Source organism: Arthrobacter sp. Soil762 (genome assembly GCF_001428335.1).
Lineage (GTDB): Bacteria > Actinomycetota > Actinomycetes > Actinomycetales > Micrococcaceae > Arthrobacter.
In genome coordinates this window covers 227,345-284,065 of record NZ_LMSG01000001.1, presented here as the reverse complement: position 1 = coordinate 284,065, position 56,721 = coordinate 227,345, and the positions used below count along the sequence as shown (strand labels likewise).

Genomic DNA, 56,721 nt, shown 5'->3' with positions numbered 1-56,721 from the left:
GGGCCTGGTCCGCTCCATCCAGGCCACCGCCGAGGCCGATGCCCAGGTCAAGGGACTTTCGCGGGATCCCGTCTATGCCGTTGAGCACGCGGTGACCGTCATTGCAACTTCTGTTCGCGGGCACTGACCCCAGCGGATTGCGGCTGCGGTAGGTGGCTCTGGCGCAGAGACGCTGGCGGCTTAAAGATGTGTGGCCGGCACCCATCGGGTGCCGGCCACAATCATCAGTTCAGGTGAACTGGAAACCTTACAGCGCGTTGACCTTCTTGGAGATGGCCGACTTGCGGTTTGCTGCGTTGTTCTTGTGCAGAACACCCTTGCTGACAGCCTTGTCCAGCTTGCGGCCGGCAACAAGCAGGGCAGCGGCAGCTGCATCCTTGTCGGTGGACTCAACGGCGGTGTTGACGGCGCGGATGGCCGTCTTCAGCTCAGACTTGACTGCGTTGTTGCGCAGGCGAGCCTTCTCGTTGGTAAGGATGCGCTTCTTCTGGGACTTGATATTAGCCACGTGTGAACTCTCTTTTTAATGCGGAAATGGTCTAGAGGGCTTTCAGATTGGCCATTGACTGAGCGGCGTGGGGATACCTATGGCGGCCAACCATCAGTGGCCGTCGACCTGCACGGACACACAGCTATACAGAATAGCAGACCCCCCGGAAGCTGGCCATTTGGCGGGCTATTTCCAGCCGTGTCGGCGCCGTATGCCTGCAGCCACCAGATCGAAGCGTTTCCGGTCCAGAACTGCACCTTCGCGCCGGATGGCGTCCGGGCTGATCTGCAGGATCCGTCCAAGGTTCGCCTCGCTGGGCCGCTGCTGGCGGTCCCAACTGCCAGTTCCGATGTCCACGTAGTCTCCGGATCCGTTGCCGGCATGGTCATGGTCCCTGCTGGTGAGCATTACCCCCAGCAGGGACTGTCCGCTCTTGCCCACCAGCAGAACCGGACGGTCTTTGCCCCGGGCGTGGTCCTCCTCATACGGCACCCAGGTCCACACAATCTCGCCGGGGTCGGGACTGCCGTCGGGCTGCGGGGCGTACCGGATGGACGCCGCGCCGGCAAAGTCGCCAGGATAGACGCCGTGCGGGGCCGGCCTCACCGGCGCCGCCTGGCGGGCCGGTACAGGCGTGCGCGGTCCGGCAGATCGGGTTGCCCCGGTACGGAACTTCTGCAGGACCCTGACGGAGGTCCGGACGGCGTTGGCCAAGGAGCGGAGGTTGATAGGCATGGGGCAAGACTATCGCCGGGCCCTTGTACCGGTTTGACCTGAATGCAATACGATGCGCCGGGACGTGGGAGACTGGAAGTTCCAAATGTGCGGTCCAGCCGCAGGGTGCCTTCGGTGCGTCCTGGTGGTGGTCGCATGAATGCCAACAGTAAGGACCCTGCGTGTCTCCCATGGCCCGCACCGCCCCGGTGCCCGCCGCGACAGATCCGGCCATCATTCGGAATTTCTGCATCATCGCGCACATTGACCACGGCAAGTCCACCCTGGCCGACCGCATGCTGCAGTACACCGGGGTGGTTAAGTCCCGCGATATGAAGGCCCAGTACCTGGATCGCATGGACATTGAGCGCGAACGCGGCATCACCATCAAGTCCCAGGCGGTGCGTATGCCCTGGGAACTCGACGGCACCAGCTACGCGCTGAACATGATCGACACCCCCGGCCACGTTGACTTCACCTACGAAGTGTCCCGCTCGCTGGCCGCCTGTGAAGGCGCGGTCCTGCTTGTTGACGCGGCGCAGGGCATCGAGGCCCAGACCCTCGCGAACCTGTACTTGGCGATGGAAAACAACCTCACCATCATCCCGGTGCTGAACAAGATCGACCTTCCGGCAGCCCAGCCTGAGAAGTACGCGGCCGAACTCGCCAGCCTGATCGGCGGCGACCCCGACGACGTGCTCCGCGTCTCCGGCAAGACCGGCATGGGCGTCGAGGTCCTGCTGGACAAAATCGTCCGCGACCTGCCGGCCCCCGTGGGTGACCCAAACGCGCCCGCGCGCGCCATGATCTTCGACTCGGTCTACGACACGTACCGCGGTGTGGTCACCTACGTCCGCGTCGTAGACGGCATGCTCCACCCCCGCGAACGCATCCAGATGATGTCCACCCGCGCCACCCACGAACTTCTTGAGATCGGGGTGAGCTCCCCGGAGCCCACTCCTTCCAAGGGGCTCGGAGTGGGCGAAGTGGGCTACCTCATCACCGGTGTGAAGGACGTCCGCCTGTCCAAGGTTGGAGACACCGTCACCAACCTTGCCAAGCCTGCCACGCAGTCCCTTCCCGGCTATGCGGATGCCAAGCCGATGGTGTTCTCCGGCCTGTACCCGCTGGACGGCACGGACTACCCGGTGCTCCGCGATGCGCTGGAGAAGCTCATGCTCAACGACGCCGCACTGGTGTACGAGCCCGAAACGTCGGCCGCGCTCGGCTTCGGCTTCCGCGTCGGGTTCCTCGGACTGCTCCACCTCGAAATCACCAGGGAGCGGCTCGAACGCGAATACAATCTCGACCTGATCTCCACCGCCCCCAACGTGGAGTACGAGGTAACGCTGGAGGACAAGAAAGTGGTCCATGTGACCAACCCCAGCGAATACCCGTCCGGCAAGATCGCAGAGGTCCGCGAGCCGATGGTGGCCGCCACCATCCTGGCGCCGAATGAGTTTGTGGGCGCCATCATGGAGCTCTGCCAGAGCCGCCGCGGTGTCATAGGCGGCATGGACTACCTGTCCGAGGACAGGGTCGAAATCCGCTACCGGCTGCCGCTCGCGGAGATCGTGTTCGATTTCTTTGACATCCTCAAATCCAAGACCCGGGGCTACGGCTCGCTGGACTGGAAGGCCGACGGCGAGCAGGTGGCCGACCTGGTCAAGGTGGACATCATGCTCCAGGGCGAACAGGTGGATGCCTTCTCCGCCATCACGCACCGCGAGAAGGCCTATGCCTACGGTGTGATGATGACCGGCAAACTGCGCGAGCTCATTCCCCGCCAGCAGTTCGAAGTGCCCATCCAGGCAGCGATCGGCTCCAGGATCATCGCCCGGGAAAGCATCCGCGCCATCCGCAAGGACGTTCTGGCCAAGTGCTACGGCGGCGACATTTCCCGGAAGCGCAAACTGCTGGAGAAGCAGAAGGAAGGCAAAAAGCGCATGAAGATGGTGGGCCGCGTTGAAGTCCCCCAGGAAGCCTTCATCGCTGCGCTGACCACCGACGAGTCCAAGGACAAGGCCAAGAAGTAGTGATGACCGTGGCCGGCAACACCGGACGCCCCCGCAATGCCTAGCATTCTTCCGCTCGGCGACCCCGCGCCGTCGGACGGTCTCCTGCCCGCTCAGGCATTGGACCGTGCGGCGGACCGGGCCTTCGGGCTGTACGTGCACATCCCGTTCTGCGCTGTTCGTTGCGGATACTGCGACTTCAACACCTACACGGCCACCGAGCTGGGCGGCGGAGCGTCACAGGACGCCTACGCCACCACGGCCGTGTCCGAAGTCGACTTTGCCGCCATAGTCCTGCGGAACTCGGGTCTTCCGGACCGGCCGCTGAGCACAGTCTTCTTCGGCGGCGGCACCCCCACGTTGCTCCCGGCGGAAGACCTCGCGCGGATCCTGACGGCCGCCGTCGGGCATTGGGGCCTGGAACCCGGCGCCGAAGTGACCACAGAAGCAAACCCGGACTCGGTCACCCCGGCATCCCTGCAGGTGCTGGCCGACGCCGGATTCACCCGGGTTTCCTTTGGCATGCAGTCTGCCGTTCCCCATGTCCTGAAGGTCCTGGACCGCACGCACACGCCCAGCCGCGTGCCGCAGGTGGTGCAGTGGGCGCGTGATGCCGGACTGGCCGTGAGCCTGGACCTTATCTACGGGACGCCGGGGGAGTCCCTGGAGGACTGGCGGTTCTCCCTGGAGACGGCCCTCTCCTACCAGCCTGACCACATCAGTGCCTACGCGCTGATCGTCGAGGACGGCACCAAGCTGGCCGCCCAGATCCGCCGTGGTGAAGTCCCGGGAATCGACGACGACGACCACGCCGACAAATACGAACTCGCCGACCAGCTGATCGGCGCTGCAGGCCTCAGCTGGTATGAGGTCAGCAACTGGTCCCGGACGCCGGAGCAGGCATGCCGGCACAACCTCGCGTACTGGCGCGGGGACGACTGGTGGGGCATCGGGCCAGGTGCACACTCACACGTGGGCGGGGTGCGGTGGTGGAACGTCAAGCACCCCACGGCCTACGCCGGACGGCTCGCTCAGGGCCTGTCACCGGCCGCCGGGCGGGAAACCCTCGACGCCGAAACCCGTGACGTGGAGCGCGTGATGCTTGAGGCCCGGCTCGTGTCGGGGCTGGCCACGTCAACGCTGGGCGACCACGGCCGTCACGCCGTGGCTGGGCTCATTGCCGACGGCCTGGTGGAGCCGCCGGCTGCCTTCCACGGCAAGCTGGTATTGACCCTGAAGGGCCGCCTGCTGGCCGACGCAGTGGTCCGCAGGATCCTGCCGGACTGAACGGCCCCGCGTTGGTGCCGCTACTTGATCCAGCGCAGATTGTATTGGTAGCGGTGGGGCTGGCCCTTGTTGACATGGATACCTGCGGCCACGGAGAAGCAGGTCAGGGCAATCCAGATCAGGGTGGCGATGACGGCGAAGACATTTCCCACCACCGGAATGAACACCAGGAGATTGGCCACCAGCGCCGCAATGGTGGGCGGCAGGCTGAAGTTCAGCGCTTCCTTGGATTCCTGGGCGGTAAACGGCCCGCGCTCACGGAAAATCAGGTAGATCAGCAGCGACGGAACACAGCCGAGGATCCCGCCGAAATGTGCCAGCGTGGCCCACTGGCGGTCTTCGCTGGCCGTCAGGGGCAGCGCATTAGCCGGAACGCCCTGGTACTCGGAACGGCCCTGGCCGCCGTGGTCGTCCCGGTGCTCGCGTGCGTTTTGTGCCACGGTTTTCTTCCTTCGAAAGTGCAATGGTGCTGGGTTGGAGAATGCCGGACTGAAGCAACTGCAGCCTCCGCAGTACCAAGAATACTGGTTCAGCCACCAAATGCTGCCGCCAGGAGCCGGATCCGGTGTCAGGGCACCGTCAGGAAATCGATGACTTCCTCTACTCTCCCGAGCAGTGATGCTTCCAGGTCCGCGTAGCTGCGGACAGCGCCCAGCAGTTTTTGCCAGCCAAGCCCGATGTCTTCCTTGGTGGAGTGCGGCCAGCCGAACGCTGCCAGGATTCCGGTCTTCCAGTCCTGCCCGCGGGGCACCACCGGCCATTGTTCGATGCCCAGTACAGCGGGCCGGATGGCCTGCCACACGTCAACGTAAGGGTGCCCGACGATCAGGACATTCCCCACCGCGCCGGGGGAGGCCATCACGGCGGCAGCGATGCGCCACTCCTTCGAGTCCGGCACCAGGTGGTCCACCAGGACGCCCAGCCGCCGCCCCGGACCGGGACCGAATGCGGCTACTGCCCCCGCCAGGTCATCAATGCCATGCAAAGGCTCGACGACGATGCCCTCTACGCGGAGATCGTCGCCCCAGACTTTTTCCACGAGTTCGGCGTCGTGTTTTCCCTCCACCCAGATCCTGCTGGCTTTGGCCACCTGGGCACGCTGGCCGGCCACGCGGACTGAGCCGGACGCCGTCCGGCCGGCGGCGACGGGGGCGGCCTGCCTGGGCGCCGGGGGAACAAGCCGGATGGGCTGCCCCTCCAGGAGGAACCCGAAGCCCAGTCGGAAGGACCGGGACTTGCCGCGCCGGTCTTCGAGGGCCACTACATGCATGCCACCGGACTTCTCCACCCGGGTCACCGCTCCCACCCAGCCTGACTGGGCGTCTTCGAGAACCATGCCACGTTCCACAGGGACCTCAGGGAGTTCGCTTCTCACGGGCGCGGTGATCTCCTGCGGACCCCAGTTCTGGTACTGCATGGATTGATTCCGCCTTGCCGCTAGATCCTGGCCCGGAATTTCGCCCGGAGCGGTACCAATGCTAACAACGGGGTGACTCATATTAGACTGTTAGCACTTAGGCATGTCGAGTGCTAACCCTGTAGTGACCACGGATGGAGGTGGAGTATGAGCGAGCCGCGCAAACTCGAAGTACTGCGCGCCATCGTGGAGGACTATGTGCACTCCCGCGAGCCAGTAGGTTCAAAAGCGCTCGTGGAACGCCACCACCTCGGCGTGTCCAGTGCCACCATCCGCAATGACATGGCGGCCTTGGAAGACGACGGCCTGATCACGGCCCCGCACACCAGCGCCGGACGGATCCCCACGGACAAAGGCTATCGGCTGTTTGTGGACCAGATTTCAGCGGTAAAGCCGCTTTCCCACGCGGAACGGCGTGCAATCCAGTCGCTGCTGGAGGGCGCAGACGATCTGGACGACGTCCTGGACAGGACCGTCAGGATGCTGTCGCAGCTGACCAACCAGGTCGCCGTAGTCCAGTACCCGCATCTGAGCCGCGCCACCATCCGCCACATCGAATTCGTCCTGCTCGCGCCCCGGCAGGTCCTGGTGGTCCTCATCGCCACCACCGGCAAGGTCGAACAGCGCGTGATCGACGTCGGCCAGGACCTCGGCGACGACGCCATCGCCGCGTTGCGGACACACTTCCTCGGATCACTCGCGGGCATCTCGCTGAGCCGGCTGACCCCCTCGCTGCCGGGAGTCGTTTCGTCCGTCAGCCCGGGCCAGCGCGCGGCGGCCCAGGCCTTGGCCCACGGGCTGGAAACGCTCGCCCACAGCAGCCGCGAGGAACGCATGGTCATGGCCGGAACGGCGAACCTCGCCCGCTCCAATGTGGATTTTCCGCTCAGTATCGGACCGGTCCTGGAAGCGCTCGAGGAGCAGGTTGTCCTGCTGCGCCTCCTGAGCGACATGGCGCAGGATCCGAGGGGCGTGGCAGTCAGCATCGGGCGTGAAAACCCGTACGACGGCCTCGCGGAAGCCTCCGTGGTGGCCACGGGCTATGGACCAGACAGCACTGCCAAGATCGGTGTGCTCGGCCCCACCCGGATGGACTATCCCACCACCATGGCCGCCGTCAGGGCAGTAGCCCGTTACCTTTCAAGAATTCTGGGTCCGTAACAGCACCGCGGTCCAGGCACGAAGAGCAGTGCCGGCAGCCCGGCTGCCGGCAGTACAACAAGGAAGAGATACGAACTTTGAGCAGCCACTACGACGTCCTCGGAGTCTCGCCGGAAGCCACCGGGGAAGAGATCAAGAAGGCCTACCGCAAGCTGGCCCGCACTCTTCACCCGGACGTAAACCCCGGGGACGATGCATCGGACCGCTTCAAGGCCGTGACCCATGCCTACGAGGTACTTTCGGACCCGCAGAAGCGCCGGATCTATGACACCACCGGCAATGAGAACGGCACCGACAACGGGTTCGGCGGCGGCGGATACTCCGGTCAGGGCTTCGCGTTCCAGGACATCTTCGACACGTTCTTCGGGGCCGGCGGCACCTCCGGCCCCGCTTCCCGGGTCCGCCGCGGCCAGGACGCGCTGATCAGCGTACGGATCGAACTCCGCGATGCCGTGTTCGGCGTCAACCGGAAACTCGACGTGGACACAGCCGTCACCTGCCCCACCTGCAACGGGTCATGCTGCCGCGAAGGCAGCCACCCTGTGCGCTGCGATATCTGCGGCGGCAGCGGCCAGGTCCAGCGCGCGGTGCGCTCCATCCTGGGCCAGGTCATGACGGCGGCCCCGTGTGGCAGTTGCGAAGGCTTCGGGACGGTAATCAAGGACCCCTGCAACGAATGCAGCGGCCAAGGCCGCATCCGCAGCCGGCGGTCGCTCACCATCAAAGTGCCGGCCGGTGTTGCCACAGGCACCCGGATCCAGCTCTCCGGGCAGGGCGAAGCAGGCCCGGCCGGCGGACCGTCCGGGGACCTGTACGTGGAACTCCGGGTCAACAACGACGCCACCTACGCACGCGACGGTGACGACCTGCACGCAACGCTGCACATCCCGATGACTGCCGCCGCCCTGGGCACCGAGCTGTCACTGGAAACCTTCGACGGGCTGCAGGAAATCGACGTCAAGGCAGGGACGCAGTCAGGGGAGATCATCACGCTCCGTGGACTCGGCGTGACGCACCTGCGCGGTTACGGCCGCGGGGACCTGATGGTCCATCTGCAGGTGGAGACGCCGGCCAAGCTGGATGCCGCGCAGGAGGATCTCCTGCGGCAGCTGGCGAAGCTGCGGGGCGAGCAGTTCACGGAAGGCAAACTGGCTGCCAGCGGCGGCGTCTTTGCCAAGCTGCGGGACCGGTTCGGTAACCTGTAGCGGTGAGCAATCCCGTTTTCTTCAGCGGTGCCGGGTCGCTGGACGAGCTGGTGCCCGGTGCCCGTTTTGTCCTTCAAGGGCCGGAGGCACGCCACGCCGTGACCGTAAAACGGCTATCTCCCGGAGAGGCAGTGGACATTGCCGACGGCGCCGGAAGGCGGCTGACGGGAACTGTTGTCTCGGCGTCGCCCGCGGAGCTCACCGTGGAATGCTCCGCCCTCATTGTGGAGAAGCGGCCCGACATCCGGCTTGTGCTGGTGCAGGCCCTGGCCAAAGGGGACCGCGATGAACTGGCCGTGGAAACGGCAACCGAACTCGGGATTGATGCCGTAGTTCCCTGGCAGTCCGAGCGATCAATTGTCCGCTGGAAGGGTGAGCGCGCGGCCAAGGCCCACGCAAAATGGCAGTCCGTGGTCACTGCCGCCGCCAAGCAGGCACGCCGCGCATGGATCCCCGAGGTGCGCGCCGCCGTCGAAACGCCAGGCCTTGCGGCGGCCGTGGCGGCAGCGGATCTGGCCGTAATCCTGCACGAAGACGCGGTCCGGCCGCTCCGGTCTGTCCTGGAATCATGGCAGGGCGCCCAGGCTGACGCCGGACCCCTGGAAATTCTGCTCATCGTTGGTCCGGAAGGTGGAATCAGTCCCCGCGAAGTCACCCGGCTTTGCGACGCCGGCGCCGTGACGGCGCTCTTGGGACACCACGTCCTGAGGTCATCCACTGCCGGACCGGCAGCGGTTGTTCTGGCGAGTGATGTACTGGGACGCTGGACAGCACCGGTACCCTGAGGCCGACTGCTGCGCGGGCTGTTACCGGACGTTGAAGTTCCGCGTATCCACATTCAGCTCCTGGCTGGTGCCGGCCGCATCTACCTGCGAAACGCGGAGCTCGTAATTCCCCGAGGACAGGCTAAGGGCAAGCGTAAAGACTCCGGACTGGGCGGCTTCGGCAGCTGCAGTGGTCTCCCCGGTCAGGTAGGGCGTCTTGTTCCCGTTCGCTTCGGCCCGCAGGATCTGCCAGCGGAGCTTACCGCCCGGCACGGTGCTGCGGCCCGTAATCTTGACGCTTCCGCCGGCCAGGTCAGTCCCTTCCTGCGGATCGATGATCCACACGGGCGCCACCATTCCGGCAGCTCGGGACATGGGGTCGCCAAGCTGGACGTGGTCGAAGGCAACGTAATCGGTGTGGCTATCCACCAGGATCCTGACCTGGATCTGCTGGCCGGAATCGATCAGGCCGGAACTCGCAGCCGCTGCCGTAGCGGTAAAGACCAGCTGCTGAATGGCGCGGCCGGCCATGTCGGCGTCGAGATTGCTGTTAAAGGCATCCTCCGAGACGTCGACGGTGATGACGTTCTTGCCGGAGATGGACGAGGCGAGTTTCTCGGGATTCTGCCAGGGCGTGAAGAAGTCCGGGTCCAGCGGCTTCTCCGACATCATGGCCCGAAGTGCGCGGGTCACCGGATTCTCCTGCTCCGGCACGTCCCGGAATTCCCGGTACAGGAACACGTTGCTGTTGCTCCGGCCAATCCAGTAGACCGGTGCCTTGTTAGATGACTGCGTGGTTTCCAGGGGCGCGCTGGTGGAAGGTGCCCCGGGGGAGCCGGTAGCGGCAGCGCTGGAGTTTGCCGCCAGGTTGGGCTCAGGGCTGGGGTCCGCGATACAACCGGTGAGAAGGAGGAATGCTGGCAGCAGGCCCAGGAGACGTTGCGGACGGAAACGTGGCGCGGCGCGCCTGGCACTGAGGGGGGTCGCTGTTTCCGGCACTCTCGTGGCCTGTCCTTTCCGGCTGTGAAATGGCGAGGCCTGGGCCCCGTGAGCCGGTCCCCGGACGGCTGTGATTTCCAGCATCGCATAGCCAGCCCCGCCAAAGGACCGAATCCGGGCTGCCGGCCCAACTGCAACGGGAACGATATGAGGCCGATATGAAGTTGATACCTAATGACGCCAATCGTCCCGCAGTAGGCCCGTGACGTGAGCCCTTGCCGGAGACCGCCGGGCGCTGCTGGGAGGCGCCGCCTGACGTAAGATGGAAGGACTCCGCTGGCTCCGGCGTGCTCGGCAACAGCCCCGCCCACGCAGCAGCCGGCGGCATTTAAGTTTCGAACTGGAGGAGACCACGGGCCTGCGGGCCAGCACCATGACTGAATCAGCGAACGGAAAGCGCCGGCTCAATACTGAACGCGCCGCCGGAGAATTCCCCCATTCACTTCCCGGTGTTCGGACGGAGGTGGTTCTCTTCGACAACTCCGATCAGATGGTCCAATCGCTCGGCAGCCATGATGAGGCCTTGCGTTACATCGAAGAGCAGTTCCCGTCCGTTAACTTCCACGTCCGTGGAAATGAACTGTCCATGAGCGGCCCTGCCAACGAAGTTCCCCGCATCATGCGGCTGCTGCATGAAGTTCGCGGTCTCGTGGCCCGTGGCACAGTCATCAGCCCCGCGGTGTTGCAGCAGCTCGTCTCGTTGCTCCGCAGCCAGTCATTGCAGAACCCTGTGGACGTCCTCACCCATGACATCCTCTCCAGCCGGGGGAAGACCATTCGCCCCAAGACCCTGAACCAGAAGAACTACGTGGACGCGATTGACGCGAACACGGTGATCTTCGGGATTGGCCCTGCAGGTACGGGCAAGACGTACCTCGCGATGGCCAAGGCTGTCCAGGCGCTGCAGCAGAAGGAAGTCAGCCGTATTATCCTGACCAGGCCCGCCGTCGAGGCCGGCGAACGGCTGGGATTCCTGCCGGGCACCCTGAGCGACAAGATCGATCCCTACCTGCGCCCGTTGTACGACGCGCTGCACGACATGATGGACCCCGAGGCCATCCCGCGCCTGATGGCCGCCGGGACCATCGAAGTGGCGCCGCTGGCTTACATGCGGGGGCGCACGCTCAACGACGCCTTCATCATCCTGGACGAAGCGCAGAACACCACACCGGCACAGATGAAGATGTTTCTTACGCGTTTGGGCTTCGGGTCCAAAATGGTGGTCACCGGAGACGTCACCCAGGTGGACCTTCCCTTCGACACACGCTCAGGTCTGCGGATCGTGGAGGAGATCCTGCAGGGAATCGAGGACGTGAACTTCACCGTCCTGGACTCCACTGACGTGGTCCGCCACCGTCTTGTGGGTGACATCGTGCGTGCCTACAGTCTCTGGGACGATCTCCAGCGGAACAAAGTGAACCACTCGGTGAGCCGGGAAAAGCGGGGGGAAAACGCGTGAGCATTGAGGTCAACAACGAGTCCGGCATCCAGGTTGATGAAGCGGAGCTCGTGGCGCTGTCCCGGTACGTTTTTGAGCAGCTGTACATCCACCCGCAGGCGGAACTCTCTATTCTCCTGGTGGATGAACCCGCCATGGAAAAGCTCCACATCGAGCTTATGGACGAGCCGGGATCCACCGACGTGCTCTCGGTCCCCATGGACGAGCTGACCCCTGGCACGCCGGACCGGCCCACTCCCCAGGGGATGCTGGGTGACATCGCCGTCTGCCCCCAGGTGGCGCAGGTGCAGGCCGTCAACGCCGGGCACTCCCTGCAGGATGAGATGCTGCTGCTGACCACGCATGGGATCCTCCACCTGCTCGGCTATGACCACGCAGAGCCCGAGGAAAAGGAAGAAATGTTCGGCCTCCAGCGCCAGCTGCTTTCCGGCTTCACCGGCAAAGAAGCACCTGCCGAGACCACGCAGTGACGCCCCTGCTCCTTGTCGGCATGGCCCTGGCGTTCCTCGGTACAGCAGCACTCTTGACCGCAGCCGAGGCCGCGTTCACGTTCCTTTCCCGGCATGACGCCGAAGACGCCCTGCTGAAGAGCCGCGGAAACGCCATGAAGCGCATCCTGGCCCAGCCGGTGGCGCACATCCGGGCCTTGCGGTTCTGGCGCGTTTGGTTCGAGATGGCTTCAGCCGTAGCGGTGGCCGTCCTGCTCCACAGCCTGCTGGACAACGTCTGGCTGGCCGGGCTGGCCGCCACGGGGATCATGGCCCTGCTCGGCTTCGTCATCGTCGGCGTTTCCCCGCGGCAGCTCGGCAGGCTCCATTCGGCCGCAGTCGTCCGCTCCACAGCACCGCTGATCAGGTACCTCACGTGGGTCCTCGGACCCATCCCGGGGTGGCTCGTGGCGCTGGGCAGTGCCGCCGCTCCCGGCGCTCCCGCGGGTGATGACGCGTTCTTCAGTGAACAGGAATTCCGCGAACTTGTGGACCGCGCATCCGAATCGGACATGATCGAAGACACCGAAGCTGAAATGATCCAATCCGTCTTTGACTTCGGCGACACCCTGGTGCGCGCCGTGATGGTGCCCCGGACGGATATCCTCAGCATCGACGCCGGCTCCAGCCTCAGGCGGGCCATGTCAATGTTCCTGCGGTCGGGCTATTCACGGATCCCGGTGATCCGCGACAACACGGACCAGATCCTCGGAATCGTGTACCTCAAGGACGTTGCGGCGAAACTCCATGAGCTCGGACCCGACGACGAACAGCCCCCGGTCGAAGCCCTGGCCCGCGAGGTCCGGTACGTCCCGGAGTCCAAGCCGGTGAGCGATCTGCTGCGGGAACTGCAGAAGGAGTCAACACACGTTGCCATCGTGATCGACGAATACGGCGGCACGGCCGGCCTTGTCACCCTGGAGGACCTCATCGAGGAAATTGTCGGCGAAATCGTGGACGAGTATGACACCGAAAGCGCCGAGGCCGTGGCCCTGGGCGGCGGTTCCTACCGGGTGAGCGCCCGGATGAGCATCGACGACCTCGGAGAACTATTCGACATAGAGCTCGACGACGACGAGGTTGACACTGTGGGCGGGCTGCTGGCCAAGGCCCTGGGCCGCGTTCCCATTGTGGGCAGCCGCGTGGAGGTGGGCGGCATCTCGCTGCTCGCCGAACGGCTCGAGGGCCGCCGCAACCGCGTCAGCCACATCATTGCCTCAGCAGTACCAAAAGCAGACACTGACCTTGAAGTCCTCCTCGACGAGGCGAAAGCAACCCAGCAGGGAGTTCCACGTGAGCAAGAAAAGTAATCGTCCGGCCAACCCGGATTCGGCCGCCAAAGACTTCGGCGGCTACAGGGCAGGATTTGCGGTCCTCGTGGGGCGGCCCAACGCGGGAAAATCAACCCTGACGAACGCACTGGTGGGCCAGAAGGTGGCGATCACCTCCGCCAAGCCGCAGACCACGCGCCACACCATCCGGGGGATCGTGCACCGCGATGACGCCCAGCTGATCCTGGTGGATACCCCGGGCCTGCACCGCCCCCGCACCCTGCTGGGAAAGCGGCTGAACGAACTCGTCGCCGACACCCTCGCCGAGGTCGACGCGATCGGCTTCTGCCTGCCCGCCAACGAGAAAATCGGCCCGGGCGACAAGTACATCGCCGCCCAGCTCGCCGCCATCGGCAACAAGCCGGTCATCGCGATCGTCACCAAGGCGGACACAGTGGACCGGCAGGCGCTCACCGAGCAGTTGCTCGCCGTCGCAGCACTGGGCCGGGATGTCATCGGCGAGGACGGCTGGAAGGACATCGTCCCGGTCTCCGCCACCGACGGCTTCCAGGTGGACACCCTCGCAGACGTCCTGATCAGCCACATGCCGGCGTCGCCGCCCCTTTATCCGGACGGTCACCTGACGGACGAACCCGAAGCCGTGATGATCGCCGAGCTCATCCGGGAAGCTGCCCTCGAAGGCGTCCGCGACGAACTGCCCCACTCCCTGGCCGTCGTCGTCGATGAGATTGTTCCGCGTGAGGGCCGGCCCGAAGACAGGCCTTTCCTCGACGTCCGGGTTAATCTCTATGTGGAACGTTCGTCCCAGAAGGCCATCATCATCGGCAAGGGCGGTGCACGGCTCCGCGAAGTCGGCACCAATGCACGCAAGGGGATCGAGGCGCTGCTCGGTGCCCGCATCTACCTTGACCTGCATGTGAAAGTGGCCAAGGACTGGCAGCGCGACCCGAAGCAGCTGGTCAAGCTCGGCTTCTGACGCTGCCTTTTTGCTTTACCCGGCCGGTCGTCGGGAAGTTCCCAGAGTGGGCAACTAAAATAGGCCGGATTCAATTTTTTCGAGGAAGGTACACCACCCATGGGGCGAGGCCGCGACAATCGCGAGTACGGAGCTGACGCGTCAGCCGGGACTGGTCCGGTGTCCCGCCACGCCGGTGCTACCGCCGTCGGCGTTGCCCGGCATCTCGGATCCCGGAGCCGGATGCCGGCCTGGCTGAAGGTGACCACTGCGGTGGTCACCATCCTGGTGGTCGGCGGTCTTGGCTTCGCGGGCTACTGGTATTTACGGTTCCAGTCGAACATCACTACGGCACCGCTGAACGCCGGTGGTGGGGCGAACGCATCGGACGACAAATCGGACCGGATGCAGATCCTGATCCTTGGCTCCGATACCAGGGACGGCGCAAACGCGGAGTACGGCGCCGTTGAGGACTCAACAGGTTACGGCAAATCCGACGTCATGATGCTGATGGACGTATCGGCCGACAACAAGCGGGTCAGCGTCATCAGCTTCCCCCGGGACCTGCTGGTCGACATTCCGAAGTGCACCGACCAGAAGACCAAACGGACTTTTCCTGCCCGCAACGGTGTCATGATCAACGAGGCCATGAATGAAGCCGGCATCGGCTGCGCCGTGGACACGGTCAACAAACTGACTGGATTGGAGATCGATCACTTCATGATGGCGGACTTCACCGCCGTGAAGGAACTCTCCAACACGGTGGGCGGCGTTGACGTGTGCATCAGTGACGCCGTCTACGATCCTGACTCCCGGCTGCGCCTGCCGAAGGGTACGTCCGCCGTTAAGGGCGAAATGGCACTTGCCTTCCTGCGGACCCGTCATGCCTTTGCCGACGGCGGCGACCTGGGCCGGATCAGGGCACAGCAGGGATTCCTGTCCTCCCTCACGCGCAAGATCAAGGACGACGGCACACTGTCTGACCCCTCAAAGATGCTGACCATTGCCGATGTTGTGACCAAGAACCTCACGGTGGATGAGGGGCTGGCCTCCGTGCCGTCGCTCGTGAGTATCGGTAGCCGGCTCAAGGACATCGATATCAGCAAGGTGGCGTTTGTGTCCGTGCCCACCACGCCGGCAGTCACGGACATCAACCGCCTGCAGATTGCCGAGCCCGCAGGGTCCCAGCTCTTTGCGGCCCTCCGCGAGGACGTGGACCTCACGGATCCGACAGCACCCACCACGCCGTCCCCGGCGCCCACGGAAACAACAGCCACTCCAACAGAAACAGCCCCGGCGGTGCCGCCGTATGACAAGGCCCTGCAGCCGGTCACCGTGGCCAACGGCAGCGGTGTCCCGGGACGCGCCCAGGAAATCGTGCAGGCGCTGATCACCGGCGGCTTCACCCAAGCCGGGCCGTTTGAAGCCACGGCGGTGGCGCAGAGCGTCGTCTACTACGGTACGGAATTCGCCGACGTCGCAGCTGACGTGGCTGCGCTGCTGGGGATCCCGGCCGCGCAGGTCCAGCTGGCGCCTCGTGTCGCTGGAGTCCAGGTTTACCTTGGAACTGACTTCACCACCGGGGCAACCTACGGCGCCGGTGCGGGCGCCGCCCTGCCTGAAGACATCGTCAACCAGACGGCCGGCGATACCGTCTGCCAGCAGGCCAACCCGGTGCTGATCGTCCAGGACTGACAGCATCACCCGTTAGACGCAGAGAGGCGAGGCCAGACGGCCCCGCCTCTCTGTGCGTCTGCCGGAGGTGACTACCAGATGCTGACGCGAGCGTCCTGCGGCATCCACATGCCATCCCGGTCGGTCACGCCAAAGGCCTGGTGGAAGGCGTCCAGGTTCTTGGCGATGGCGTTGGTCCTGAACTCGTTGGGGGAGTGGGGATCCGTGGCGAGCCTCCTGATGGCCTCTTCCGACCGGATCACCTGCCGCCAGCCGGCTGCCCAGGACGCGAAGAACCGCTGCTGCCCCGTCAGTCCGTCCAGCACTTCCGGTTCCTTGCCGTCAAGGCTGAGCAGGTAAGCCTTGTAGGCGATGGTCAGGCCACCAAGGTCGCCGATGTTCTCCCCGAGCGTCAGCTTGCCGTTGACGTTGTGCCCCGGCGCCGCATACGGGGACAACTCGTCGTACTGTGCCACCAGCTTGGCTGTGAGCTTCTCAAAGGCCGTCCGGTCATCGTCGGTCCACCAGTTCCGCAGCGCACCGCCGCCGTCGAACTGCGACCCCTGGTCATCAAAACCGTGGCCGATCTCGTGGCCGATCACCGCTCCAATGCCACCGTAGTTAACGGCGTCGTCGGCGTCGGCTGTGAAGAACGGTGGCTGCAGGATAGCGGCCGGGAAGACGATCTCGTTGAGCATCGGGTGGTAGTACGCGTTGACCGTCTGCGGTGTCATGAGCCACTTGTAAAGGTCCACCGGTTTGCCCACCTCATCCAGGTGGCGGTCGACGTCGGCATTGTGGGCCCGCTCAACGTTCCCCAAAAGGTCCAGCGGGTCGATTTCCACCGCGGAGTAATCGATCCACTTGTCGGGGTAGCCGATCTTGGCGCGGAAGGCCTCCAGTTTCCGCAGCGCCTCGGTCTTTGTTTCGTCACCCATCCAGGCAAGACCGGTGATGGACTGCCGGTAGGCCTCGATCAGGTTGGCCACCAGGGTCTGCATGCGGGCCTTGTGGGTTTCCGGGAAGTGCTTCGAGACGTAGATCTGCCCAACGGCCTCACCGAGTGCAGCTTCGACGACGGCGACGGCGCGCTTCCAGCGGTCCTTGTTCCGCGGCGTGCCGCTGATGGTTGTTCCGTAGAAGGCAAAATTTGCGTCCACGAACTCGGAGGACAGGTACGGCGCGGCGCCGTTGACGACCCGCAGGGCCAGCCACTCCTGCCACACGGAGAGCGGTTCGGACTCCAGCAGGCCGGCGGCCCCGCTGAAGAAGTCCGGTGTGCTTACTACGATCTCGTTGCGCTTGTCGGCGTCGATCCCGGCAGCTTCGAACCAGGTGTTAAGGAGCGGGAACAGTGTGGCCGCTTCCTCGGCGGACTTGAGGTTGTAGGTCTTCTGCGGGTCGCGCAGGGTGACGTTGTCCCAGTGGTGGGAAGCGAGGCTGGTTTCGAGGGCAACGACGCGCGCGGCCGCCGGCTCCGGATCGGGCACCCCTGCCAGGGTGAACATGGTCCGGACATGCTCGCCATAGGCCTTGACCATGGGGGCGAACTTTTCTTCCCGGTAGTAGGACTCGTCCGGCAGTCCGAGGCCGCCCTGGCCGGTGTAGAGCAGGATGCGGTCCGGGTTGCCAGCGTCCGGAGCCGGGTAGATGTAGAAGAGCCCGGACACGTCTGACCGGAACAGCCGTCCGGCCAGGGCCACAAGATCAGCAACCGTGGTGGTGGCAAATACCTCGGCAAGGCGACCGCGGATGGGCTCCATGCCTTTGGCCTCCACCGTGGCTTCGTCCATGAAGCTGTTGTAGAGCTCGCCCACTTTTCGTTCTATCCCGCTGGCGGCTTCACCCTTGGCAGCTGCTTCCTCGATGATGTCCCGGACAGCGATCTCCGCTCCGTCGCGCAGCGCGGTGAAAGTTCCCTCGAGTGGCCGGTCATCCGGAATTTCCGTGGCCTTGAGCCAGGACCCGTTCACGTGCTGGTACAGGTCATCCTGCGGCCTGACGGTGTGGTCAATGTTGGACAGATCGATCCCCGAGATGGGCACAGATGCTCCTTCGTGTGACGTGCCGCGGCCGGCGCTGGCACCGGCGCGGCGTCTGCATGTTGGACGATAAGGACGGTGGCGCACTCTCATCTTACGCACGCGTGCTACCCTCAAATGGTGCGCGCAGAGCTCCTTCTTCTTAGCTGCCGCGGCGAGGCCTCAGACGCGATCTAGCGCAAGGCCCATCCTCGTCGCGGAGTTCGTGTTGCCCGGCCACCCTTTCAGATTTGAACCACAGAAAAGGCCCCGATAGTAATGCGAAACGCACAGAAGCCCTCCGGAATGCCCGTCCACCGCTACATGCCGTTCCAGGATCAGATCACCGTTGAACTGCCTGACCGCACGTGGCCGGACAAGGTCATCGCCAAGGCCCCGCGCTGGTGCGCTGTGGACCTGCGTGACGGAAACCAGGCCCTGATCGACCCGATGAGCCCTGCCCGCAAGATGAAGATGTTCGATCTGCTGGTCCGCATGGGTTACAAGGAAATTGAAGTTGGCTTCCCGTCTGCTTCGCAGACCGATTTCGACTTTGTCCGCCAGCTCATCGTCGGTAACCACATTCCGGACGATGTCACAATCCAGGTCCTCACCCAGGCCCGCGAGCACCTGATCGAGCGGACGTACGAGTCCCTGGTCGGCGCCAAGCAGGCGATTGTCCACCTGTACAACTCAACGTCCGTCCTGCAGCGCCGTGTGGTGTTCAACCAGGACCAGGACGGCATCCTCGACATCGCGCTCCAGGGCGCCAGACTGTGCAAGAAGTACGAGGAAACCCTCGTTGACACGCACGTCACCTATGAATACTCGCCGGAGTCGTTCACCGGAACTGAACTGGACTATGCCGTCCGGGTCTGCAACGCTATCGCCGACGTTTTCGAGGCATCCGCTGACAGCCAGGTCATCATCAACCTGCCTGCCACCGTGGAAATGGCCACTCCGAACGTGTACGCCGATTCCATTGAGTGGATGAGCCGGAACCTGCACCCGCGTGAAGGCATCATCCTGTCCCTGCACCCGCACAATGACCGGGGTACCGGCGTGGCAGCCGCCGAACTGGGGTATCTGGCCGGCGCGGACCGGATTGAGGGCTGCCTGTTCGGCAACGGCGAGCGAACCGGCAACGTGGACCTCGTCACCCTGGGCCTGAACATGTTCGTCCAGGGCATCGATCCCATGATCGACTTTTCCGACATCGACGAGATCCGGCGCACCGTGGAGTACTGCAACCAGCTCCCCGTCGCCGAGCGTTCCCCCTACGGCGGCGACCTCGTCTTCACCGCTTTCTCCGGCTCACACCAGGACGCCATCAAGAAGGGCTTCGAGGCGCTGGAGAAGGATGCTGCCGCCGCCGGCAAGGACGTCGCGGACTTCACCTGGCAGGTCCCGTACCTGCCCGTTGACCCCAAGGACCTGGGCCGCAGCTACGAGGCCGTCATACGCGTCAACTCGCAGTCCGGCAAGGGTGGCGTGGCCTACCTGCTCAAGAACGAACACAGCCTGGACCTGCCGCGCCGTGCCCAGATGGAATTCTCCGGCGTGATCCAGAAGAAGACCGATACCGTGGGCGGCGAAGTCAGCGGCGCCCAGTTGTGGCAGCACTTCCAGGACGAGTACTTGCCCTCCAGCCAGGCGGAGGGCCAGTGGGGCCGATACTCACTCGGTTCCGTCAGCACCGAAACCGATGACGACGGCGGGATGACCCTGCACGCCTCGCTCACCGTTGATGGTGTCCAGGCCCGTCGCACGGGCACCGGAAACGGGCCCATCGCCGCGCTGTTGAGCATCCTGCGCGAGGACGGCGTCGATGTCCGGGTGCTGGACTACAGCGAGCATGCCCTTTCGGAAGGCGGAAGCGCCATGGCCGCAGCCTACGTCGAGTGTGCCGTGGGGGAGCGGGTCCTGTGGGGCGTCGGTATTGATGCCAACACCAGCATGTCCTCGCTCAAGGCCGTCATTTCCGCAGTCAACCGTGCCATCCGGGATTCCCGGGCCTGATTCGGAACACGTTGCGCGCCGGGATTCCCGGCGCGCAACGCACCGGCATTGCCGGCTTTCCGGAACTCAGTGCGAAGATTAACCGTGGTCCAACAATCCTTTGCTGCCCGGTCCTACCGGGATGACGCCGTGGTGCTCCGTACCCACAAGCTGGGCGAGGCTGACCGCATCATCACGCTGCTGACCAAGCACCACGGCCAGATCCGCGCCGTCGCCAAGGGTGTGCGGCGGACCAGCAGCAAGTTTGGGGCGCGGCTGGAGCCGTTTATGGTTGCCGACCTGCAGTTGGTCTCCGGAAAGACACTGGACATCGTCACGCAGGCTGTTGCCAAGGGCGCCTACGGCAGCAACATCGCCGCAGACTATGGCCGGTATACCGTTGCCGCTGCCATGACCGAAACTGCGGAAAAACTGACCGACGTCGACGGCGAAGCCGGCACCGCCCAGTACAACCTCCTGGTGGGGGCGCTGGCCTCGCTGTCCCGGGCCGAGCACGCGCCGGGACTGATCCTGGATTCGTATCTCCTGCGGGCCCTTTCCACCGGCGGCTGGGCTCCGAGTTTTACCGACTGCGCCCGCTGCGGCCGGCCCGGCCCGCATACGGCCTTTTCGGCTCCGCTCGGCGGTATGGTCTGCGCTGACTGCAGGCCACCCGGTTCGCCTGCGCCGGCCGCGGAGACCGTTGTGCTCCTGGGTGCCCTGCTGACCGGGGACTGGACGACGGCGGATGGCTCGGACGTCCCGCACCGACGGGAAGCTGCGGGGCTGGTGGCCGTATACCTGCAATGGCACCTTGAACGTGTCCTGAAATCCCTCAAACATGTGGAGCGTGGCTGACAGTGGCCTTGGGAAAAAAGAAGAGACCTTCGCGGCAGCGGACCACCCCTGTGGTGGCACCGTATCCGCACCCGTCCGGCGCGGTTGCCCCGGCGATCCCCGCTGAATTCATCCCCCGCCATGTTGCCATTGTGATGGACGGCAACGGCCGTTGGGCCAACCAGCGGGGCCTGCCGCGGATCGAGGGACACAAAGCCGGCGAGCCCGCCCTGCTGGACGTGATGGCGGGCGCTATCGAACTGGGCATCGAATACGTGAGCGTCTATGCGTTTTCCACCGAAAACTGGCGCCGGTCACCCGAAGAGGTCCGCTTCCTGATGGGTTTTAACAAGGACGTGCTACGAAGGCAGCGGAACCAGCTGGACGACTGGGGTGTCCGCGTGCGGTGGTCCGGCCGGCGTCCCAGGCTGTGGGGCTCGGTGATCCGCGAACTGGAAGAGGCTGAGGAATTTACCGCGGGCAACAGCACGTGCACGTTGAACATGTGTGTTAATTACGGCGGCCGGGCGGAAATCACGGACGCCGTATCGGCTATCGCCGCCGAGGTTGCCGCAGGCCGGCTCAAACCCGCGACCATCACCGAGAAAACCATCCAGAAGTATCTGGACGAACCGGACCTGCCGGACGTGGACCTGTTCCTGCGGAGCTCGGGGGAGCAGCGGCTCTCCAATTTCCTACTCTGGCAGTCCGCGTATGCCGAGTTCGTCTTTATGGACACGCTGTGGCCCGACGTTGACCGGCGGACCCTATGGGACGCCGTCGAAATCTACGCCCAGCGGGACCGGCGCTATGGCGGCGCCGTCGACGCCGCACCGGGTTCAGCCGTACCGTAACCCCGGAGCCAGCGGGCGAGCCGCGCATAGGCGTCTGCCCGCACTTTGGCAGGGGAGAGGAAGACGTCGTGGAGCGCGCCGTCGATCCGTTCCACCGTGACGCTGCGCCCCAGTGCCAGGGCGCGGAGGGCGATGATGTTGACGTCCAGTACCGCGTCGGTGCGCCGCATTTCCTCGGACCAGAACGGCCCGGTGGCGCTTCCCCGGGACAGCAGCACCAGGATGGGTATGTCGATGTCCAGGCCACGGGCCACCTTGGTGTGGCCGGCCAGGATGGCGCTGAGCCAGCCCGCGCGGAGCGGAAATGCCATGGGCGGACGGAACCTGTCGTCAAGCGGCCACTCGCCGTCGGCTGAACTGCTGATGGTCCGCCAATAGAAACCCCGCTCGGGCAGCCGCAGGACAGCCTCCGGCCGGAATCGCGCCACGGGTCCCACCATCGTGGACGCAGCACGGCGGACCAGCGAGCTGCCGTGCATCTCCAGCCAGGGACTGTTTAACACCAGTTGGGAGGCCGCTCCGGGGTGGTTGCTGACCCAGAGGGCGGCCACCAGGCCGCCGGTGGAGTGGCCCATCAGCGTAAGGGAGGCCTTGTCTTCCAGTTCCGGCTTGTGCGTGTCGGCCCGGATGATGGAGATGGCCGCTTCGATCTCGGAGTCATAGTCCGCCAGGTTCGCCACGTAGCCGCCCGGCGTTTCCGGGCGCAGGCTGCGGCCGTGGTTATGCATGTCGAGGGCGTAGAACTCGTAGCCGCTGTGTGTCCAAAACTGCGCCAGGTCCACATTGAAGAAGTAGTCGCTCCAACCATGGAGGAACAGCACTGTCCGGCGCCGGCGGGTGGCTGCCGGTTCCTTCGCCGGACGGAAGCGCACCAGCGTGGCGGTGCGCTGGACGCCGTCTTCGCCCCGGGCCTCGAAGGTGCAGGCTTCGAAGCCAGCACCGAGGATATCTGGCTGCCACCTCATGGCTTTATGCTAGCCGGAGCCGCATGTATGGCGGCCCGGTTTGGTCTGGACCGTCCGAGACGGAAAACTAGAGCCATGCGCGTATATCCGACATTCTTCAGGCTGGCCTTTTCGTGGATGGACGCGGAACGCGCCCACAAGATCGGATTCAAGGGAATCAAACTTGCCCATACTTCCGGCGCAGGACGGCTGCTGCACCGGTTCACGGCACCCGCGGCCTCACTGCAGACTTCTGCCTTTGGGCTGACCTTCCCATCCCCGTTCGGTCTCGCAGCCGGGTTCGACAAGGAGGGATACGGCATCGAGGCCCTCACTGAACTTGGCTTTGGCCATGTCGAAGTAGGGACCATCACCGGGCAGGCGCAGCCGGGCAACGAGAAGCCGCGCCTTTTCAGGCTGATCGAGGACCGGGCTGTCATTAACCGGATGGGGTTCAACAACGATGGCGCGGCCGCCGTCGAACCGCGCCTCAAAGCGGCACGCGCCGCCCTGCAGCGCCGGCACCCTGACGTGCGCCCCGTGATCGGGGTGAACATCGGCAAGAGCAAGGTGGTGGAACTCGACGACGCCGTGGCCGATTACCTGGTCAGCGCCCGGAGCCTGGCGCCGGCCGCGGACTACCTGGTGGTCAATGTCAGCTCACCCAACACGCCCGGGCTGCGCCTTCTCCAGGATGTCCAGACACTCCGCCCGCTGCTGACCGCGGTGGGGGACGAAGCGGACAAGGCGGCAGGCCGGCACGTCCCGCTGCTGGTCAAGATCGCACCGGACCTCAGCAATGAGGACATCGACGACGTCGCCAAGCTGGCCCTGGACCTTAAGCTGGACGGCATTATCGCCACCAACACCACGATCGGGCGTGAGGGGCTGGCGTCGCCGGCTGCGAAAGTGGTCGAATGCGGCGCCGGGGGCCTGTCCGGGGCACCGCTGAAGCAGCGTTCATTGGAAGTCCTTCGCCGGCTCAAGGAGGCCACCGGGGGCGCGATCACGCTGGTGTCCGTCGGCGGCGTCGAGACGGCGAAGGACGTCCAGGACCGCCTGGATGCCGGGGCCACGCTGGTCCAGGGCTACACGGCTTTCCTGTACGAGGGACCGTTCTGGGCGGCGCGGATCAACCGCGACCTGGCGAAAGCGCGACGCAACCGCTGACTCACACAACAAAACCCCGGTGGTTGGACCACCGGGGTTTTCGTTGTTTAAGGGAGGAGTGCTGCCGGGTCTGGCCCGGCCTGCACGTCAGGACGGGTATTGGCCGCGCTTCACGAGCGGCTTGGGCAAGCGCAGCTTGCGGAACTGCAGGGACCGCATCGAGCCGTACCAAACCGTGCCACGCTCAACCCCGCCGAACTTCTCGGTCAGCTTCTTGCGGAGCTGCCTGGACAGAATGAACACATCCACAAATACGGCCAGGAACATCACCCAAAAACCGCCCAGGACATAAACCATCTGCTCGCTGGAAGCCGGAACAATGAGGGAAATGATGACAAATACCAGGGCGCCGAACATGAGGTATTCGCCCAGGCTGAAGCGCGCATCCACGTAGTCGCGGGCATAACGCTTCTGCGGACCCTTGTCGCGCAGGGGCAGGAATTTTTCATCACCTGTGTCGAGCGCCTGGCGCATTTTGGTCCGCTGGTCCTGGATGGCCTGGCGCTCAGCGGCCTTGGACGCCTTGCGGTCCTCCGGCACCAGGGGCCGTTTGCGGGCAGCCTCCTGGGCTTTGCGCTTGGGCGTGGGCGTACCCTTGCCCAACGCGGCATCCTGCCGGGCTGCCGCTTCAGCGGCCTGCTGGTCTATTGATTGCTGCGCCGTTGGCGCTTCCTTTTTACGTCCGAACACGTGAACAGAATACCTTGCGGCCCAAGGAGATTCGGCGCGGGTATTGTGTTCGCCATGACTCCCACTCCAGCAGCCAGTCCGTCCGACGCCAACACCCCCGGCCCCGGCCACCCTGCACCGGCCGTCGACGCGGACGGACTCAGGCTCTCCGTGGCAGGTTCCTTCGACGCTACCCTCGACCGGCTCAAGGAACTTGTGGCCATTCCAGGCATCGCCTGGCCGAGTTTCGATCCTGCGCCCTTGGAAGCCAGCGCGCAGGCCGTAGCGGAACTGCTGCGCGCCGCCGGCGTTGAGGATGTCCAGGTCCTTCGCAGCAACAAGGAGGACGGCACCCCCGGCGGACCTGCCGTCGTCGCACGCCGACGGGCGGCCGAAGGAAAGCCGACCATTCTGCTGTACGCCCACCACGACGTCCAGCCGCCGGGGGATCCGGCGCTGTGGGAAACGGAGCCTTTCGCCGCCGTCGAACGGGAGGGCAGGCTGTACGGCCGTGGCGCTGCTGACGACAAGGCCGGGATCATGGCCCATGTGGCCGCCTATGCTGCAGCGACCGAGGTTCTGGGCACGGAATTCGGCCTTGGTGTGACGTTCTTCTTCGAAGGTGAGGAGGAAGCTGGTTCTCCCACCTTCCGTTCCTTCCTGGAAACGCACCGGGAACTGCTGAGCGCCGACGTGATCGTGGTGGCCGACTCCAGCAACTGGAAGGTGGGCATTCCCGCCCTGACCACCAGCCTGCGCGGCCTTGTGGACGGAACCATTGAAGTTCAGGTACTGGACCATGCTGTCCACTCGGGTATGTTCGGCGGACCCGTGCTGGACGCGCCAACCCTGCTGTCCCGACTGATTGCCACCCTGCACGACGCAGACGGCAATGTGGCCATCGAAGGCCTGGTATCAAATGACAACGTCGGCGTGGAGCTCACCGAAGCGGAGTACCGTGCCGATTCCTCCGTTCTCGACGGCGTCCGGCTCGCCGGCACGGGCAGCATCGCCGCCCGGCTGTGGACCAAGCCCGCGCTGTCCATCATCGGTTTCGATGCTCCTGCCGTGGACATGGCCTCGAACACGCTCCTGCCGCGGGCGCGTGCCAAGTTCAGCCTGCGCCTGGCGCCCGGCCAGGATCCGGCGGCAGCGATGGAAGCCCTTCAACGCCACGTTCAGGCCAATGCGCCCTTTGGGGCAAAGGTGGTGTTCACTCCCGGGGAAAGCGGAAAGTCGTTCCTCGCTGATACATCCTCCAAGGCGGCGAAGTTCGCAATGTGGGCGCTGGGGGAGGCCTGGGGTGTTCCGGCGGTGGAGATGGGGATCGGTGGGTCCATTCCGTTTATTGCGGACCTGATGGACGTCTATCCGGACGTCCAGATCCTCGTGACCGGTGTTGAGGATCCAGATTCCCGTGCCCACAGTGCCAACGAGTCCCTTCACATTGGTGATTTCAAGAACGCTGTGGTTGCCGAGGCGCTGTTGCTCGCCCGGCTGAATGCAGAAGGCCTGGCCTGAAACCCACGCCGCTCTGATGTAGGGATTCCTCCACCGTTGGGAACAATCATCGGACAGGCTTGGTTACGTCAGGAGTTAGAGCTACAGGGCTGACCGAAGTAGCATGTAGCTATAGCCCGTACCGTATCCGTAGGGGCAGGCACCGCTGACGCGGGGCCGCCAGGACCGTCCTAAGGTAGGCCAAATGAGCACCGCAACCAACGAGAACATCACCGAGACCACCAGCGCTGCCAGCGATGAACTGGCCGCACACGAGGTCAAACTGACCGACGTCGCAGCAGGCAAGGTGCGCAGCCTCCTGGAGCAGGAAGGCCGGACCGATCTCCGCCTCCGCGTTGCCGTCCAGCCCGGCGGCTGCTCCGGCCTCATTTACCAGCTGTACTTCGACGAGCGCCTCCTCGATGGAGATGCCGTCCGCGACTATGACGGCGTCGAAGTTGTGGTGGACAAGATGAGCGTGCCGTACCTCAGCGGTGCCAGCATCGACTTCGAGGACACCATCTCCAAGCAGGGCTTCACCATCGACAACCCCAACGCCGGTGGCTCCTGCGCCTGTGGTGATTCGTTCCACTGACCCGGTTCTTTCGCCCGATGCCGGCGCCTGCTTTCCGTCTGCCAAAAACGGCACGGAGGCACGGCGCCGACATGTGGGCGAAACGCCCGGCAGAGCGGTAAGCTCTACACCGAGTAGTAAAACTTTTAGTGTGCCCGGACGCCCCGTTGGGTGGCCGGGCAACAGCAACAAGTAGGAAGGGCCGTCTGTGAGTTCGCAGAACCGAACCGGCAGCCGACGCAAAACGATCACTACGATCTCAGGCTTGGCAGTTGCCGGCGCGTTGGTTTTGACTGGATGTTCGCCAGAGGTAGAGAAGGGGTGGCTGCCCACCGAGCGTGGCACCACCAATCACACTGACCGGATCATGGACCTCTGGGTCAACTCATGGATTGCAGCCCTGGTTGTGGGCATCATCACGTGGGGTTTGATCGTTTGGTGCCTTGTCGCCTACCGCCGCCGCAAGGGCACCACGGGTTTCCCGCGGCAGACCAGCTTTAACCTCCCGCTGGAGGTCTTCTACCTGACCATCCCGCTGTTCATGGTCCTGGTGTTCTTCTACTTCACCGACCGCGACCAGCAGGCCATCGATGACCGCTCCAAGCCGGCCGACGTCGTTGTTGACGTCCGCGGCAAGCAGTGGGCCTGGGACTTTAACTACAAGTCCGGCGACGTCGTTACCGAGGACGTCCACGAAGCAGGAGTCCAGGCACACCTGACGGGCAACACCATCAATAAGGAAGCGCTGCCGACGCTCTACCTGCCGGTTGGAAAGTCCGTTGACCTCGAACTGAACTCCCGGGATGTCATCCACTCTTTCTGGGTTCCCGCCTTCCTGCAGAAGCGCGACATGATCCCCGGCAAGACCAACTACATCAGGTTCACCCCCACTAAAGAGGGAACCTATGACGGCAAGTGCGCCGAGCTCTGTGGTGAGTACCACTCCGAAATGCTGTTCCGCGTCAAGGTTGTCTCTGAAGCCGAATTCCAGGCTCACATGGACAAGCTCAAGGCAGATGGCAACACGGGACTTCTCGGCGAAGAGTATGACCGCAACCCGAACCTGAACGAAATTAAGTAAGGGGAGCGACGTGGCTACTTATACCCAGACCGCACCTGCCGGAACCCTTGAGGCTCCCGTAGTTCCTAAGTCCAAGGGACGCATCGTCGTCAACTGGATCACCTCCACCGACCACAAGACCATCGGGTACATGTACCTGATCGCGTCGTTTGTGTTCTTCTGCCTCGGTGGCGTCATGGCCCTGCTCATCCGGGCTGAACTGTTCGAACCGGGCATGCAGATCCTGCAGACCAAGGAGCAGTACAACCAGCTCTTCACGATGCACGGCACCGTCATGCTGCTGATGTTCGCGACGCCGCTGTTCGCCGGCTTCACCAACGTCATCATGCCCTTGCAGATCGGTGCCCCCGACGTCGCGTTCCCGCGGCTGAACGCACTGGCCTTCTGGTTCTTCCTCTTTGGCTCCACCATCGCGGTGTCCGGTTTCATCACCCCGCAGGGTGCGGCCTCGTTCGGCTGGTTCGCTTACGCGCCGCTGTCCAACACGACGTTCAGCCCTGGCATCGGTGGCGACCTGTGGGTCTTCGGGCTTGCGCTGTCCGGCTTCGGCACCATCCTGGGCGCGGTCAACTTCATCACCACCATCATCTGCATGCGTGCTCCGGGCATGACCATGTGGCGGATGCCCATCTTCACCTGGAACGCCCTGGTGACGTCCATCCTCGTGCTGATGGCCTTCCCGCCGCTGGCTGCGGCACTGTTCGCGCTCGGCGCGGATCGCCGCTTCGGTGCCCACATCTTTGATCCGGAGAACGGCGGCGCGGTCCTGTGGCAGCACCTGTTCTGGTTCTTCGGCCACCCCGAGGTGTACATCATTGCGCTGCCGTTCTTCGGCATTGTCTCGGAGATCTTCCCGGTCTTCAGCCGCAAACCGATCTTCGGCTACAAGGGCCTGGTCTACGCGACCATCGCCATTGCGGCGCTGTCCGTGACCGTGTGGGCGCACCACATGTACGTGACCGGGTCGGTGCTGCTGCCGTTCTTCGCCTTTATGACCATGCTGATCGCGGTCCCGACCGGCGTGAAGTTCTTCAACTGGATCGGTACTATGTGGCGGGGGTCCATTACATTCGAGACTCCCATGCTGTGGAGCATCGGCTTCCTCATCACGTTCCTTTTCGGTGGCCTGACCGGGATCATCCTGGCTTCGCCGCCGCTGGACTTCCACGTGTCTGATTCCTACTTCGTGGTGGCGCACTTCCACTATGTGGTGTTCGGCACCGTGGTGTTCGCGATGTTCGCAGGCTTCTACTTCTGGTGGCCAAAATTCACCGGCAAGATGCTCAACGAGCGCCTCGGAAAGATCCACTTCTGGCTGCTGTTCCTGGGCTTCCACGGCACGTTCCTGATCCAGCACTGGCTGGGTGTTGAAGGCATGCCCCGCCGTTACGCGGACTACCTGGTGGAGGACAACTTCGCCTGGATGAACCAGTTCTCAACCATCTCTTCGTTTGTGCTGGGCGCATCCCTGATTCCCTTCTTCTGGAACGTCTACATCACCTGGCGCAGCTCCGAGCGCGTTGAAGTGGATGACCCGTGGGGCTTCGGAGCGTCGCTTGAGTGGGCCACTTCCTGCCCGCCGCCGCGCCACAACTTCACCTCGCTGCCCCGGATCCGTTCGGAGCGTCCCGCCCTGGACCTCCACCACCCGGAGCTCTCGCAGGTACACACCGTTGAATCGCCTGCAGCCGCAGCCGCGGTGCTCGGTAACGCCGACCAGAAGGACACCGCCAAGTGAAAATCGAATCATGGATATTTGGAGCCGGAGTCTTCTTCTTCGTACCGGTTTCCCTGGTCTACGGTTTCCTGACCAACTGGCATGAGTGGGTCGGAACACTCGGGATCCTCCTGGTGGGTGGACTTTCCGGGATGATCGGCGGCTACCTTGGGTTCACCGGAAAGCGCGTCGGAATGCGTCCCGAGGACCGCAACGATGCTGAGATCCACGAGGGCGCCGGCGAACAGGGGCACTTCAGCCCCTGGAGCTGGTGGCCGCTGGTTCTGGGCCTCGCCTGCGCGGGCGGATTCCTGGGCCTCGCAGTCGGTTGGTGGATCCTGTTCATCGCAGCCGGCCTCGCAGTTGTCGCCCTCGTGGGGTGGGTCTTCGAGTACAGCCGTGGGGACCACGCCCACTAGAAGCTACTGAGCTTCAGCAAAGAATTGCACATTACGACGTCGGGCCCCACCAGAAGGTGGGGCCCGGCGTCGTTCTTGTCCGTCCGATTTCGCGCGGGGAGTCGTGGGGCAATGCCCTCCGGGAGGGGCTAGCTGGCTCCCTGTGACTCCAGGAGCCTTGCCAGCATCCGCAGGGCCGCCTCGGCGCCGCTGTGGCTGACAGGGCCGTTGAGGGCGCCCTCGGCGACTGAAAGCTCTACTTCGCAGCCGAAGGGGAAATCGGCGGTCATGACTTCCAACAGGGAGCGGGCGTCGACACCCTGAATGCCGGCCTTGCGGATGCTGACTGGAAGTCCCGTTTCGGTCACTGCCCTGACGAACATCGCGGCGGGACGGGCATGCAAGCCGACTGACGCTGACACAACGGCCTTATGCACTGGCAAGGGGTCTCCCATTTCCTGACCGGCCCCCAAACCGACATCGCTGAATTTCCTGTCCAATATATCCGGCTGGATGGCCGCGCGACCAAACGGGGGAAGCCGGACGCTCCGCAGCTGGAAGTGGTCTAGTCCAGCGGCGCTGCCTGCCTTAGGCTTGGACAGTGAAAACTGAAGCAAAGACGTTCCTCCGTGGCTGCTGATGCCCGCGGCGTTGCCGGTGAGATTGACCGTAGCAACGGGATTGCCATCTACATCCAACTCAGGGAGATCCTCCGGGCCTACATCAGCGATTCATGTCCGCCCGGGTCTGCCCTGCCCTCGGAACGGGATCTTGCCTTGCGGTTCGGCCTGGCCCGGATGACTGTCCGGCAGGCCATCGACGCTCTGGTCGGCGAGGAAGTCCTCGAGCGGGTTGTCGGCCTCGGCACGTTCGTACGAAAGCCTAAACTTGACCTTCAGGTAAAGCTCACCTCGTACAGCGAAGAGATGCAACGCCGCGGCATGGTTCCGGCCGCCAAGGTCCTGAGCTTTGAACAGATCGGCGCGAGTGCCTTCCTGGCCCGCGAACTGCAGGTGGAGGAGGGGACGCCACTGGTGCGTTTCCGTCGGCTGCTGCTGGCGGACGGTGAGCCGATGAGCGTGGATGAGAACTTCATCCCGGCGCAGCGCGTCCCGGGTCTTTTGGACGGCGAGCCCCCAACATCGCTCTACAACGTGCTGAGTGAGCAGTTCGGCCTCGTGATGGAGTGGGGGGAGGACATGATCGAGGCGACGGCCGCTTCCCCCTCTACGGCGCGCCTGCTCAACGTTGACGTAGGCGCCCCCTTGCTCAAGATTCAGAGGCACGCCTTTGTTGCCAGGGCGATGGTGGACTACTCAGTTTCGTACTATCGGGCCGACCGCTACAAGCTATGGGTACCCCTCCAGCGGCCAGGTGCGAGGCCTGCCCGGAACCAGTCGCTGGGTTACCGCAACCACTAGGAGCGGGGCCAAAAGCCGGCAACAGCCGCGGCTGCCGTTAACGGGAAAGGCCCGGTCCAAATGGACCGGGCCTTTCCGTTGGAGCATAACTAGTGTGAATCAGTGGCTGAGGCTCTTGCTTTCCTCGCCGGCCTCTACTGCAGGGGCGTGGTGGCCGTGTGCGGCCTCCAGCTCTGCAGGCGTGGCCGGTGCAACTCGGTCCTCGAAGAACCACTTGGACAGGAACGCACGCTGCTTTTCCTTACGCGTCACAATGCCGTGGTCGTTGGGGACCGCCGGCAGCGGCGAGGGGGATTCGAATCCAACGAGCTTGTAGCGCTTGTACTCATCCAGGGGCGCATGCACTTCGATGAATTCGCCGTGCGGGAGACGGACAATACGTCCTGTTTCCCGGCCGTGGAGTGCGATTTCGCGGTCCTTGCGCTGGAGGGCGAGGGCTACGCGCTTGGCAACGATGAACGCGATGACCGGGCCGATGAAGAACAACGCGCGGAGCCAGTACGTCACATCGTTCAAGGACACATGGAAGTGTGTTGCAATGAGGTCCGAACCAGCGGCTGCCCACATCACGCAGTACCAGACGAAGCCGGCGACGCCGATGGCGGTGCGGGTGGGGGCGTTCCTCGGACGGTCCAGGACATGGTGTTCGCGGGTGTCCTTGGTGATCCAGCTTTCGATCCACGGGTACATAAACATCACCGTGAACAGAATGCCTGCAGGAACCAGGGCGGGCAGCAGAACGTTCAGCGTCAGGGTGTATCCGAAGATGACGTACTCGAAGTGGAAGTCACCGATGACACCAGGCATAAGCCTCAGCGCGCCGTCAACAAATCCGATGTACCAGTCAGGCTGAGTACCGGCCGATACAGGGGAGGGGTCGTAGGGGCCGTAGTTCCAGATCGGGTTGATCGTGAAGAAGGCCGCCATCAGGGCGACGACACCGAAGACGATGAAGAAGAAGCCGCCAGCCTTGGCTGCGTACACGGGGCCGAGCGGGTAGCCAACAACGTTGCCGTCGTTGCGGCCGGGGCCGGGGTACTGGGTGTGCTTGTGCACAACCACCATGAACAGGTGCAGGACGATCATCAACAGGATGAGCGCGGGCACCAGCAGGATGTGCAGCATGTACAGGCGGCCAATAACAGCCGTTCCCGGGAACTCGCCGCCGAAGAGGAAGAAGGAAGTGTAGGTACCAACCACCGGGATGGACTTGATAACGCCGTCGATGATCCGCAGGCCGTTGCCGGAGAGCAGGTCATCGGGGAGGGAGTAGCCAGTGAAGCCGGCTGCCATGGCGAGGATCAGCAGGACGCTGCCGACAACCCAGTTCATTTCACGCGGTTTGCGGAAGGCTCCTGTGAAGAAAACACGCAGCATGTGAACGCCGATCGAGGCGACGAACAGCAGTGCGGCCCAGTGGTGAACCTGGCGCATGAACAGGCCACCACGGATGTCGAAGGAAATGTCCAGCGAGGAGCTGTACGCCACCGACATCTCGACGTTCTTCAACGGCAGGTACGAACCGTCGTAGTGGGTCTCCGCCATGGACGGATCAAACCAGAACGTCAGGAAGGTGCCCGAGAGCAGCAGGATGACGAAGGAATAGAGGGCGACTTCACCGAACATGAATGACCAGTGGTCGGGGAATACCTTGCGTCCGAACTCGCGCAGGATTCCTGATCCGCCAACTCGCGCGTCAACAAAATCGGTGATGCGTCCGGCTTTAGTCTTGGCGACGAAGGCGGGGGCTTCAGCTCTTGATGCTGCGCTCATGCTCATCACGCTCCCAGTAACTCGGTCCTACAGGTTCATTGAAGTCGCTGGTTGCGACCAGGTAGCCCTCGGCGTCCACTGCGATCGGCAGCTGGGGGAGGGGCCGGCTGGCCGGGCCAAAGATCACTTTGCACTCATTCGTGAGGTCAAAGGTGGACTGGTGGCACGGGCACAGCAGGTGGTGCGTCTGCTGCTCGTACAGAGCAACGGGGCAACCGACGTGGGTGCAGATCTTGGAGTAGGCAACGATTCCGTTGTAGCTCCAGTCTTCGCGGCCCGCCGAGGGGTTCAGCGAGGCGGGGTCAAGGCGCATCAGCAGGACTACTGCCTTGGCCTTTTCGTTGAGCTTGCCTTCATGCAGTTCGTTAAGGCCCTCAGGAATCACGTGGAAAGCCGAACCGATGGTGACGTCAGAGGCCTTGATAGGTGTGCCGTCGGGGTCGCGGGTGAGGCGCTTGAGCTTGCCCTCCTGCGGTGCCCACATGGTGTGGGACAGCGCCCGGTCTGGGCGGGGGCCGAGGTCACCGAAAACCGCAATCGCGGGAAGCGGGGCCAGGGCCATCGCACCGAGCAGAGTGTTGCGGATGAGCGGGCGGCGCTTGATGCCGGTCTCTTCCACGATGTCATCCACGATCCGGACTGCCGCCAGGCGGTCTTCTTCGGTGCGGATGGGATGGCGTTCTTCGGAGACTTCATGGTCCGGCATCAGGGCTTTGGCCCAGTGCACAATACCCGTGCCGATGCCGAGCATCGCAAACGCGGTGCCCACGCCCAGCAGGGCGTTCTGCAGCCGGATGGTGGCGATGCTTGTGCCCTCGCCCAAGTCGATGGCGAAGTACGCCACCAGGAAGATCAGGGTGCCGACAACTGACGCGCCGAAAAGTACGGCGACCTGCCGTTCTGCACGCTTTGCGGCCTTCGGGTCCGTGTCGGCCAGGCGCAAACGGTGTGGGGGAATTCCAGGATCCTGGAACTTCTCCACCTCATTCTGACCAGCCGTAGCTACGGTGCCCGAGTGGTTCGGACTGCCGTCACTATGGTTGCCCATAATTCGCCTCATCCTTCTCTCGTCCCGGCGTCTGCCGGGTTAGTTTTCAATTTCAAACTGCTGACTGGGCAGCAGAAGTTCTTAAGTTTCCCGTTGCGCCTAAGACGTACGGGAAGTAAGCCAGATGGTGAACGCGATGATGACACCCAGGCCTGCAACCCAGACGAAGAGTCCTTCAGCGACCGGGCCCAGGGCGCCGAGGTCAGCGCCACCGGGGGAGCCGTTGGCCTCGATCTGCTTCAGGAACGTGACGATGTCGCGCTTGCCTTCGGGGGTGACGTTTGCGTCACTGAAGACGGGCATGTTCTGCGGTCCGGTGACCATCGCTTCGTAGATGTGCTTGCCGGATACATCGGCAAGGGCGGGAGCGAACTTGCCGCGGGTGAGTGCACCGCCGGCTGCTGCTGCGTTGTGGCACATCGCGCAGTTCACGCGGAACAGCTCGCCACCCTTGGCGGCGTCACCCTGTTCATCAAGCAGGTGTTCTTCAGGAATTGCAGGGCCGGCGCCCAGGGAAGCTACGTAGGCTGAAAGCTGGTGGGTCTGGGCCTCGTTAAACTGGGCCGGCTTTTTGTACGCCTGGGGACCGTTCATCTGCATGGGCATCCGGCCGGTACCGACCTGGAAATCAACGGACGCAGCACCGACGCCGACCAGCGAGGGGCCATCCTGGCTGCCGCTCGCGCCCATGCCGTGGCAGGTGGCGCAGTTAGCTTCAAAGAGCTTTTCGCCCTCGGCGGTGTCATTGGCGGTGAAGCTGGTGGTGGATGCCTTGGCCTCGTTGACGGTGGTGGCAATGGCATACAGCCCACCAGTGACGAGGAGTCCCATCAGTAGCAGCGCGATGACTGCGAGTGGGTGACGCCGCTTTTGCGAGAGAGCCTTCACGTGGTGGTTCCTTTATTCGATCGTGCGCCGGCTCCGTGAGCCGCTTCTTGAAATTCTGCCTCTTGTAGAAAAGGAATCAAAGCTTGACTACTTCAGTACGTAGATGACCAGGAAGAGGCCGATCCAGACAACGTCCACAAAGTGCCAGTAGTAAGACGTGACGATCGCGGAGGTTGCTTCGAAGTGGCCGAACTTCTTTGCTGCGAACGAGCGTCCGATGATGAAGAGGAAGGCAACGAGGCCGCCGATTACGTGCAGGCCGTGGAAGCCGGTGGTGATATAGAACGATGAGCCGTAGGCGTTGGATGAAAGCGAAACGTGTTCGGAAACAAGCATCGCGTACTCAGTTGCCTGGCCGGCGACGAAGAACGCACCCATGATGAAGGTCAGCGTGAACCATTCGTTCATGCCCCAGCGGGAGAACTGGAACGGGCCGCCTGTTTTGCGAGGCTGCAGCCGTTCGGCGGCGAAGACGCCCATCTGGCAAGTAAAGGAACTGGCCACGAGGACGATCGTGTTGACGAGCGCAAAGGGGAAGTTGAGCTTTGCTGTCTCTTCCGCCCACATCTGTCCGCTCGTGGAGCGCAGCGTGAAGTACATGGCGAAGAGACCGGCGAAGAACATCAACTCACTGGACAGCCAGACTACGGTTCCGACAGAAACCATATTGGGGCGGTTCAGCGTGGGGTGCGCCGGGGTACTGGGGGCATGGGTCGCAGATGTCACATAGACATTATGTCTATAAAAGTCCGTAGTTCCCAACGCGAACCGCCTTTTCGGGGGACTTTTTCTACAAAGACGCGAAATCACTGCGAAAAGTTCCCGGCGGTGTTCACATTGGTCAGGTCCGAGGTGGCTCGATAGCATCAGAAGGTGACTTCTCAGGCAACCGCGCCGGCGGACAGCAACACCTGGCCGCGGCTCATCTCGGCACTTATCAACGGTACTGACCTCACTGCGGACAATACCGCGTGGGCGATGGACAGAATCATGTCCGGGGAGGCCACCCCCGCGCAGATCGCCGGATTCCTGGTTGCCCTCAGCGCCAAGGGCGAAACCGTGGACGAAATCTCGGGCCTGGTGGACGCGATGCTGCGCCATGCAACACCCATCGATATCGCTGGTCAGAAGCTGGACATCGTTGGTACCGGCGGTGACCAGCTCAATACCGTCAACATTTCCACCATGTCCGCCCTCGTTGCTGCGGGCGCCGGAGCGAAGGTCGTCAAGCACGGTAACCGGGCAGCGTCTTCGTCCTCCGGCTCGGCTGACGTGCTTGAAGCGTTGGGGGTCAGGCTGGACCTGCCGGTGGCTCAGGTGGCACGCAACGCGGGGGAGGCTGGAATTACTTTCTGTTTCGCGCAGGTGTTCCACCCGTCTTTCCGTCACACCGCTGTGCCCCGCCGGGAGCTCGCCATCCCCACAGCCTTTAATTTTCTGGGCCCGCTGACCAACCCGGCTCTTGTTCAGGCCTCAGCCGTGGGAGTGGCGAATGCCCGGATGGCTCCGCTGGTTGCAGGTGTCCTGGCGAAGCGGGGCAGCCGCGGCCTGGTTTTCCGTGGCAATGACGGACTGGACGAACTGACTACTACGGGTCCCTCCACCGTCTGGGAAATCCGCGACGGCGCTGTCTCTGAGCTGAGTTTTGAGCCGGCCGAGCTGGGCATCCGTCCCGCGACTGTGGAGGAACTCCGCGGCGGGGACGCACAGGCGAACGCCGCCGTCGTACGTGATGTCCTGGCCGGCAAGACCGGCGCAGCACGGGATGCCGTGCTGCTGAACGCGGCCGCTGGACTGGTGGCCTTTGATGAATCGTCCGAGGGCCCGTTCCTGGAGCGTATGCGTTCGGCGCTTGCCCGGGCCGCGGAGTCGATTGATAGCGGTGCTGCCGCTGCGGTCCTCGATAAGTGGGTTTCGCTGACGCGGCCTTGAAACGGACAGGAAAGGACGCGGGCCCGGCTGTAAGGCCGGGCCCGCGTCGTTTCCGGGGAAGTGATCCTACTGTTCGAAGCCGAGCGCGAATGCCGCGTCGAGATCGTGTTGCGAGTAGGCGCGGAAGGCAATGTGTGTAGTGGTGTGAACCACCGCGGGCACCTTTGACAGCTTGTCGGCAATGACGTCAGCCAGGTCCTCGTGCCGGGCGACGCGGGCAACGGCGATGAGGTCCCATTCGCCTGTTACGGAATAGACCTCGCTGATGCCTGGGATCGCGGAGATTTCCTCGGCGGTTTCCGGGATGCGCGCGGCGTCGGTCTTGATCAGAACGAATGCGGTGATCACTGTTCAATCCTTCCGGATCTGTTGGCCGTAGCTGTGCCCGGCAAGACTCTGTGGTGATGCCAGCCTATTACATGGGCCGTGTCCATCAGGCGTGCCCCGGACGCGTGGCCGGCGGCGCCTTCACGACTTTCTAAGCCTGCGTACCAGTGCAAGAAGTGCCCGGTAGCCCACCAGGAACAGCCCCAGGCTCAAGAGCGCAACAACCACGAACGCCACCACCACACTCTGTCCGGTCACGGCCCTCAGGATCATGCCGCCGGCAACGGCGCCAAGCCAGATCACGACGCCGGTTGCCATGGACAGCGGACGCCGCCACGCCCGCCACGCAAGCCAGGCGATAGCGGCCCCAGCCAGGAACGGCCACGCAGTGAGGAACACTCCGGTGACGATGTCGCCGCGCTGGTGGGCGTCCCTGCCGATCGCCGCGAAAACAAGGATGAGGACGGCGTCGGACAAAGCCGCGGCGGTGATGGCGCGCCTGCCGCCGGTTAAGGATTGGTGCTGGGTCCAGGTCATGGCTTCGAGCCTAACCCGGCGAGGGCGACGGCCCGGTTCTGATGCTTGCCGGGGTATGGGGGAACGAGGATGATGACCGGGACAACAGCGGCGCTCATCAAGCGGGAGGCACATTGCGCCTGATCCAGGTGGCCCAGCAGGCACACGACCTCCAGCGGGCCGCGGAGTTCTATTCACAACTGCTGGGGTGCAGCCAGCGGCGGTCTACGACCCGCCGGGGCTGCTGTTTTTCGATCTGGAAGGCGTCCGGCTCTTGCTGGAGCGCGGCGCACCGTCGTCGGTCCTCTATCTGGAGGTGGAGGACGTCCGGACCAGCATCAGCGTCCTGCAGGGCAGGGGAGTAGAGGTAGTTGCGCTGCCGGAGGTGATCTTCCACCATGGCGACGCCACCCTGGGTCCGGCAGGAACCGATGAGTGGATGGCCTTCATCCGTGACTCGGAAGGGAACACGGTGGGGCTGGTCAGCCGGCATCCACCGGCCGTTGTGCGGGATGCGGCCCCGGACTAGGCTCTAGCCGGAAGGGAGCAACCATGCTGAAGATTTCCACATGCCTGTGGTTCGAGAACCAGGCCGAAGAGGCCGCCGAGTTCTATGTGTCAGTCTTCGGCGACTCCAGGATTCTGGACGTCTCGCGGTTCGGCGAGGGCGGTCCCGGTCAGGCCGGGCAAGTCATCACCGTGGAGTTTGAGATCGAAGGCCGAAAGTTCATGGCACTCAACGGGGGAGCGCCGGCCACCTTCACGGAAGCCGTCTCATTTGTAGTCGACTGCACTGACCAGGAAGAAGTGGACCGCTACTGGTCGGCGCTGACAGACGGCGGGGCGGAGAGCATGTGCGGCTGGCTGAAGGACCGCTACGGCGTGTCCTGGCAGATCGTGCCGTCGGTCCTGGGCTCACTGATTGGCGGTCCGGATCCCGAGGGATCCCAGCGCGCAATGCAGGCCATGCTCGGGATGCAGAAGCTTGATATCGCCGCACTTCAGACGGCTTATGACGGATAGGAAGCTCTGGGCAGTCCGGGCCTCCTCGGCAATAAGGTCATTGCCGTAGCCCGAGTCACGTTCGCCGTCGTGGATCACCCCGGCCCCGAGGGCCTGACGTAGAAAGCAGGGGGAATGCTGAGACGCCGTCGGAGTGGCGAAAACACCGCGGTTCTAAGGTTTCTTGATTTAGCAGGGTCCGGCCGTCCGGTGGTCTTTATCCTCGGCTTCGGCGCCATGGGCCTCAGCTAGTAGTTTGCCGCCAGCGCCATGATCGAGGCGTCGGCCGCTCCGCCACCACCGTGCGCCGGGCGCTCTACAAAAGGCTCGTTGCAAGGTCGAGATCCCTGAATGTGCGTCACGGCACTATTTGCCGGCGTGGACAGTGCACCAAAGCTGCTATGTACCGCTCCCCCCGAAAGGAATAGGATCGGGCCGTAATCGATCCTAGGAAAGGGAAACTGTCATGGAGTGCATTACTTGGTTCGCCCCGATTCTGCCCGGCAAACTGGAGGCCTGGAAGGCGTTCGACGATGAAGCCAAGGGGCCAAGGTGGGAAGAGCACGACCGGTCCCGAAAGCGCATGGGAGTGGTTCGGGAAGTCGCATCGCTCATGCAGACTCCGGAGGGGGACTTCGTCTGCCTCTTTCAAGAGGCCAAGGATCTCGCCAAGGCCTTCCAAGGGCTCGCGCAGTCGGACGATTCCTACGACGTGTGGTTCCGGGAACGCATCATGGACGTCCACGGATTGACGCAGGAAATGTTGGAGGGACCCCCGCCGGCAACGGTCACCTTCGATTATCACAACGACGAGGGCTAGCCGAATCCCGTTCAGCCAACATCTCCGGATTGTGCATTCGGGGGCGTTGTCCGGCTGGGACCACTGGGCTTGGCCGAGCCATAGCCCGGATTCTAGCCATCCCAGCGGTCAGGATGCGTCACCTAAAGTGAGACGCGCCAGCCAATGGTTCAACTTGAGGCCTACCAGGCCAATGCTTCATCTATCTTGAGATCGCGTCACCTTAGGTGAGACAGGACAACGGCTGCGAGATGGTGCCGCATATCTATTTGATGAGACACGCAGAGTACAACCTTACATAATGTAGATTATCGGCGTCATTGGAGAGCGGAGAGTGGCCTGCATTATCCTGCATTAAGCCGACGTTATGCGGGCGCCCCCAGGGCATCCTTCGGACCCGTCGGCGGCACAGGAAACGGCTCACAGCCAGCCCGGCCATTGTCTAATCCCGTGTGCTCGCCAAGAATGAACCAATGACGGTCTACCTGCGTTCACTTGAAACTGCTGTTCCGCCGACGGCACTTGTCCAGGCCGAAGCCCGGGACGTTTTTGCAGCCCAGCCTGGCCTGACCAGGCTGGGCTCGCGACTCGTGAATACTTGCTTCGATTCAGCCGCCATAGACACCCGCTACACGGCGGTCCAGGAAATGACCATGGCGTTCCGTTCGGATTCTCCGCAGTTTTTTGATCCCGCCACGGGCCTGCTCCTGAACCCCACCACGAAGGTGCGCAACGAGATCTTCGCCCGGGAGGTCACCAAGCTTTTCATCGAGTCCGCCCGGGCTGCCGTGGACGCCTGCCCGGATCTGTCCTTGCTTGACATAACCCACGTCATTACCGTCTCCTGCACAGGATTCTTCAACCCCGGTCCTGATTATAAGATCGTCCGCGCGTTGGGGCTGGACCCGGCCGTCCAGCGTTATCATCTCGGATTCATGGGCTGCTATGCCGCCTTTCCGGCGCTGCGGGCCGCCAAGTCGTTCTGCGAAGCAGATCCGCAGGCCGTTGTCCTGGTGGTCTGTGCCGAGCTGTGCTCCCTGCACGTGCGGACCTCGAACGATCCTGACACCATCATGGGTTCGGCGCTGTTCGCCGACGGCGCGGCGGCAGCCGTCATTACCGCCCGGAACGATCCGGACGCACCTGCGCTGATGCAACTGGACCACTTCGAAACCGTCCTTACGCCGGTGGGCGAGGAATCCATGGCCTGGAACATCGGCGACCATGGCTTTGAGATGGTGCTGGGCAACTACGTCCCCCACATCATCGACGATCACATCATCGGCGCCCTGGCACCGCTGCTGGCCCGGGAACCCTCGCTGCGTGGACTCCCCTACCGGGACATCCGCCATTGGGCCATCCATCCCGGCGGCCGGAGCATCCTTGACAAGGTCCAGACGCGCCTTGAACTCACCGACGAGCAACTCGTTCCGGCACGGGATACTTTGCGGGACTACGGCAACATGAGCAGCGCCACCGTGCTGTTTGTCCTCAGGCACATCCTGGAGCAGCCGCCGGTGGAGGGTGGGGAACGCATCTGCTCCATGGCATTCGGACCTGGGCTCACGGTGGAAACCGGGCTCTTCACGAAACTCCGCCAGGCCGCCACCGGGAAGCGGGCGGTGCAGCCCGAGGCGGCATCGTCCTTGGCCTGACCTGTGTCCCTGATGCGGCAACGGGCTGTGGACGCCGTGGAAATGATGGACCTGCCGGACTGTGATCCCACCAAACTGGAGCTCACGTACCGGCAATTCGAGCTGGTGAACCGGCTCTTCTCCGGCTGGCGGCAGCTGTACCGCCGCGAGCTACGCCCTCTGCTCTCCCACGACACTGAAACCACTCTCCTCGACATAGGATGCGGCGGTGGGGACCTGGCACGGCAGCTCGCCCTCTGGTCCGCCCGGGACAAACTGCTGCTCGAGGTCACCGGCATTGACCCGGACGCCAGGGCATACAGCTACTCGTCACGCCGCCCCCACCACGCCTCAGTCCGGTTCCGCCAGGCGGACAGCACCGACCTGGTCCGCGAAGGCCGCCGGTTCGACGTCGTGATCTCGAACCACGTCATGCACCACCTCCAACCAGCAGACCTGGCTGAGCTCCTGGCAGATTCGCAAGCCCTGGCGCGCCGTATTTCCCTGCACAACGACCTGCGCCGGAACATCGCAGCCTACGCACTTTTCTCCCTGGCGGCCCTCCCCTTCCGCGGCTCGTTCATCCGTGCGGACGGCCTGACCTCAATCAGGCGCAGCTACACCCCGGCAGAACTCACCGCCGCCGCTCCCCCGGGCTGGCAGGTGGAGCGCCACTCCCCGTTCCATCAGGTCCTCGTACACCGCCCGGACCATCCCGATGGCTGACGTGGTGATCGTCGGTGGTGGACCCGTGGGTCTGTATCTCGCCGCCCTGCTGCTTCAGGACGGCGTCGCGGTCCAGGTCCTTGAACAGCGGCTCCACCGGAAACCCCACTCGCGGGCCATCGGCATCCATCCCCCCGCCCTCGCGGCGCTGGACAGGGTAGCCGTGGCCAGCGCCATGGTTGATGCCGGCGTGCAGATCCGCGGCGGCATCGCAGTCAGCGGCGCGAAGACCGTAGGGTCAATGTCTTTCGCGTCGGTCTCGGAGCGCTTCCCGTTTGTCCTGTCGCTCGCCCAGGTCACAACGGAATCCCTGCTGGAGCAGCGTGTACACGAACTCGACGGTGCCGCGCTCGTCAGGGGCGCCAGGGTGACGGAAATAGCGGACGACGGCGGACTGGTCACCGTCCGAGCTGCCGCCACCAAGACGGGCGGTGCCGGCACCCGGATCACCTCGCGGCTTTTGGTCGCCGCCGACGGCTCGCGGTCCCTGATACGCAGCCTGCTGGGCATCCCGGCCACGTCCCGAACCTATCCCGACCATTATGTGATGGGTGATTTCGCAGATTCCGGCGAAAATCTGCAGGAAGCCGTCCTGTACCTCGAGGCCGAAGGGATAGTGGAATCCTTTCCGCTGCCGGGCGGTCTCCGCCGCTGGGTTGTACGGATTCCCCGGCCCGAACCGGTCCCGGACGCGGTCGAACTGGTGCGGATGGTCCACCACCGCACGGGGATCCGGCCGGACCCGGCGACCAACACCATGCTCAGCAGCTTCAGCCCGCGCTCCACGGTGGCATGCCGATCAGTCGCGGGGCGGGCGGTCCTGATCGGTGATGCTGCCCATGAAATAAGCCCCATCGGCGGCCAGGGCATGAACCTTGGCTGGCTGGACGCGGCGGAACTTGCGCCGATCATCTGTGATGCCCTGTCGGGGAAACCGGTTGGCCAGCTCCTGCACGCCTATTCCGCCCGGCGTCGTAAAGCCGCTTCGGTGGCGCGATGGCAGTCCGAAGTAAACATGACGCTGGGGCGCCCGCTGGCGCCGCCGTTCCTGGCGTTGAGGAACCATGCAGTCAGCGCGGTGTCCGGCATTCCGGCGGCCAACAGGCTGGTGGCCCGCCGGTTCACCATGCAGTAACCCCGCGCCGGAGGGCGCCGGGTCAGAAATTCACGAAGTAGCAGTCGTAACTGTCCTGGCTGATGATCAGGCCGTCCCGGACTTCAAAGACCGACGACGTCCGGGCGCGGATGGTCTCCCCGGCATCCCAGTACCGCAGGTCCATCAGCGTCCTCGCCGACCAGTCGGCCTCCACCACAACCCGACCGCCTTCGCAGGTAGTGCGGCGGATCTCGAACTTCTGGTCCGCCACTACTTCGCCGCTTTGATCGAGGCCAGCCATCGCTTGCTCCCGCGTCCGCGTGGAGCCTTCAGCCGCGAGCAGATGCGGCGCCTCGACCAACACGAAGTCCGCAGCGAGGAAACGGCCGATGGCCCCGCCGTCACCGCCGGCTTCCAGGGTCCGGATAAAGTCCAGGACAACTTCCAGTGCGTTGGGCTCGGACGCAATCAGTTCAGCCATGGCATCGACATTAGCCGACGCGGCCGACGCCCTGCGGCGTCCACCGCTAGGCTTTCCGCATGACCGCTGTATCACCGCCCACTTCATTCACTCCTGCGCACCTGAGGGAACGGGTGCAGGAAATCCTGTCTGCGGGATCGCTGCCGCCTATCGTCCAGGCAGGGAATCCCGTACTCCGCCACCGGGCCGCGTCCTTCGACGGCCAGATCAGCGCCGGCGAGCTGGACCAGTTGATTGCCCTCATGCGCGAAGTGATGCACGAAGCCCCTGGTGTTGGGCTGGCCGCCCCGCAACTCGGAATCCCGCTGCAGTTGGCAGTCCTTGAGGACCAGTACGACGTCGACACCGAGGCCGCTGCACTGCGGCACCGTAGCCCGCTGGAGTTCCTCACCATCATCAACCCGCACTACACGGCCGTCGGAAGGGACAGCGCCGCGTTCTTCGAGGGGTGCCTCTCCCTGACGGGCCTGCAGGCAGTGGTTGTACGGCCAGAACGGGTGCTGCTCCGGTTCGACACGCCCGGAGGCCTGGCGTCGGAACGGGAATTCGAGGGCTGGCAGGCAAGAATTGTGCAGCACGAAACCGATCACCTCCATGGCACGCTCTACGTTGACCGCGCCGAGTTGAGGTCCTTGAGCTCCAACGCCGAGTACGCCGCCAACTGGGCCGAGCCGGGGATCGGAAAGGCCCGTGCGGCCCTGGGCTTCCTGCCCGAGAATCCCTGACGCGCCTGCACGCCAGCACGCCTCCGCGTCACTCCGACGATGCGTCTGCCGGATTTGCGTCGGTCGGGAGGAACCGGGCCCACCAGCGCAGGATGTGCTCGAATCTCTGACGCCGGTGCTGCGGCCTGCCTGATCGGGAAAGTTCATGGTCCTCGCCCGGGAACACCAGCAGCTGGGCTTCCACACCCCGCCGCTTCAGGGCCGTGAAATACCGCTGGCCCTGCTCCAGCGGACACCTGAGATCGTTTTCGCTGTGGATGACCAGCGTCGGGGTCTGCACGTTGCCCACGTGTTCGAACGGGCTTTGTGCGGCGACTTCCACCGTTGAGCTGCCGAGATATTCGTTGCCGAAGTACCAGCCAATGTCGGCCGAGCCCTCGAAACTGACCGGGTCCAGGAATCCACGCTCCACAATGGCACCCTGGAACCTGTGGTGGTGCGCGATGGTCCAGGCGGTCAAGTATCCGCCGTACGAGCCGCCCATGATGCCCAGCCTGCCCGCGTCCAGCGCCGGAAATTTGGCCAGCGCCCCGTCCAGGAACGCGAGGACATCCTCCATGTCGTCGGTGCCAAAGCGGCCCTTGATGGCCAGCCCGTGTTCCCGGCCGTAGCCGGCAGAGCCGCGCGGATTGCACATCAGCACGGCATAGCCCGCAGCCGCGTACACCTGGGCTTCGTCGAACAGGGCAACGGTGAACTGGGCAAACGGCCCGCCATGGATGTTCAACAGGACCGGGTGCGGACCCTTGCCCGCAGGCCTGACGAGCCAGCCTTGGACGGGATAGCCATCGGGCGCCTCAAACGTCAGCTCCTGTGGAACCACAATGTCCGTCTGTGTCCGCAGAACGGCCGAAAAGTCTGTCAGCAGCCGCAGCTGCCCGTCGTCGAGCACTCCGACGTCCCCCTGGGTGGACGGATCGCCGAATACTACGAGCAGCGAACCACCCGCCCAGGCAGCGCCCGTAACCACCTTGTCGCCGTGCACCAGCAGGGCATGCCCGCCCGTCGCCCCCAGCTCGAGGAGTTCAACCGAGCCTTGCGCGTTGTTCAGGACCACGGCGTGGTCCGGGCCGCGGAGCTCAATCCGGGCACCCGGCGCCGCAACGTCCATCAACTCAGGATCGGTCAGCGCAACCGGCACTCCGCCGTCGGCCGTTACGCAGTACAGCACGGCGTTACGTGCCACGAAGTCGCGGCCCGAACCGCCGAGGTCCCGGGCAATGTAGAACAGCCATTTGCCGTCCCGGGACTGCCGGACCTCCGAAACGGTTTGAGGTGCGGCTACTCCCTTATCCACCGGGAGGGGGTCGCCTCCGGTGGCCGGCACCCTGTAGATCAAGGTGGCCAAGTCGTCGTCGTTCTCCGGCGGTGCTGCCACGAAGTAGACGGCTGATCCGTCTGCACTGAAAACTCCGGAGCTGGCGTCCGTGGCGAGCGATGTCAGCTGCCGGGCTTCCGGCAGCGACGGAGCCGCAGGCGGTGCCAGCGGTTCGCCGCCGAGTTGCGGGACGTCCACGATGAACAGCTGCTGCGGCTTGTCGCGCGTGTAGCCAACGCTGTTCAGCCTGTACTGGTAGGAGGAGATCAGCCGTGGGGCCTCCGCCTCCGCGGTGATGGCTTCGCTGCTGCCGTACCGTCCGGCCTCGGGCTCGCGGGAGCTGAAGACTATCCGGTGCGAATCAGGAGACCAGGCGAAGGATTCCACTCCGAGCAGCCTGTCGGTAATGACCTGGGGTTCACCGCCGCCGGCCTCCACCACGACGAGCTGCGCTTTCGATGATGGTCCGCCTGTCCGCAGGAAGGCGAGGACCAGTCCATCAGGAGAGAACGCAGGGCCGGTGTCCCGGAAGCCCCTGGTTATTCGCCGCGGCAGCTGCTCCTGGTTCAACGGGATGTTCCACAGCTGGCCCACGTAGGAATCAGCAGTGAAATCCGGCCTGGTCACCGACACAACAGCACGGCTGCCGTCCGGGTGAACGGCCGGCGCGGCGACGGAATTGAGCAGCGGGAGGTGTTCTGGCTTCACCCACGTGAGCCTAACGTGCGGCTTTCCCCCACGCGAACATGCGGCCGGACCACTCGCGCGGGCTCCGCGCCGGCCCGCTCCCCGCCCTAAGATGGTCCGTATGCCATCAAGCCCTCGCCCTCCGCTGCGCTGCCCCGTGTGCGGCGCAGCACTGAATGTCCAGGTCGGGCCGGGTGACGCGGCCCGCAAGGCCTTGGTCTGCGGATCCGGGCACGGCTTCGACGCGGCGAAGCAGGGCTATTTCAACCTGCTGGTGGGCAAGGGGACAGTCTTTGAAGCCGACACCGCAGAGATGGTGGCGGCCCGGTTCGCTTTCCTCGACCGCGGGCATTACCGCCCCCTGGCAGACGCCGTCGCGGCCGCTGTCGTGCCCGGGATAACCCCGGGCGAACCATTCACAGTCCTCGATTCGGGTACGGGGACCGGCCACTATCTCAGGGTGGTGCTGGATGAGGTGCAGCGGCGCACGGCCAGTTACGCCGCCGTCGCGCTCGACATCTCCAAGTTCGCGCTCCGCCGCGCCGCGCGCCTCAACCCCGAGGCCATCAGCCTGGCCTGCGATGTGTGGCAGCCGCTCCCGGTGGCCGACGCCGCCGTCGACGCCATCACGGTGATCTTCGCTCCACGCAACGCCGCCGAATTCGCCCGGGTCCTCCGCCCCGGCGGAAGGCTGGTGGTGGTGACGCCGCGCGCCGGACACCTGGCCGCCGTTGCCGCCCAGGCAGGGATGCTGTCCATTGAGGACGACAAGGACGCGCGGCTGGCAGAATCCCTCTCGCCGCACTTCGCCGCCGAGTCCGCCCGGGACCTGGATATCCTGATGATGCTAACGCCCAGCGAGGTGGCTGACCTGGCCTTCATGGGTCCGGCCGGGCACCACCTGGACCGCACGGCCATTACGGCCAAAATCGGGAGTGGCGGGGTGTCGACCCAGGTGGAGGCACGATTCCGGATCACGGTCTTCCGTCCGGCACGGTCCGCACCGTAACGACTTGGCCACGTTCAACCCTGCCCTTCACGCAACCTGCCGTCCTGCTTTCCGGCGGACTAGGATAAATAGACAGCTACCGAATGGTCAAGGGGGACGGAATGTTTGAATGGCTCGGCGAAAACTGGTGGGCCCTGTGGCTCACCGCCTTCCTCGCGTTCGCAGTGATCGAAATGATCACCCTTGACCTGTTCTTCATCATGCTCGGCGGCGGAACACTTGCCGCGCTCGTCGCAGATTTTGCCGGCGCTGACCTGTGGCTGCAAATTGTCGTGTTCTGCGTCGTCTCACTGCTGATGATCGCCTTTGTCCGCCCGGTGGCACTAAGCCACCTCAAAAAAGGACCCGCCGACCAGCGCACCAACATAGACCGGCTCATTGGCGAGCAGGCCCTGGTGATGGAAGCAGTCAGCTCCACCGGTGGCCTCGTCAAGATCGGGGGCGATGTCTGGAGCGCCCGGTCCTCCGGCGGCGTCCTGCCTGCCGGCCAGAAGGCAGTGGTCTCCGCCATCGACGGGGCCACGGCTGTTGTTTCCGCCCAGCCGGAGCAGGCCACTCAGACCTAAGTACAGCCTAACAATTGGGGAATAGGAGTCGTATGGATAACGCAGGAGGAGCCGCCCTGGCCATTGTGCTGGTGGTCCTGATCGTGTTCGTGATCATTGTCTTGGTCCGCTCGGTGCGGATTATCCCGCAGGCGAGGGCCGGCGTCGTTGAACGGCTCGGCAAGTACCAGCGGACCCTTAACCCGGGACTCACCATCCTGATCCCGTTTGTGGACCGGCTCCTGCCGCTCCTGGACCTGAGGGAGCAGGTGGTGTCCTTTCCACCGCAGCCGGTCATCACCGAAGACAACCTGGTGGTGTCCATCGACACTGTGGTGTACTTCCAGGTCACTGATCCGCGCGCAGCCACCTATGAGATTGCCAATTACATCCAGGCTGTGGAGCAGCTCACCACTACCACCCTGCGTAACGTTGTGGGTGGCCTGAACCTGGAAGAGGCGCTCACATCCCGCGACCAGATCAACGGCCAGCTGCGCGGTGTCTTGGACGAGGCAACCGGCCGCTGGGGCATCCGGGTCTCGCGCGTGGAGCTCAAGGCCATTGACCCGCCCCACTCGATCCAGGATTCGATGGAGAAGCAGATGCGGGCCGAGCGAGACCGCCGCGCTGCGATCCTCACGGCCGAAGGCACCAAGCAGTCCGCCATCCTCACGGCCGAGGGCCAGCGGCAAGCGTCGATCCTTGCGGCTGAGGGCGACGCCAAGGCGGCCATCCTCCGCGCAGACGGTGAGGCGCAGGCCATCCAGAAGGTCTTTGACGCCATCCACAAGGGCAACCCCGACCAGAAGCTCCTGGCCTACCAGTACCTTCAGACGCTTCCGAAAATCGCAGAGGGATCATCAAACAAGCTGTGGATCATTCCCAGCGAAATTGGCGAGGCACTCAAGGGAATCGGCCAGGCGCTCGGCGGTACCAATCCTGATCCGACCGCGGGCGGCGGCGGGCTGTTCGACGAGGAACCCGCTAAACAGCCTGGGTCCTGACACGGATTTGCCTCACACGGGGCGGGAGGGGATTCGCGCTTGGTCGCGGGTCCCCTTCCGTTTTGCGGCTGGGCCCCACGCCGGTATAATTGAGTATTTGTCCGGTCGGACCAGATCCGCTGGAACAAGAAAGCTTCGCAATGCGTTGAATCTTATGATGCAGCACAGTGCACACAGTAGTCCGGGGCGGTTATGCCGTTCCGGCTTGCGTGGAGTCCTGCTCCGCGAACCGACCAGAGGGAGAAAACATGAGCGATCGCAGCCTGCGGGGTATGCGCCTTGGCGCGCAGAGCATGGAGACCGAGTCCGGCGTTGAGCCGGCTCCGCGCCAGCGCGTCGAATACCGGTGCGAGGACGGCGAGCAGGTCTTCGTGACGTTCTCTTCAGAGGCTGAAATTCCTCCTGTGTGGGTTTCCAAGACCGGCAAGGAAGCGCTCCTCGTTGACGGCGAACGTCCGGACACCAGCAACGAAAAGGCTGTCCGTACCCACTGGGACATGCTTCTGGAGCGCCGTTCCCTTCCGGAGCTGGAGCAGATCCTCGAGGACCGGCTGACCATCCTGCGCGAACGCCGTGGCGAACGGCGCAGCGCCTGACCCCAGCGGCGGTCACGGCCTCCCACCGAGGTCATAGCGTCATCGATTGACGCGAACTGAATGATTAAGAAAGGGCCGGGCCGGCAACGTGATCACGTTGCCGGCCCGGCCCTTTCTTTCGTCCCAACGGCGTTGCAGGTCAGCCCTGTGCCGGATCCTTCTTGCCTGTGAGCTTGTTCCAGCGTGCCTGCAGGCCCCACCTGGTGACGTTGACCATGGCCTCAACAACAATGTTGCCGCTCATCTTTGACGCTCCGAGCTCGCGCTCCACGAAAGTAATGGGGCGTTCTTCGATCCTGAGGCCCAGCTTGGCTACACGCCACGCCAAGTCAACCTGGAAGCCGTAGCCCACTGAATCGACAAGGTCGAGGTTCAGTTTTTCCAGCGTGGTCCGCCGGAATGCGCGGTAGCCGCCGGTGACGTCCTTGATCTTCAGGCCCAGCATCAGCCGGGCGTACGTGCTGCCAGTGCGTGAAATCGCCTGCCGGTACAGCGGCCAGTTGACCACGCTGCCACCAGGAACCCAGCGGGATCCCATGGCAAGGTCTGCGCCCTGTTCAACGGCTTCCAGCAGCTGGGGAAGCTGTTCGGGCTGGTGTGAGCCGTCCGCATCCATTTCCACCAGGACGTCGTAGCCTGCCTCGAGTCCCCATTTGAACCCGGCAATGTAGGCGGCGCCCAGGCCTGCCTTGCCTTTGCGGTGCAGGACGTGAACCTGTGTATCCTCGGCGGCAAAGCCGTCCGCAAGCTGCCCGGTGCCGTCCGGGCTGTTGTCGTCCACCACGAGTACGTCCGAGGCCGGTACGGCTGAGCGGAGGCGTTGAAGAGTCTTGGGCAGCGATTCCAGCTCGTTGTAAGTAGGAATGATGGTGAGGACGCGCACAAAGGGCCTTCCTGGACGGGAGCGGTCGGAGCGGCTGAACTGTAGCGGGGTAGCTGGCGGTCAGGCGCAACTACCTATTATAGGGCGCTTTATGGGGGCGCTGGCCGGCATGTCAGGTCAGGAGCGCAGTGCCGGACTCGAATGCAGCTCCACGCCGTCCTTCACGGTCTGCAGGCACACCGGGTCCACCCCGGTATCAAGTGCCGGGAGAAGGGGCGTGCGGGCACGCGGATCCGTGCTCCAGGACTGGACGCGGCCGTCCGCCACCTGGACCATGAGCTCCTCAGCATCCCAAACAGCGAAACTGGCTGGTGCGCCGGGAACCAGCTGCCCGGCCATCGGGTTGTGGTGCTTTGCTGCCCGCCAACCCGCGCGGGTGTGGCCGAGGAACGCTGCGCGGGCCGAGATCCTTTCAGCGTGGTTGTGGTGTTCCAGGCAGGCACGCACGCTGGACCACGGGCGCAGTGGCGTCACCGGGCTGTCGCTGCCGAAGCAGATAGGAACACCGGCAGCATAGAACGAGGCAAACGGGTTCATGGAGCGGCTCCGGCTCCCCAGGCGCTGCTCATACATGCCGCCTTCGTTCCCCCAGTCAGCGTCGAAGCGTGGCTGGGCGCTGACGGTGACGGAGTAGCGGGCCAGCTGTTGCACTGATTTGGGGTCTGCGACTTCCACATGTTCGAAGCGGTGGCCGGCGGCACGGATCCGTTGCTCGCCCACTTCGGCGGCCGCGAGTTCCAGTGCCTCCAGCGCCGCATCAAGTCCCGCGTCGCCGATGACGTGGAAGCCGCCCTGGATGCCCAGCAGCGAGCAGGCCGCCAGGTGGGCGCCGGCCTGCTCTGCCGAGATGTAGAGGCTGCCCCGCTCCCCCGCCGCGTCGCTGTAGCCGGCCCTCAGTGCCGCTGTCCTGGAGCCGAGGGAACCGTCAATGTTCAGGTCGCCTGCCAGGCCGCGCACAGATACGCCCAGTTCGTCCAGCAGCGCCCGGGCCTGCTCCTCGGAGGTGGCCAGTTCGCCCCAGTACGGCAAGATTTCCGGCATGGCCTGTCCGGCCGCCGTGTTCCACGCGGCGGCAAGGCGAAGGTCGGAAACTCCGCCGATATGCGGTGCGGCCATCTCCGCCAGTGCCACATAACCGTTTTCGGCCGCTTCGGTCAGGGCGCGCCGCTGGTAGGCCAGGAGGCTGGCCTCCGGGAGCCGCCGTGCTTCCTGGCGGGCCGCTGTATGGGCGGCCCGCTTCACTTGTGAACCCGCGCTGTAGCCGTCCAGCCCGCCAAGCCCTGCGGCGGCAGCCAAGGAGGAAGAGACCAACGCCGAATGCGCATCCACCCTGGCCAGGAACACGGGCCTGCCGCCGGCGGCCTGCTCAAGCTCCTCGGGTGCCGGCAGGGCCGGGTCCTCCCACGTGGATTCATCCCAGCCATGACCCAGCAGGGGGCCGTCGCCTTTGGCTGCGGCCACGGCATCGAGTAATTGCCGGGCGGAACGGATCCCACCCAGCTGGAGGGAACCCAGTGCGATACCGGTTTCCGTGAGGTGGACGTGGGAGTCAACAAACCCCGGCGCTACGAGGGCTCCATGGAGGTCGATGATCTCCATGGAGCTGTCGGCGATGGAGGATGCCGCCTGCTCGGAGCCGACCCAGGCAACGGTGTCGCCGTCAACGAGCATGGCGGTGGCAAAGGGGTCTGCTGCTGTGTAGACCGAGCCGTTGCGGTACAGGACCACCTTCCGCTCGTGCGGCGCGGGCGTGGTGGAACGTTTAGTGGTCATGCGGGCGAAGCTCCTGGGGCTAGGGGAAGAAGGCAGGCTGCCGGTGCATCAGAGCCGGGACATCAGAGTACGGAAGAGTAGGCCACGACGCCGCGGCGGATGAGTGATATTGCTTCTGCGCAAAGCTTGGAGACGCGCGGATCCAGGCCGGGAATCTTGGCGAGCTGGTCCAGGAGGTCGATGACCTGTTTGACCCAGCGGACGAAGTCGCCCGCCGCCAGGTCCGTGCCGTTGAGCACTTCCTGGAGATGCCGTCCCTTGGCCCATTTGTACATCGGCCAGACAAGACCGAGTTCGGGTTCGGCAGTCAGCGGAAGTTTGTTCGCCTCTTCCACGTCCTCCAGGGCCGACCATTCCCGGATCACCACATCCACGGACGATTCAAGCGAGACGCTGGGCATCCGGGGGCGGAGGCCCCTGTCCTCGCGTTTGGCCTGGTAGACCAGGACGCTGGCCAGGGCCGCTACTTCGACGGCGTCCAGGTCGTTGAGTGCGCCCAGCCGCAGTGCTTGCGAAATCAGCAGGTCCTTCTCGCCGTAGATCCGGCGGAGCCGCTGGCCGTCCGGGCTGATGGCCAGGCGCCCGTCAGCTCCTGCTTCCAGGTAGCCGTAAGCGGACAGGACATCGCAGACGCGATCGAAGGTCTTCGCAATGGTGTTGGTCCGGCCCTGGATCTGCCGGACCAGGGCATCCGTCTCCCGGCGCAGCTTCCACCAACGCTCAGACCAACGGGCGTGGTCTTCACGCTCGCTGCAGCCGTGGCAGGGGTGGGCCCGGAGCGCCTGGCGAAGCTCGGAGATGCGTTTCTCCTGATGGGGCAAAACGGACCCCAGGCCAAAATCGGTGCTGCGGCCGGGGGCAGGCGGGCGGTTCTCGCGCAGTGCATTCCTGGCCGACGATGCGAGGTCACGCCGGGATTTCGGGACCTTTGCGTTGAACGACTTCGGAATCCGGATCCGTGTCAGGGGCGCAATGGGGCCCTCAAGGTCCTCGGTGCCGATTCGCCTGAGCTGGTTGTCGAGCGTCAGGATGGCAGGCCGGGGCTCCCTGCCGCTGTGGTCCGAGCTGAGCACGATCGCCGGTCCGGGCGCCCGCCCGCCCGGGACGTCCACCACGTCGCCGGGCATCAGCCGCGCCAGGGAGTCTTCATTCAGCGACTTATGAGCCCGGGACTTGCTGCGGGAGGTGACATCCTCGGCGTCGGACAGTTCACGGCGCAACCGTGCATACTCGGTGAAGTCTCCGAGGTGGCAGGTCATGGATTTTGCGTATCCCGCGAGGGACTCTTCGCGGCCGCGCACCTGCTTGGCAAGTCCGACAACGGACCGGTCAGCCTGGAACTGCGCGAAGGAGGATTCAAGGATTTCCCGCGCACGGGCGCGACCAAACTGCGCCAACAGGTTGATGCTCATGTTGTACGTCGGCCGGAAGCTTGAGTTCAGCGGATACGTACGCCGTGAGGCGAGGCCGGCAACAGCAGCAGGGTCCGTGCCCGGCTGCCACAGGACAACGGCATGGCCTTCGATGTCGATGCCGCGGCGTCCCGCGCGGCCGGTCAGCTGCGTGTACTCCCCCGCGGTGATGTCCACGTGGGCTTCGCCATTGAACTTGTCGAGCTTTTCCAGGACCACGGAGCGGGCCGGCATGTTGACGCCCAGGGCCAGCGTTTCGGTGGCGAACACAGCCTTGACCAGGCCCTCGACGAATAGCTTCTCCACTACTTCCTTGAAGGTGGGAAGCATGCCGGCATGGTGGGCTGCGAAACCACGCAGCAGGCCATCCCGCCACGTCCAGAAGCCGAGCACGTCCAGATCCTCGGACGGGATGTCCTGCCCGGCCTCATCAACGCGCTGCGCAATGATCTGTTGCTCCTTCTCCGTGGTCAGCCAGAGTCCGGACGAGACACATTGGGCAACGGCGGCATCGCAGCCTGCCCGCGAGAAGATAAACGTGATGGCGGGCAGCAGGTCCTGCCGGTCCAGGCTGGCAATTACTTGGGGCCGGCTGGCCTTCCGGACGGCGCCGGGCTGGGCTCCCTGCCGGGGGCGGTCTTCTGTCCGTTGCCGTTGCTGCCGGCGCTGGCTTCGTCCACCGTGGCCAAAGCGCCCGGCGAAACTTTGCTGGCCTTCGCTGCGGGCCATCTTGAGCAGGTCCGGATTGACCTCGAACCCCGGCCCGTCCGCGTCTTTGGTGGCAGCGGTGAGCCGCTCCTGGACCGGTAGTGGAGCTCCCGTCTCCGCATCCGCGGGCGGGGCGATTTCGTCGAAGGTGGTTTCTCCGGCGAACAGGTCCACGATGTCCCGGCCCACCATAACGTGCTGCCACAGGGGAACCGGGCGGTGCTCGGAGACAATGATGTCGGTGTCGCCGCGCACGGTATCCAGCCAGGCACCGAATTCTTCTGCGTTGGAAACTGTGGCGCTGAGGGAAGCTACCTGGACTTCGCTGGGGAGGTGGATGATGACTTCCTCCCAGACGGCACCACGGAAGCGGTCCGCGAGGTAGTGGACTTCGTCCATGACCACAAAGCCGAGGTCATCCAGGGTGTCCGAGTCCGCGTAGAGCATGTTCCGGAGGACTTCCGTGGTCATGACCACCACGGGGGCGTCGCCATTGATGCTGGTGTCGCCGGTCAGCAGACCGACGTTTTCCGCCCCGTACTTTTCGGAGAGTTCCGTGAATTTTTGGTTGCTCAGAGCCTTGATCGGGGTGGTGTAGAAGGCCTTGAGGTTTCGTTCCAAAGCGAGATAGATGGCAAATTCGCCCACGATGGTCTTACCGGCACCAGTGGGGGCAGCCACCAGCACTCCCTTGCCCTCCTGGAGGGACCGGCAGGCGAGGCGCTGGAATTCGTCAAGTTCAAAATCAAGGGTGCGGACAAACCCGCCGAGGTAGGTGCCCGCTTCGGCCGTGCGTTCCGCGCTGGCCCGGTAGCTTTCAGAGGGCGAGAGTGGCCCGGAAATAGAGGACATGCCTCAAGCCTAGTGCGCCGCGCGCTACAGGTTCTTCAGTTCGTTGCCGGGCGTCGCGATGTCGGCTGTCGCGTCCGTCTCAGCAGACTGTTTCGCGACGCGCTTGTCACGGCGCTTGTCGTTGAAGATACACAGCCCGATCGCCGCGAAGAACAGAATCAGCAGCGGCGCAGCAAGCAGGAACATGGACAAAGCGTCCGTGCCTGGTGCGGCCAGTGCAGCCAGGACAAAGACCAGGAAGACGATAATCCGCCAGGCTTTGAGGATGGTCCGGCCCCTGACCACACCGGCCATGTTGATGCCGACCAGGATCACGGGGACCAGGAAAGAGATCCCGAGGATAAGCAACATCTGCGTGGCAAACGTCAGGTAGTCGGTGGCCGAGATGTTGTTGGCACCGGTGGCGGGTGTGAACTGCAGCAGCGCCCTGACCACGGTGGGGAACACGAGCCAGGCTACAAACACACCGGCCAGGAACAGGGGCACAGCGGCCGCCATAAAGCCGAGCGTGTAGCCGCGTTCCTTCTTGGTCAGACCCGGGGTGATAAAAGCCCACACCTGATAGATCCAGACAGGGCTGGAGATAACCAGCCCTATCTGGATGGCAATCTGGATCTTGAAGGCAAAAGGATCGGCGATGGTTGCAAAGTTCAGCACGGCCGTCCGGCCGGTTTCCTCGGCAATGGAAATCAGCGGAGCCGACAGGCTCGAAACGACGGGGTCGTAAAGGAACCAGCCGCCCACGCCGGCAACCAGCACAGCAATTGCCGATTTGATCAGCCGGTTCTTGAGCTCTTTGAGGTGGTCCCAAAGAGCCATCCGCCCCTCAGGGTTGGACTTACGGCCCCGCGTCAGTGCCACTTCGGGTTAGGCGCGGGTCGACGGCGGAACGTCAGTGCCGTCGGTCGGCTCACCGGGCTTCGCCGGCGGGTGGTTAACGATCTTGCCTTCCACCGGGCCGGAAGCCGTGTCAGTGGAGTCGGTTTTGCCGTCGTTCTTCATTTCCTTGACCTCGGACTTGATGATCCGCATGGACTGGCCAAGGCTGCGGGCCATGGCAGGGAGTTTGGGCGCGGCGAAAAGCAGCAGCGCAACGACGATGATAATGACAATTGGCCACGGGCCATCAAAGAGTCTTCCCACGGGAAATCCTTTCCTCTTACAACATCCTACGTCTAACTGAGATTGAGATCGCGAAGTGACTGGGGCTGGCCCCGGTCGCACCTCCGCTGGATCCGCCTCTGGCGGCGGTCCTCCCGGCGGGATGACTTGGATGCGTCGTAATCATGACGCATCTGGGCCGGTGAGGCAAAAACAGCCGCACCGGGCGGAGCTGACCCTGGCGGCTGGGAGCCGTCATCGCCGATTGCCGCTGCCGGTGCCAGGTGTGCCACTTTAGCTCCGGCGGCGCCCAGGTCCTTCATTACCGCCATGAACTGGCGGTACAGCCGGATGCCCAGGAGGACATAAAAGAGCAGGGAGAGCGCAATAAGCGCAATCCAGATCAGGATCCAGGACCACCAAGGCATGCTGACGAGTCTAGCCGCCGTACCCAGCCAGGGCCGCCTCGATCCAGTCCAGCGCTGCCGCCCCCAGCTCGGAAGGTTCGAGGATCCTGGCGGCCCCGCCGTGTTGGGCCACAAACATAGGCAGCCAGGCCGAGCTGCCGAACCGGATCTCGGCTACGAGACCGCCGTCGGGAAGGGGTGCCACACGTTCGGCGTAATAATCGTCCGCCAAGCCGGCGCCCTGCCTGGTGAGCTGTACGAGGACCGTGGTGTCGTCGTCGTTGGGCGTGAACAGCTTCGCCGGAAAGCTTTCCCCGGCCCGGACATGCGTGGAGGCTGGATTTCCGTTCGGGTGGACCTCCTGCACCCGGTCCA

56 protein-coding genes and 1 pseudogene (2 of these 57 only partly in view) are annotated in these 56,721 nt (G+C 64.1%); 33 read left to right on the top strand and 24 right to left on the bottom strand.

What is annotated here, in order from left to right; translation table 11 throughout:
• Window positions 1-127, top strand: the end of a protein-coding gene (gene holA / locus ASG77_RS01330; protein WP_056340156.1) for a DNA polymerase III subunit delta. 890 nt of this gene lie to the left of the window's left edge; the window shows 127 of its 1,017 coding nt (coding positions 891-1,017); its start codon lies beyond the left edge, outside the window; the stop codon is at window positions 125-127.
• A gap of 120 nt (window positions 128-247) precedes the next feature.
• Here holA and rpsT read toward each other — a convergent pair whose 3' ends face one another.
• The gene (gene rpsT, locus ASG77_RS01325) at window positions 248-508 is read right to left on the bottom strand and encodes a 30S ribosomal protein S20 (protein WP_056340153.1); all 261 of its coding nucleotides are present in this window, start codon (window positions 506-508) and stop codon (window positions 248-250) included.
• Window positions 509-676: 168 nt separating this feature from the next.
• Complete coding sequence (locus tag ASG77_RS01320; RefSeq protein WP_056340150.1) at window positions 677-1,225, bottom strand: type II toxin-antitoxin system PemK/MazF family toxin; 549 nt, start codon at window positions 1,223-1,225, stop codon at window positions 677-679.
• 161 nt (window positions 1,226-1,386) lie between these two features.
• Here ASG77_RS01320 and lepA point away from each other — a divergent pair, with 161 nt between their 5' ends.
• Entirely contained in the window at window positions 1,387-3,240 is a 1,854-nt protein-coding gene (gene lepA, locus ASG77_RS01315) for a translation elongation factor 4 (protein ID WP_200950604.1), read from the top strand.
• A gap of 36 nt (window positions 3,241-3,276) precedes the next feature.
• A complete protein-coding gene (gene hemW, locus ASG77_RS01310) occupies window positions 3,277-4,506 on the top strand; it encodes a radical SAM family heme chaperone HemW (protein ID WP_056340142.1) in 1,230 nt (409 codons plus the stop codon).
• Between the two features lie 20 nt (window positions 4,507-4,526).
• On the opposite strand, the gene ASG77_RS01305 is transcribed toward hemW, so the two are convergent.
• Together ASG77_RS01305 and ASG77_RS01300 are read right to left on the bottom strand one after the other, a co-directional pair.
• Complete coding sequence (locus tag ASG77_RS01305; protein WP_056340139.1) at window positions 4,527-4,946, bottom strand: DUF4870 domain-containing protein; 420 nt, start codon at window positions 4,944-4,946, stop codon at window positions 4,527-4,529.
• A 128-nt stretch (window positions 4,947-5,074) separates the two neighbouring features.
• Window positions 5,075-5,923 carry a DUF3097 domain-containing protein gene (locus tag ASG77_RS01300; RefSeq protein ID WP_056340136.1) on the bottom strand — a complete coding sequence of 283 codons (849 nt, stop codon included), beginning with the start codon at window positions 5,921-5,923 and terminating at the stop codon, window positions 5,075-5,077.
• Window positions 5,924-6,070: 147 nt separating this feature from the next.
• Between ASG77_RS01300 and hrcA the strand changes: the two genes are divergently transcribed.
• The 3 genes from hrcA (at window position 6,071) to ASG77_RS01285 (ending at window position 9,074) form a co-directional block, all read left to right on the top strand.
• Window positions 6,071-7,084: a heat-inducible transcriptional repressor HrcA gene (gene hrcA, locus ASG77_RS01295; protein ID WP_056340133.1), complete on the top strand. Its 1,014-nt coding sequence runs from the start codon at window positions 6,071-6,073 to the stop codon at window positions 7,082-7,084.
• Window positions 7,085-7,161: 77 nt separating this feature from the next.
• Complete coding sequence (gene dnaJ, locus ASG77_RS01290) at window positions 7,162-8,289, top strand: molecular chaperone DnaJ (RefSeq protein WP_056340131.1); 1,128 nt, start codon at window positions 7,162-7,164, stop codon at window positions 8,287-8,289.
• 2 nt (window positions 8,290-8,291) lie between these two features.
• Entirely contained in the window at window positions 8,292-9,074 is a 783-nt protein-coding gene (locus tag ASG77_RS01285) for a 16S rRNA (uracil(1498)-N(3))-methyltransferase (protein WP_056340128.1), read from the top strand.
• Window positions 9,075-9,095: 21 nt separating this feature from the next.
• On the opposite strand, the gene ASG77_RS01280 is transcribed toward ASG77_RS01285, so the two are convergent.
• Window positions 9,096-10,052, bottom strand: coding sequence for a GerMN domain-containing protein (locus tag ASG77_RS01280; RefSeq protein ID WP_235564225.1), 957 nt, complete (start codon window positions 10,050-10,052; stop codon window positions 9,096-9,098).
• 373 nt (window positions 10,053-10,425) lie between these two features.
• Between ASG77_RS01280 and ASG77_RS01275 the strand changes: the two genes are divergently transcribed.
• The 5 genes from ASG77_RS01275 (at window position 10,426) to ASG77_RS01255 (ending at window position 15,941) form a co-directional block, all read left to right on the top strand.
• Window positions 10,426-11,511, top strand: a complete 1,086-nt coding sequence (locus ASG77_RS01275; RefSeq protein WP_056340125.1) for a PhoH family protein — start codon at window positions 10,426-10,428, stop codon at window positions 11,509-11,511.
• A complete protein-coding gene (gene ybeY / locus ASG77_RS01270; protein WP_056340121.1) occupies window positions 11,508-11,981 on the top strand; it encodes an rRNA maturation RNase YbeY in 474 nt (157 codons plus the stop codon). The genes ASG77_RS01275 and ybeY overlap by 4 nt, the downstream gene beginning before the upstream one ends.
• Window positions 11,978-13,309 (top strand): hemolysin family protein, encoded by a 1,332-nt coding sequence (locus ASG77_RS01265; protein ID WP_056340118.1) that lies wholly within the window; start codon window positions 11,978-11,980, stop codon window positions 13,307-13,309. The genes ybeY and ASG77_RS01265 overlap by 4 nt, the downstream gene beginning before the upstream one ends.
• Window positions 13,293-14,267 carry a GTPase Era gene (gene era, locus ASG77_RS01260; RefSeq protein WP_056340115.1) on the top strand — a complete coding sequence of 325 codons (975 nt, stop codon included), beginning with the start codon at window positions 13,293-13,295 and terminating at the stop codon, window positions 14,265-14,267. Before ASG77_RS01265 ends, era begins: the two co-directional genes overlap by 17 nt.
• A 99-nt stretch (window positions 14,268-14,366) precedes the next feature.
• Window positions 14,367-15,941, top strand: coding sequence for an LCP family protein (locus ASG77_RS01255; RefSeq protein WP_056340112.1), 1,575 nt, complete (start codon window positions 14,367-14,369; stop codon window positions 15,939-15,941).
• 71 nt (window positions 15,942-16,012) lie between these two features.
• On the opposite strand, the gene ASG77_RS01250 is transcribed toward ASG77_RS01255, so the two are convergent.
• Window positions 16,013-17,965 (bottom strand): M13 family metallopeptidase, encoded by a 1,953-nt coding sequence (locus ASG77_RS01250; protein WP_056340109.1) that lies wholly within the window; start codon window positions 17,963-17,965, stop codon window positions 16,013-16,015.
• A 255-nt stretch (window positions 17,966-18,220) separates the two neighbouring features.
• On the opposite strand from ASG77_RS01250, the gene leuA reads away from it, so the two are divergent.
• The 3 genes from leuA to ASG77_RS01235 all read left to right on the top strand — a co-directional run bounded on the left by leuA (window position 18,221) and on the right by ASG77_RS01235 (window position 21,630).
• Window positions 18,221-19,960, top strand: coding sequence for a 2-isopropylmalate synthase (leuA, locus tag ASG77_RS01245; protein WP_056340106.1), 1,740 nt, complete (start codon window positions 18,221-18,223; stop codon window positions 19,958-19,960).
• 84 nt (window positions 19,961-20,044) lie between these two features.
• The gene (gene recO / locus ASG77_RS01240) at window positions 20,045-20,797 is read left to right on the top strand and encodes a DNA repair protein RecO (protein ID WP_056340103.1); all 753 of its coding nucleotides are present in this window, start codon (window positions 20,045-20,047) and stop codon (window positions 20,795-20,797) included.
• A 2-nt stretch (window positions 20,798-20,799) separates the two neighbouring features.
• Complete coding sequence (locus tag ASG77_RS01235) at window positions 20,800-21,630, top strand: isoprenyl transferase (protein WP_056340100.1); 831 nt, start codon at window positions 20,800-20,802, stop codon at window positions 21,628-21,630.
• On the opposite strand, the gene ASG77_RS01230 is transcribed toward ASG77_RS01235, so the two are convergent.
• Window positions 21,585-22,595, bottom strand: a complete 1,011-nt coding sequence (locus tag ASG77_RS01230; protein ID WP_056340097.1) for an alpha/beta hydrolase — start codon at window positions 22,593-22,595, stop codon at window positions 21,585-21,587. The genes ASG77_RS01235 and ASG77_RS01230 overlap by 46 nt on opposite strands.
• Window positions 22,596-22,670: 75 nt before the next feature.
• Here ASG77_RS01230 and ASG77_RS01225 point away from each other — a divergent pair, with 75 nt between their 5' ends.
• Window positions 22,671-23,744 (top strand): quinone-dependent dihydroorotate dehydrogenase, encoded by a 1,074-nt coding sequence (locus ASG77_RS01225; protein WP_056340094.1) that lies wholly within the window; start codon window positions 22,671-22,673, stop codon window positions 23,742-23,744.
• 87 nt (window positions 23,745-23,831) lie between these two features.
• Here ASG77_RS01225 and ASG77_RS01220 read toward each other — a convergent pair whose 3' ends face one another.
• A complete protein-coding gene (locus ASG77_RS01220) occupies window positions 23,832-24,434 on the bottom strand; it encodes a DUF3043 domain-containing protein (protein WP_056340091.1) in 603 nt (200 codons plus the stop codon).
• 54 nt (window positions 24,435-24,488) lie between these two features.
• Between ASG77_RS01220 and ASG77_RS01215 the strand changes: the two genes are divergently transcribed.
• The 5 genes from ASG77_RS01215 (at window position 24,489) to ASG77_RS01195 (ending at window position 29,704) form a co-directional block, all read left to right on the top strand.
• Window positions 24,489-25,934: a dipeptidase gene (locus tag ASG77_RS01215; protein ID WP_056341492.1), complete on the top strand. Its 1,446-nt coding sequence runs from the start codon at window positions 24,489-24,491 to the stop codon at window positions 25,932-25,934.
• Window positions 25,935-26,118: 184 nt separating this feature from the next.
• Window positions 26,119-26,508, top strand: coding sequence for a HesB/IscA family protein (locus ASG77_RS01210; RefSeq protein ID WP_056340087.1), 390 nt, complete (start codon window positions 26,119-26,121; stop codon window positions 26,506-26,508).
• Between the two features lie 187 nt (window positions 26,509-26,695).
• Window positions 26,696-27,568, top strand: coding sequence for an aa3-type cytochrome oxidase subunit II (ctaC, locus tag ASG77_RS01205; protein WP_056340083.1), 873 nt, complete (start codon window positions 26,696-26,698; stop codon window positions 27,566-27,568).
• A gap of 10 nt (window positions 27,569-27,578) precedes the next feature.
• Window positions 27,579-29,306 (top strand): aa3-type cytochrome oxidase subunit I, encoded by a 1,728-nt coding sequence (gene ctaD / locus ASG77_RS01200; protein WP_056340080.1) that lies wholly within the window; start codon window positions 27,579-27,581, stop codon window positions 29,304-29,306.
• On the top strand, window positions 29,303-29,704 hold the full coding sequence (locus ASG77_RS01195) for a cytochrome c oxidase subunit 4 (RefSeq protein WP_056340077.1): 402 nt from the start codon (window positions 29,303-29,305) through the stop codon (window positions 29,702-29,704). The genes ctaD and ASG77_RS01195 overlap by 4 nt, the downstream gene beginning before the upstream one ends.
• A gap of 128 nt (window positions 29,705-29,832) precedes the next feature.
• On the opposite strand, the gene ASG77_RS01190 is transcribed toward ASG77_RS01195, so the two are convergent.
• Window positions 29,833-30,126, bottom strand: a complete 294-nt coding sequence (locus tag ASG77_RS01190) for an HPr family phosphocarrier protein (protein WP_056340073.1) — start codon at window positions 30,124-30,126, stop codon at window positions 29,833-29,835.
• Between the two features lie 186 nt (window positions 30,127-30,312).
• Between ASG77_RS01190 and ASG77_RS01185 the strand changes: the two genes are divergently transcribed.
• Complete coding sequence (locus ASG77_RS01185) at window positions 30,313-31,104, top strand: GntR family transcriptional regulator (RefSeq protein WP_056340070.1); 792 nt, start codon at window positions 30,313-30,315, stop codon at window positions 31,102-31,104.
• A gap of 99 nt (window positions 31,105-31,203) precedes the next feature.
• Here ASG77_RS01185 and qcrB read toward each other — a convergent pair whose 3' ends face one another.
• The 4 genes from qcrB to ctaE form a co-directional block, all read right to left on the bottom strand.
• Complete coding sequence (qcrB, locus tag ASG77_RS01180) at window positions 31,204-32,877, bottom strand: cytochrome bc1 complex cytochrome b subunit (RefSeq protein ID WP_056340067.1); 1,674 nt, start codon at window positions 32,875-32,877, stop codon at window positions 31,204-31,206.
• Complete coding sequence (qcrA, locus tag ASG77_RS01175; protein WP_056340063.1) at window positions 32,855-33,925, bottom strand: cytochrome bc1 complex Rieske iron-sulfur subunit; 1,071 nt, start codon at window positions 33,923-33,925, stop codon at window positions 32,855-32,857. The genes qcrB and qcrA overlap by 23 nt, the downstream gene beginning before the upstream one ends.
• Before the next feature lie 99 nt (window positions 33,926-34,024).
• Complete coding sequence (gene qcrC, locus ASG77_RS01170; RefSeq protein WP_056340060.1) at window positions 34,025-34,813, bottom strand: cytochrome bc1 complex diheme cytochrome c subunit; 789 nt, start codon at window positions 34,811-34,813, stop codon at window positions 34,025-34,027.
• Between the two features lie 87 nt (window positions 34,814-34,900).
• On the bottom strand, window positions 34,901-35,539 hold the full coding sequence (ctaE, locus tag ASG77_RS01165; RefSeq protein WP_200950602.1) for an aa3-type cytochrome oxidase subunit III: 639 nt from the start codon (window positions 35,537-35,539) through the stop codon (window positions 34,901-34,903).
• Window positions 35,540-35,686: 147 nt separating this feature from the next.
• Between ctaE and trpD the strand changes: the two genes are divergently transcribed.
• Window positions 35,687-36,745 carry an anthranilate phosphoribosyltransferase gene (trpD, locus tag ASG77_RS01160; protein ID WP_056340054.1) on the top strand — a complete coding sequence of 353 codons (1,059 nt, stop codon included), beginning with the start codon at window positions 35,687-35,689 and terminating at the stop codon, window positions 36,743-36,745.
• A gap of 66 nt (window positions 36,746-36,811) precedes the next feature.
• Here trpD and ASG77_RS01155 read toward each other — a convergent pair whose 3' ends face one another.
• Together ASG77_RS01155 and ASG77_RS01150 are read right to left on the bottom strand one after the other, a co-directional pair.
• Window positions 36,812-37,093 carry an Lrp/AsnC family transcriptional regulator gene (locus ASG77_RS01155; RefSeq protein WP_056340053.1) on the bottom strand — a complete coding sequence of 94 codons (282 nt, stop codon included), beginning with the start codon at window positions 37,091-37,093 and terminating at the stop codon, window positions 36,812-36,814.
• A gap of 120 nt (window positions 37,094-37,213) precedes the next feature.
• Entirely contained in the window at window positions 37,214-37,609 is a 396-nt protein-coding gene (locus ASG77_RS01150; protein WP_056340050.1) for a DUF3054 domain-containing protein, read from the bottom strand.
• 113 nt (window positions 37,610-37,722) lie between these two features.
• On the opposite strand from ASG77_RS01150, the pseudogene ASG77_RS01145 reads away from it, so the two are divergent.
• The 6 genes and pseudogenes from ASG77_RS01145 (at window position 37,723) to ASG77_RS01120 (ending at window position 42,884) form a co-directional block, all read left to right on the top strand.
• A pseudogene (locus ASG77_RS01145) lies at window positions 37,723-38,117 on the top strand (VOC family protein).
• A 23-nt stretch (window positions 38,118-38,140) separates the two neighbouring features.
• Window positions 38,141-38,611: a VOC family protein gene (locus ASG77_RS01140; protein WP_056340047.1), complete on the top strand. Its 471-nt coding sequence runs from the start codon at window positions 38,141-38,143 to the stop codon at window positions 38,609-38,611.
• Window positions 38,612-39,056: 445 nt separating this feature from the next.
• Window positions 39,057-39,410, top strand: a complete 354-nt coding sequence (locus tag ASG77_RS01135; RefSeq protein ID WP_056340044.1) for a DUF6176 family protein — start codon at window positions 39,057-39,059, stop codon at window positions 39,408-39,410.
• Window positions 39,411-39,862: 452 nt separating this feature from the next.
• Window positions 39,863-41,044 (top strand): type III polyketide synthase, encoded by a 1,182-nt coding sequence (locus ASG77_RS01130; protein WP_056340041.1) that lies wholly within the window; start codon window positions 39,863-39,865, stop codon window positions 41,042-41,044.
• Window positions 41,045-41,056: 12 nt separating this feature from the next.
• Window positions 41,057-41,749 (top strand): class I SAM-dependent methyltransferase, encoded by a 693-nt coding sequence (locus ASG77_RS01125; protein WP_056340039.1) that lies wholly within the window; start codon window positions 41,057-41,059, stop codon window positions 41,747-41,749.
• Window positions 41,742-42,884, top strand: coding sequence for an FAD-dependent oxidoreductase (locus ASG77_RS01120; RefSeq protein WP_056340036.1), 1,143 nt, complete (start codon window positions 41,742-41,744; stop codon window positions 42,882-42,884). The genes ASG77_RS01125 and ASG77_RS01120 overlap by 8 nt, the downstream gene beginning before the upstream one ends.
• A gap of 22 nt (window positions 42,885-42,906) precedes the next feature.
• Here the strand turns inward: ASG77_RS01120 and ASG77_RS01115 are convergent, their stop codons facing one another.
• Entirely contained in the window at window positions 42,907-43,326 is a 420-nt protein-coding gene (locus tag ASG77_RS01115) for a nuclear transport factor 2 family protein (RefSeq protein ID WP_200950601.1), read from the bottom strand.
• Between the two features lie 59 nt (window positions 43,327-43,385).
• Between ASG77_RS01115 and ASG77_RS01110 the strand changes: the two genes are divergently transcribed.
• Entirely contained in the window at window positions 43,386-44,051 is a 666-nt protein-coding gene (locus ASG77_RS01110; RefSeq protein WP_056340033.1) for a peptide deformylase, read from the top strand.
• A gap of 28 nt (window positions 44,052-44,079) precedes the next feature.
• Here ASG77_RS01110 and ASG77_RS01105 read toward each other — a convergent pair whose 3' ends face one another.
• Window positions 44,080-46,077: a S9 family peptidase gene (locus tag ASG77_RS01105; protein WP_056340030.1), complete on the bottom strand. Its 1,998-nt coding sequence runs from the start codon at window positions 46,075-46,077 to the stop codon at window positions 44,080-44,082.
• 100 nt (window positions 46,078-46,177) lie between these two features.
• Here ASG77_RS01105 and ASG77_RS01100 point away from each other — a divergent pair, with 100 nt between their 5' ends.
• From ASG77_RS01100 to ASG77_RS01085, 4 genes are all read left to right on the top strand, one after another.
• Window positions 46,178-47,065, top strand: a complete 888-nt coding sequence (locus tag ASG77_RS01100; RefSeq protein WP_056340027.1) for a methyltransferase domain-containing protein — start codon at window positions 46,178-46,180, stop codon at window positions 47,063-47,065.
• Between the two features lie 101 nt (window positions 47,066-47,166).
• On the top strand, window positions 47,167-47,631 hold the full coding sequence (locus tag ASG77_RS01095; protein ID WP_056341487.1) for an NfeD family protein: 465 nt from the start codon (window positions 47,167-47,169) through the stop codon (window positions 47,629-47,631).
• A gap of 32 nt (window positions 47,632-47,663) precedes the next feature.
• Window positions 47,664-48,614 carry an SPFH domain-containing protein gene (locus ASG77_RS01090; RefSeq protein WP_056340024.1) on the top strand — a complete coding sequence of 317 codons (951 nt, stop codon included), beginning with the start codon at window positions 47,664-47,666 and terminating at the stop codon, window positions 48,612-48,614.
• Between the two features lie 248 nt (window positions 48,615-48,862).
• Complete coding sequence (locus ASG77_RS01085; protein WP_003802221.1) at window positions 48,863-49,210, top strand: RNA polymerase-binding protein RbpA; 348 nt, start codon at window positions 48,863-48,865, stop codon at window positions 49,208-49,210.
• Window positions 49,211-49,349: 139 nt separating this feature from the next.
• Here ASG77_RS01085 and ASG77_RS01080 read toward each other — a convergent pair whose 3' ends face one another.
• The 7 genes from ASG77_RS01080 to ASG77_RS01050 form a co-directional block, all read right to left on the bottom strand.
• A complete protein-coding gene (locus tag ASG77_RS01080; RefSeq protein WP_056340021.1) occupies window positions 49,350-50,093 on the bottom strand; it encodes a polyprenol monophosphomannose synthase in 744 nt (247 codons plus the stop codon).
• A 117-nt stretch (window positions 50,094-50,210) separates the two neighbouring features.
• Window positions 50,211-51,866 (bottom strand): amidohydrolase, encoded by a 1,656-nt coding sequence (locus ASG77_RS01075; protein WP_056340018.1) that lies wholly within the window; start codon window positions 51,864-51,866, stop codon window positions 50,211-50,213.
• Window positions 51,867-51,928: 62 nt separating this feature from the next.
• Window positions 51,929-54,838, bottom strand: a complete 2,910-nt coding sequence (locus ASG77_RS01070) for a DEAD/DEAH box helicase (RefSeq protein WP_056340014.1) — start codon at window positions 54,836-54,838, stop codon at window positions 51,929-51,931.
• A gap of 24 nt (window positions 54,839-54,862) precedes the next feature.
• Window positions 54,863-55,657, bottom strand: a complete 795-nt coding sequence (gene tatC / locus ASG77_RS01065) for a twin-arginine translocase subunit TatC (protein WP_056340011.1) — start codon at window positions 55,655-55,657, stop codon at window positions 54,863-54,865.
• A 48-nt stretch (window positions 55,658-55,705) separates the two neighbouring features.
• Entirely contained in the window at window positions 55,706-55,981 is a 276-nt protein-coding gene (gene tatA, locus ASG77_RS01060; RefSeq protein ID WP_056340008.1) for a Sec-independent protein translocase subunit TatA, read from the bottom strand.
• Window positions 55,982-56,013: 32 nt separating this feature from the next.
• Window positions 56,014-56,367, bottom strand: a complete 354-nt coding sequence (locus tag ASG77_RS01055) for a hypothetical protein (RefSeq protein ID WP_056340006.1) — start codon at window positions 56,365-56,367, stop codon at window positions 56,014-56,016.
• A 10-nt stretch (window positions 56,368-56,377) separates the two neighbouring features.
• A protein-coding gene (locus tag ASG77_RS01050) for a helix-turn-helix transcriptional regulator (RefSeq protein WP_056340004.1) crosses the window boundary here: on the bottom strand, window positions 56,378-56,721 show its 3' end. The gene runs 1,645 nt beyond the window's last position; 344 of the gene's 1,989 nt are visible here — the last part of the coding sequence; the start codon falls outside the window, past its right edge; it ends in the stop codon at window positions 56,378-56,380.

What these genes read in the sequence shown, in the direction of transcription:
- ASG77_RS01320 (WP_056340150.1), bottom strand. Translation starts at nt 1,225, where the DNA reads ATGCCTATCAACCTCCGCTCCTTGGCCAACGCCGTCCGGACCTCCGTC.
- hemW (WP_056340142.1), top strand. Translation starts at nt 3,277, where the DNA reads ATGCCTAGCATTCTTCCGCTCGGCGACCCCGCGCCGTCGGACGGTCTC.
- ASG77_RS01300 (WP_056340136.1), bottom strand. Translation starts at nt 5,923, where the DNA reads ATGCAGTACCAGAACTGGGGTCCGCAGGAGATCACCGCGCCCGTGAGA.
- hrcA (WP_056340133.1), top strand. Translation starts at nt 6,071, where the DNA reads ATGAGCGAGCCGCGCAAACTCGAAGTACTGCGCGCCATCGTGGAGGAC.
- ASG77_RS01275 (WP_056340125.1), top strand. Translation starts at nt 10,426, where the DNA reads ATGACTGAATCAGCGAACGGAAAGCGCCGGCTCAATACTGAACGCGCC.
- ASG77_RS01255 (WP_056340112.1), top strand. Translation starts at nt 14,367, where the DNA reads ATGGGGCGAGGCCGCGACAATCGCGAGTACGGAGCTGACGCGTCAGCC.
- leuA (WP_056340106.1), top strand. Translation starts at nt 18,221, where the DNA reads ATGCGAAACGCACAGAAGCCCTCCGGAATGCCCGTCCACCGCTACATG.
- ASG77_RS01230 (WP_056340097.1), bottom strand. Translation starts at nt 22,595, where the DNA reads ATGAGGTGGCAGCCAGATATCCTCGGTGCTGGCTTCGAAGCCTGCACC.
- ASG77_RS01225 (WP_056340094.1), top strand. Translation starts at nt 22,671, where the DNA reads ATGCGCGTATATCCGACATTCTTCAGGCTGGCCTTTTCGTGGATGGAC.
- ASG77_RS01215 (WP_056341492.1), top strand. Translation starts at nt 24,489, where the DNA reads ATGACTCCCACTCCAGCAGCCAGTCCGTCCGACGCCAACACCCCCGGC.
- ASG77_RS01210 (WP_056340087.1), top strand. Translation starts at nt 26,119, where the DNA reads ATGAGCACCGCAACCAACGAGAACATCACCGAGACCACCAGCGCTGCC.
- qcrB (WP_056340067.1), bottom strand. Translation starts at nt 32,877, where the DNA reads ATGAGCGCAGCATCAAGAGCTGAAGCCCCCGCCTTCGTCGCCAAGACT.
- qcrA (WP_056340063.1), bottom strand. Translation starts at nt 33,925, where the DNA reads ATGGGCAACCATAGTGACGGCAGTCCGAACCACTCGGGCACCGTAGCT.
- ASG77_RS01150 (WP_056340050.1), bottom strand. Translation starts at nt 37,609, where the DNA reads ATGACCTGGACCCAGCACCAATCCTTAACCGGCGGCAGGCGCGCCATC.
- ASG77_RS01140 (WP_056340047.1), top strand. Translation starts at nt 38,141, where the DNA reads ATGCTGAAGATTTCCACATGCCTGTGGTTCGAGAACCAGGCCGAAGAG.
- ASG77_RS01135 (WP_056340044.1), top strand. Translation starts at nt 39,057, where the DNA reads ATGGAGTGCATTACTTGGTTCGCCCCGATTCTGCCCGGCAAACTGGAG.
- ASG77_RS01130 (WP_056340041.1), top strand. Translation starts at nt 39,863, where the DNA reads ATGACGGTCTACCTGCGTTCACTTGAAACTGCTGTTCCGCCGACGGCA.
- ASG77_RS01125 (WP_056340039.1), top strand. Translation starts at nt 41,057, where the DNA reads ATGCGGCAACGGGCTGTGGACGCCGTGGAAATGATGGACCTGCCGGAC.
- ASG77_RS01120 (WP_056340036.1), top strand. Translation starts at nt 41,742, where the DNA reads ATGGCTGACGTGGTGATCGTCGGTGGTGGACCCGTGGGTCTGTATCTC.
- ASG77_RS01115 (WP_200950601.1), bottom strand. Translation starts at nt 43,326, where the DNA reads ATGGCTGAACTGATTGCGTCCGAGCCCAACGCACTGGAAGTTGTCCTG.
- ASG77_RS01110 (WP_056340033.1), top strand. Translation starts at nt 43,386, where the DNA reads ATGACCGCTGTATCACCGCCCACTTCATTCACTCCTGCGCACCTGAGG.
- ASG77_RS01100 (WP_056340027.1), top strand. Translation starts at nt 46,178, where the DNA reads ATGCCATCAAGCCCTCGCCCTCCGCTGCGCTGCCCCGTGTGCGGCGCA.
- ASG77_RS01095 (WP_056341487.1), top strand. Translation starts at nt 47,167, where the DNA reads ATGTTTGAATGGCTCGGCGAAAACTGGTGGGCCCTGTGGCTCACCGCC.
- ASG77_RS01090 (WP_056340024.1), top strand. Translation starts at nt 47,664, where the DNA reads ATGGATAACGCAGGAGGAGCCGCCCTGGCCATTGTGCTGGTGGTCCTG.
- ASG77_RS01085 (WP_003802221.1), top strand. Translation starts at nt 48,863, where the DNA reads ATGAGCGATCGCAGCCTGCGGGGTATGCGCCTTGGCGCGCAGAGCATG.
- ASG77_RS01075 (WP_056340018.1), bottom strand. Translation starts at nt 51,866, where the DNA reads ATGACCACTAAACGTTCCACCACGCCCGCGCCGCACGAGCGGAAGGTG.
- ASG77_RS01070 (WP_056340014.1), bottom strand. Translation starts at nt 54,838, where the DNA reads ATGTCCTCTATTTCCGGGCCACTCTCGCCCTCTGAAAGCTACCGGGCC.
- tatC (WP_056340011.1), bottom strand. Translation starts at nt 55,657, where the DNA reads ATGGCTCTTTGGGACCACCTCAAAGAGCTCAAGAACCGGCTGATCAAA.
- ASG77_RS01055 (WP_056340006.1), bottom strand. Translation starts at nt 56,367, where the DNA reads ATGCCTTGGTGGTCCTGGATCCTGATCTGGATTGCGCTTATTGCGCTC.